55 protein-coding genes (1 of these 55 only partly in view) are annotated in these 56804 nt (G+C 63.9%); 24 read left to right on the forward strand and 31 right to left on the reverse strand.

All coding sequences use genetic code 11. The annotated features are described in order from the left end of the window. Positions 1 to 179 precede the first annotated feature (179 nt). Both AC0L23_RS03015 and AC0L23_RS03020 read right to left on the reverse strand, forming a co-directional pair. On the reverse strand, positions 180 to 833 hold the full coding sequence (locus AC0L23_RS03015; protein ID WP_085351742.1) for a DUF2865 domain-containing protein: 654 nt from the start codon (positions 831 to 833) through the stop codon (positions 180 to 182). Between the two features lie 17 nt (positions 834 to 850). Then, the gene (locus tag AC0L23_RS03020) at positions 851 to 1684 is read right to left on the reverse strand and encodes a L,D-transpeptidase (protein ID WP_085351741.1); all 834 of its coding nucleotides are present in this window, start codon (positions 1682 to 1684) and stop codon (positions 851 to 853) included. Positions 1685 to 1894: 210 nt separating this feature from the next. On the opposite strand from AC0L23_RS03020, the gene AC0L23_RS03025 reads away from it, so the two are divergent. From AC0L23_RS03025 to AC0L23_RS03045, 5 genes are all read left to right on the forward strand, one after another. Further along, positions 1895 to 3007 (forward strand): AI-2E family transporter, encoded by a 1113-nt coding sequence (locus AC0L23_RS03025; RefSeq protein ID WP_026232782.1) that lies wholly within the window; start codon positions 1895 to 1897, stop codon positions 3005 to 3007. A 78-nt stretch (positions 3008 to 3085) separates the two neighbouring features. Further along, positions 3086 to 3457: an ElaB/YgaM/YqjD family protein gene (locus tag AC0L23_RS03030; RefSeq protein ID WP_085351839.1), complete on the forward strand. Its 372-nt coding sequence runs from the start codon at positions 3086 to 3088 to the stop codon at positions 3455 to 3457. 76 nt (positions 3458 to 3533) lie between these two features. Then, entirely contained in the window at positions 3534 to 3989 is a 456-nt protein-coding gene (locus AC0L23_RS03035; RefSeq protein ID WP_085361619.1) for a hypothetical protein, read from the forward strand. Positions 3990 to 4165: 176 nt separating this feature from the next. After that, complete coding sequence (locus AC0L23_RS03040) at positions 4166 to 5308, forward strand: OpgC domain-containing protein (protein ID WP_085351740.1); 1143 nt, start codon at positions 4166 to 4168, stop codon at positions 5306 to 5308. Between the two features lie 67 nt (positions 5309 to 5375). Continuing rightward, positions 5376 to 6005, forward strand: coding sequence for a TetR/AcrR family transcriptional regulator (locus AC0L23_RS03045; RefSeq protein WP_026232784.1), 630 nt, complete (start codon positions 5376 to 5378; stop codon positions 6003 to 6005). A 7-nt stretch (positions 6006 to 6012) separates the two neighbouring features. Here the strand turns inward: AC0L23_RS03045 and AC0L23_RS03050 are convergent, their stop codons facing one another. The 15 genes from AC0L23_RS03050 to urtA form a co-directional block, all read right to left on the reverse strand. Further along, positions 6013 to 7671 (reverse strand): CHASE domain-containing protein, encoded by a 1659-nt coding sequence (locus AC0L23_RS03050; RefSeq protein WP_018454661.1) that lies wholly within the window; start codon positions 7669 to 7671, stop codon positions 6013 to 6015. Positions 7672 to 7967: 296 nt separating this feature from the next. Then, on the reverse strand, positions 7968 to 8591 hold the full coding sequence (gene ureG / locus AC0L23_RS03055) for an urease accessory protein UreG (RefSeq protein WP_026232785.1): 624 nt from the start codon (positions 8589 to 8591) through the stop codon (positions 7968 to 7970). Between the two features lie 158 nt (positions 8592 to 8749). Beyond that, entirely contained in the window at positions 8750 to 9478 is a 729-nt protein-coding gene (locus AC0L23_RS03060) for an urease accessory protein UreF (protein ID WP_018454663.1), read from the reverse strand. Then, positions 9459 to 10076, reverse strand: coding sequence for an urease accessory protein UreE (locus AC0L23_RS03065; RefSeq protein WP_018454664.1), 618 nt, complete (start codon positions 10074 to 10076; stop codon positions 9459 to 9461). Before AC0L23_RS03065 ends, AC0L23_RS03060 begins: the two co-directional genes overlap by 20 nt. Before the next feature lie 14 nt (positions 10077 to 10090). After that, positions 10091 to 10390: a putative quinol monooxygenase gene (locus AC0L23_RS03070; RefSeq protein WP_007599815.1), complete on the reverse strand. Its 300-nt coding sequence runs from the start codon at positions 10388 to 10390 to the stop codon at positions 10091 to 10093. Positions 10391 to 10532: 142 nt separating this feature from the next. Then, positions 10533 to 12248: an urease subunit alpha gene (ureC, locus tag AC0L23_RS03075; protein ID WP_085351739.1), complete on the reverse strand. Its 1716-nt coding sequence runs from the start codon at positions 12246 to 12248 to the stop codon at positions 10533 to 10535. A gap of 37 nt (positions 12249 to 12285) precedes the next feature. Next, positions 12286 to 12825: an HD domain-containing protein gene (locus AC0L23_RS03080; RefSeq protein WP_026232787.1), complete on the reverse strand. Its 540-nt coding sequence runs from the start codon at positions 12823 to 12825 to the stop codon at positions 12286 to 12288. A 57-nt stretch (positions 12826 to 12882) separates the two neighbouring features. Continuing rightward, the gene (locus AC0L23_RS03085; protein ID WP_007599812.1) at positions 12883 to 13188 is read right to left on the reverse strand and encodes an urease subunit beta; all 306 of its coding nucleotides are present in this window, start codon (positions 13186 to 13188) and stop codon (positions 12883 to 12885) included. Between the two features lie 10 nt (positions 13189 to 13198). Then, the gene (locus AC0L23_RS03090) at positions 13199 to 13501 is read right to left on the reverse strand and encodes an urease subunit gamma (protein ID WP_018454667.1); all 303 of its coding nucleotides are present in this window, start codon (positions 13499 to 13501) and stop codon (positions 13199 to 13201) included. 24 nt (positions 13502 to 13525) lie between these two features. Further along, on the reverse strand, positions 13526 to 14356 hold the full coding sequence (locus AC0L23_RS03095) for an urease accessory protein UreD (RefSeq protein WP_085351738.1): 831 nt from the start codon (positions 14354 to 14356) through the stop codon (positions 13526 to 13528). Positions 14357 to 14386: 30 nt separating this feature from the next. After that, positions 14387 to 15082, reverse strand: a complete 696-nt coding sequence (gene urtE, locus AC0L23_RS03100; RefSeq protein WP_007599806.1) for an urea ABC transporter ATP-binding subunit UrtE — start codon at positions 15080 to 15082, stop codon at positions 14387 to 14389. A 3-nt stretch (positions 15083 to 15085) separates the two neighbouring features. Further along, on the reverse strand, positions 15086 to 15847 hold the full coding sequence (urtD, locus tag AC0L23_RS03105; RefSeq protein ID WP_018454669.1) for an urea ABC transporter ATP-binding protein UrtD: 762 nt from the start codon (positions 15845 to 15847) through the stop codon (positions 15086 to 15088). After that, positions 15844 to 17022 carry an urea ABC transporter permease subunit UrtC gene (gene urtC / locus AC0L23_RS03110; protein ID WP_026232788.1) on the reverse strand — a complete coding sequence of 393 codons (1179 nt, stop codon included), beginning with the start codon at positions 17020 to 17022 and terminating at the stop codon, positions 15844 to 15846. Before urtC ends, urtD begins: the two co-directional genes overlap by 4 nt. After that, complete coding sequence (gene urtB, locus AC0L23_RS03115) at positions 17019 to 18626, reverse strand: urea ABC transporter permease subunit UrtB (protein WP_473356772.1); 1608 nt, start codon at positions 18624 to 18626, stop codon at positions 17019 to 17021. The genes urtC and urtB overlap by 4 nt, the downstream gene beginning before the upstream one ends. 84 nt (positions 18627 to 18710) lie before the next feature. Continuing rightward, a complete protein-coding gene (gene urtA / locus AC0L23_RS03120; RefSeq protein WP_026232789.1) occupies positions 18711 to 20033 on the reverse strand; it encodes an urea ABC transporter substrate-binding protein in 1323 nt (440 codons plus the stop codon). Positions 20034 to 20512: 479 nt separating this feature from the next. Between urtA and AC0L23_RS03125 the strand changes: the two genes are divergently transcribed. The 3 genes from AC0L23_RS03125 to AC0L23_RS03135 all read left to right on the forward strand — a co-directional run bounded on the left by AC0L23_RS03125 (position 20513) and on the right by AC0L23_RS03135 (position 22847). Further along, a complete protein-coding gene (locus AC0L23_RS03125) occupies positions 20513 to 22054 on the forward strand; it encodes a DEAD/DEAH box helicase (protein WP_051112971.1) in 1542 nt (513 codons plus the stop codon). Between the two features lie 23 nt (positions 22055 to 22077). Further along, the gene (gene infA, locus AC0L23_RS03130) at positions 22078 to 22365 is read left to right on the forward strand and encodes a translation initiation factor IF-1 (protein WP_007599789.1); all 288 of its coding nucleotides are present in this window, start codon (positions 22078 to 22080) and stop codon (positions 22363 to 22365) included. Positions 22366 to 22634: 269 nt separating this feature from the next. Beyond that, entirely contained in the window at positions 22635 to 22847 is a 213-nt protein-coding gene (locus AC0L23_RS03135) for a cold-shock protein (protein WP_007599788.1), read from the forward strand. 101 nt (positions 22848 to 22948) lie between these two features. On the opposite strand, the gene AC0L23_RS03140 is transcribed toward AC0L23_RS03135, so the two are convergent. The 4 genes from AC0L23_RS03140 to AC0L23_RS03155 form a co-directional block, all read right to left on the reverse strand. Continuing rightward, positions 22949 to 23569, reverse strand: a complete 621-nt coding sequence (locus tag AC0L23_RS03140; protein WP_240550528.1) for a TadE/TadG family type IV pilus assembly protein — start codon at positions 23567 to 23569, stop codon at positions 22949 to 22951. Positions 23570 to 23592: 23 nt separating this feature from the next. Further along, entirely contained in the window at positions 23593 to 24165 is a 573-nt protein-coding gene (locus AC0L23_RS03145) for a TadE/TadG family type IV pilus assembly protein (RefSeq protein ID WP_085351837.1), read from the reverse strand. A gap of 256 nt (positions 24166 to 24421) precedes the next feature. Further along, a complete protein-coding gene (locus AC0L23_RS03150) occupies positions 24422 to 24916 on the reverse strand; it encodes a pilus assembly protein N-terminal domain-containing protein (RefSeq protein WP_018454676.1) in 495 nt (164 codons plus the stop codon). A 152-nt stretch (positions 24917 to 25068) separates the two neighbouring features. Continuing rightward, positions 25069 to 25896 carry a sterol desaturase family protein gene (locus tag AC0L23_RS03155; protein WP_085361621.1) on the reverse strand — a complete coding sequence of 276 codons (828 nt, stop codon included), beginning with the start codon at positions 25894 to 25896 and terminating at the stop codon, positions 25069 to 25071. Positions 25897 to 26157: 261 nt separating this feature from the next. On the opposite strand from AC0L23_RS03155, the gene AC0L23_RS03160 reads away from it, so the two are divergent. The 10 genes from AC0L23_RS03160 to AC0L23_RS03205 all read left to right on the forward strand — a co-directional run bounded on the left by AC0L23_RS03160 (position 26158) and on the right by AC0L23_RS03205 (position 35078). Further along, positions 26158 to 26322, forward strand: coding sequence for a Flp family type IVb pilin (locus tag AC0L23_RS03160; protein ID WP_007599783.1), 165 nt, complete (start codon positions 26158 to 26160; stop codon positions 26320 to 26322). A gap of 73 nt (positions 26323 to 26395) precedes the next feature. After that, entirely contained in the window at positions 26396 to 26536 is a 141-nt protein-coding gene (locus AC0L23_RS03165; protein ID WP_162496356.1) for a hypothetical protein, read from the forward strand. Between the two features lie 122 nt (positions 26537 to 26658). Beyond that, on the forward strand, positions 26659 to 27183 hold the full coding sequence (locus AC0L23_RS03170) for an A24 family peptidase (protein ID WP_018454679.1): 525 nt from the start codon (positions 26659 to 26661) through the stop codon (positions 27181 to 27183). A 127-nt stretch (positions 27184 to 27310) separates the two neighbouring features. Then, positions 27311 to 28108 (forward strand): Flp pilus assembly protein CpaB, encoded by a 798-nt coding sequence (gene cpaB, locus AC0L23_RS03175; protein ID WP_018454680.1) that lies wholly within the window; start codon positions 27311 to 27313, stop codon positions 28106 to 28108. 11 nt (positions 28109 to 28119) lie between these two features. Next, positions 28120 to 29595: a type II and III secretion system protein family protein gene (locus AC0L23_RS03180; protein WP_026232792.1), complete on the forward strand. Its 1476-nt coding sequence runs from the start codon at positions 28120 to 28122 to the stop codon at positions 29593 to 29595. 17 nt (positions 29596 to 29612) lie between these two features. Next, a complete protein-coding gene (locus AC0L23_RS03185) occupies positions 29613 to 30350 on the forward strand; it encodes a CpaD family pilus assembly protein (protein ID WP_018454682.1) in 738 nt (245 codons plus the stop codon). Beyond that, complete coding sequence (locus AC0L23_RS03190) at positions 30347 to 31615, forward strand: CpaE/TadZ family protein (protein ID WP_018454683.1); 1269 nt, start codon at positions 30347 to 30349, stop codon at positions 31613 to 31615. Before AC0L23_RS03185 ends, AC0L23_RS03190 begins: the two co-directional genes overlap by 4 nt. Positions 31616 to 31636: 21 nt before the next feature. After that, positions 31637 to 33100 (forward strand): CpaF family protein, encoded by a 1464-nt coding sequence (locus tag AC0L23_RS03195; protein WP_026232793.1) that lies wholly within the window; start codon positions 31637 to 31639, stop codon positions 33098 to 33100. A 16-nt stretch (positions 33101 to 33116) separates the two neighbouring features. Beyond that, entirely contained in the window at positions 33117 to 34094 is a 978-nt protein-coding gene (locus AC0L23_RS03200; RefSeq protein WP_026232794.1) for a type II secretion system F family protein, read from the forward strand. A gap of 9 nt (positions 34095 to 34103) precedes the next feature. After that, positions 34104 to 35078, forward strand: coding sequence for a type II secretion system F family protein (locus AC0L23_RS03205; protein WP_018454686.1), 975 nt, complete (start codon positions 34104 to 34106; stop codon positions 35076 to 35078). A 74-nt stretch (positions 35079 to 35152) separates the two neighbouring features. Here the strand turns inward: AC0L23_RS03205 and AC0L23_RS03210 are convergent, their stop codons facing one another. The 3 genes from AC0L23_RS03210 to AC0L23_RS03220 all read right to left on the reverse strand — a co-directional run bounded on the left by AC0L23_RS03210 (position 35153) and on the right by AC0L23_RS03220 (position 38068). Continuing rightward, entirely contained in the window at positions 35153 to 35980 is an 828-nt protein-coding gene (locus AC0L23_RS03210) for a tetratricopeptide repeat protein (RefSeq protein WP_026232795.1), read from the reverse strand. Between the two features lie 94 nt (positions 35981 to 36074). Further along, entirely contained in the window at positions 36075 to 37583 is a 1509-nt protein-coding gene (locus AC0L23_RS03215; protein ID WP_085361622.1) for a metallophosphoesterase family protein, read from the reverse strand. Positions 37584 to 37864: 281 nt separating this feature from the next. Beyond that, positions 37865 to 38068, reverse strand: a complete 204-nt coding sequence (locus AC0L23_RS03220; RefSeq protein WP_018454690.1) for a hypothetical protein — start codon at positions 38066 to 38068, stop codon at positions 37865 to 37867. 202 nt (positions 38069 to 38270) lie between these two features. Between AC0L23_RS03220 and AC0L23_RS03225 the strand changes: the two genes are divergently transcribed. Beyond that, entirely contained in the window at positions 38271 to 39644 is a 1374-nt protein-coding gene (locus AC0L23_RS03225) for a leucyl aminopeptidase family protein (RefSeq protein WP_085361623.1), read from the forward strand. Further along, on the forward strand, positions 39637 to 40527 hold the full coding sequence (locus AC0L23_RS03230) for a C40 family peptidase (protein ID WP_085361624.1): 891 nt from the start codon (positions 39637 to 39639) through the stop codon (positions 40525 to 40527). The genes AC0L23_RS03225 and AC0L23_RS03230 overlap by 8 nt, the downstream gene beginning before the upstream one ends. A gap of 6 nt (positions 40528 to 40533) precedes the next feature. Here AC0L23_RS03230 and AC0L23_RS03235 read toward each other — a convergent pair whose 3' ends face one another. The 6 genes from AC0L23_RS03235 to AC0L23_RS03260 form a co-directional block, all read right to left on the reverse strand. Then, positions 40534 to 42171 carry an ABC transporter ATP-binding protein gene (locus AC0L23_RS03235; protein ID WP_085351726.1) on the reverse strand — a complete coding sequence of 546 codons (1638 nt, stop codon included), beginning with the start codon at positions 42169 to 42171 and terminating at the stop codon, positions 40534 to 40536. Between the two features lie 4 nt (positions 42172 to 42175). Next, positions 42176 to 43357 carry an ABC transporter permease gene (locus tag AC0L23_RS03240; protein WP_018454694.1) on the reverse strand — a complete coding sequence of 394 codons (1182 nt, stop codon included), beginning with the start codon at positions 43355 to 43357 and terminating at the stop codon, positions 42176 to 42178. Next, positions 43357 to 44466 (reverse strand): microcin C ABC transporter permease YejB, encoded by a 1110-nt coding sequence (locus tag AC0L23_RS03245; protein ID WP_018454695.1) that lies wholly within the window; start codon positions 44464 to 44466, stop codon positions 43357 to 43359. The genes AC0L23_RS03240 and AC0L23_RS03245 overlap by 1 nt, the downstream gene beginning before the upstream one ends. Continuing rightward, a complete protein-coding gene (locus AC0L23_RS03250) occupies positions 44463 to 46343 on the reverse strand; it encodes an extracellular solute-binding protein (protein WP_085361625.1) in 1881 nt (626 codons plus the stop codon). The genes AC0L23_RS03245 and AC0L23_RS03250 overlap by 4 nt, the downstream gene beginning before the upstream one ends. Positions 46344 to 46357: 14 nt before the next feature. Further along, positions 46358 to 48259, reverse strand: coding sequence for an extracellular solute-binding protein (locus tag AC0L23_RS03255; RefSeq protein ID WP_085351724.1), 1902 nt, complete (start codon positions 48257 to 48259; stop codon positions 46358 to 46360). Positions 48260 to 48468: 209 nt separating this feature from the next. After that, entirely contained in the window at positions 48469 to 49023 is a 555-nt protein-coding gene (locus tag AC0L23_RS03260) for a c-type cytochrome (protein ID WP_018454698.1), read from the reverse strand. Positions 49024 to 49242: 219 nt separating this feature from the next. Here AC0L23_RS03260 and AC0L23_RS03265 point away from each other — a divergent pair, with 219 nt between their 5' ends. Together AC0L23_RS03265 and AC0L23_RS03270 are read left to right on the forward strand one after the other, a co-directional pair. Then, positions 49243 to 49983, forward strand: coding sequence for a 3-deoxy-manno-octulosonate cytidylyltransferase (locus tag AC0L23_RS03265; protein ID WP_018454699.1), 741 nt, complete (start codon positions 49243 to 49245; stop codon positions 49981 to 49983). Positions 49984 to 50004: 21 nt separating this feature from the next. Then, the gene (locus tag AC0L23_RS03270; RefSeq protein WP_085351723.1) at positions 50005 to 50850 is read left to right on the forward strand and encodes a prephenate dehydratase; all 846 of its coding nucleotides are present in this window, start codon (positions 50005 to 50007) and stop codon (positions 50848 to 50850) included. Between the two features lie 45 nt (positions 50851 to 50895). Here AC0L23_RS03270 and AC0L23_RS03275 read toward each other — a convergent pair whose 3' ends face one another. Further along, positions 50896 to 51909, reverse strand: a complete 1014-nt coding sequence (locus AC0L23_RS03275; RefSeq protein ID WP_085351722.1) for an LLM class flavin-dependent oxidoreductase — start codon at positions 51907 to 51909, stop codon at positions 50896 to 50898. A gap of 399 nt (positions 51910 to 52308) precedes the next feature. On the opposite strand from AC0L23_RS03275, the gene metF reads away from it, so the two are divergent. Next, the gene (gene metF, locus AC0L23_RS03280; protein ID WP_085351721.1) at positions 52309 to 53229 is read left to right on the forward strand and encodes a methylenetetrahydrofolate reductase [NAD(P)H]; all 921 of its coding nucleotides are present in this window, start codon (positions 52309 to 52311) and stop codon (positions 53227 to 53229) included. Between the two features lie 6 nt (positions 53230 to 53235). Further along, positions 53236 to 56804, forward strand: partial view of a methionine synthase gene (gene metH / locus AC0L23_RS03285; RefSeq protein ID WP_085361626.1) — the 5' portion only. 295 nt of this gene lie beyond the right edge of the window; 3569 of the gene's 3864 nt are visible here — the first part of the coding sequence; its start codon is at positions 53236 to 53238; the stop codon falls past the right edge of the window.

Genomic DNA, 56804 nt, shown 5'->3' on the forward strand with positions numbered 1-56804 from the left:
CCCCCCCCCCCCCCCCCCCCCCCCCCCCCCCCCCCCCCCCCGCCCGCCCCCCCCCGCCCCCCCGCCCCCCCCCCCCCCCCCCCGGCCCCCCCCCCCCCCCCCCCCCCCCCCCCCCCCCGGGGCCCCAACCCCCCCCCCGGGGGGGGCCGCCCGCCCCCCCCCCCCCCCGACGTTGAGGCCTATTCCTTCGCCACCACCGGCACCTGGCGGAATCTTGCGCGAATCGACTCGGGCAGCGGCGAGAAATTCATCGCGACGCCGCGGCGGTCGTTGGCATTGCGGCTGGCGACCACCAGGCCGTCCGCGCCCGCGACGATGTCGCCCTTGCGCAAGGTGGGATCGTCGTCGACCTTGACCTGAGCGAGCCCGACCGGATCCTTGCCGTTGCAGGTACAGCCTGCGACAATCTCATTGCGATAGCGGAACGCGTTAGGCAGGTCGGAATAGGATTTCCCCTTATCCGTCGTCGCGTCGTCGATGTTGCCGCCATAGACCAGCGAGGTCTCCGAGGCCGGGCAGAAGCTCTTGCAGGATTGCGCCTTGCTCTCGGAATCGTTTCCCTGCGCCGGGAAATAACGTCCGTCGCAGCCGCGCACGCAATAGGCCGTGCCGCCACCGTAGGAGGCCCGCTGGCGCGGCGGGTCGTAGCGCGGCGTGTCATCGGTCTGGAAAGGCATGCGAATCTCGGGCGCCGGCCGTCCGCGGAAGCCGCCGAACAGCGCCGAGAAAAAGTCCTCCGCATGGGCGGATGGCGTCAGCGCGAGGCCGAAGGAGGCAATGGCGACGAACGCCGCCGCGCCCCCGGCGAGTTTGCCGATCGAACGTCTCTTCATGTGACCTCACTCGACCCTTAGTTCACGGCCGAATTCGAAATGTTCAGCGCCTGCCGGCCTGAGGGCAGCGCGGTCACGGCTGGGCGCTTGCGCACGGAATCACTGCCTTTCGCCATCAGCGGCGCGTTCTTCGGTAGCACGACCACCTTGGCGCCGACATTGACACGGCCGAACAGGTCGGTGACATCCTCATTGGTCATGCGGATGCAACCGGACGAAACGAACTTCCCGATCGTGGTGGGATCGTTGGTGCCATGGATGCGGTATTCGCTCGACCCGAGATACATCGCACGCGCGCCGAGCGGATTGCCGGGGCCACCAGCGACGAAGCGGGGCAGATAGGGTTGGCGCGCGATCATCTCAGCCGGCGGATGCCAGTCCGGCCACTCCGCCTTGCGGCTGACGCTCTGCACGCCCGACCAGGTGAAGCCCTCGCGGCCGACGCCGACGCCATAACGGATCGCGCGGCCCTGGCCGAGCACATAGTAAAGGTAAGTATTGTTGGTATCGATGACGATGGTGCCGGCCGGCTCGCTGCGGTCGAAGCTGACAATCTGCCTGCGCAGGCGATCTGGCAGCGCGGCATCCTCGTCGGGCGCTTGCGCGTTCTGACTTGCATAGCCTTGGTTCGCATAGCCTTGGTTCGCATAGCCCTGGTTCGCATAGCTTGGGCTCGCATAACCCTGCGAATAGCCCTGGTCCTGCGGGTAAGCCTGATCTTGCGGATAGGTGTAGCCCAGCGTCTGTGCGCTTGCGGCGCCGAACGGCACTGCCAGCAAAGCGGTTGCAAAGGCAAAAGCGGTGATGCGGCGCTGCGATAAGCGGCGTCGGACTGCAGAGAACTTCGTCATGTGCTGCCCCGTGTGGATGCCTGCATCAGGGTGATGCGCTGGTTTGTTCAACGCGGTCCAACCGCTACAAGTTCCGCGGCGGGATGCAGCAGCGACGTCACAGTCAAGCGAGCGCTTCTTCGCGAAGCCGCGATGGAACCCGCAGGGCGCGAGGACGTTCTCCCCTGGTCATGGGCGCGAGGACTGAAGTCTCCGTGCCGGAGAGGTATTGTGCGCGTCCTTCCCAGTGAACGTATGACTCCCGGCAATGGCGAAGGCACTCCGCTTCCCGAGAGCCACGGCGAACTCCCGCCGGTGATCCGCCGCACCGAACTCGTCGCCTTCTCGCTCGCCGGACTGCTCCTCATCGCAATCGTCGCGGTGCTCTATGTCGGAAAGGCGTTCTTTTTGCCTGTCGTGATGGCGTTCGTCACCGGCACGATGCTCTCGCCGGCAGCGACCTTTCTGGAGTACCGGAAAGTGCCGCGCGGGCTTGCCGCCGTCTTGATCGTGTTCGCGGTGACCGCCGTGGTCGGCTTCATCGTCGCGCTGATCGCCTCGCCGGCGATGGAATGGAGCTCGCGCCTGCCCGAACTCGGCGCGCAGTTGAAAGACAAGGTCCACGTGTTCGACCGGCCGCTGGCGCTGTGGCGAGAGCTGCAGACGATGCTCGGCGGCTCGGAGGGATTGCCAAGCTTCCAGATGCCGAAATTCGAGTGGGTGCAGCCAACGATTGAATTCCTGTCACCGACCTTTACCGAATTCCTGCTGTTCTTCGTCACCCTGATCCTGTTCATCGCCAGCTGGCGCGACCTGCGACGGGCAATGATCATGACCTTCAGCGATCACGACGCACGGCTGCGCACGCTTCGCATCCTCAACGAGATCGAGGTCCATCTCGGCAACTACCTTTTGACTGTGACCCTGATCAACGTCGGCGTCGGCGTCGCCGCCGGAATCGTCTGCGCCCTCACCGGAATGCCCAATCCGGCTGGCCTCGGCGCGCTGGCGGCCACCCTCAATTTCATTCCGATCATCGGACCGGTGGCCATGTTCGCCATTCTGGTCGTGGTGGGGCTGGTCACCTTCCCGACCGTCAGCGGCGGCCTGATGGCGGCGCTCGCCTTTGGCGGCATCACCTTCCTGGAGGGACATTTCGTCACGCCGACCATCATCGGCCGGCGGCTGGCGCTCAATGCGCTCGCGGTGCTGCTGGCGCTGGCGTTCTGGACCTGGCTGTGGGGCCCGATGGGCGCGTTCCTGTCGTCGCCGCTGCTGATCGTCGCCCTGATCCTGAAGGAGCATCTGTTGCCTGAGGATTCGCCGCAGCTCCCGCAGGACTGACCGGTTTCCGTGAACGGAACTTACACCACGACGAAACGTTTCCCGGCTGTCTCAACCGTCAACAGCCCGGAGCCCCTGATGTCCACCACCAATGCCGAAGCCGGGATGAGAGACTGGACCGACAAAACCACCAGAGAACGCCTCGAGAAGGATGTAGCAGCCGTGAAAAGCGATATCGCCGCCCTCACTGATCAGATCACCGACGCGCTCAATACTTTTGCCAACTCCTCCAGCAAGCAAGCCCGCCGCGGCTATAGCCAAGCGCGCGAAAACGTGGATTCCGCGATCGACGACATGTCGGAACGCGGCAGCGCGATGATGGGCGCGGCACAGGAGGCCTACGGCTCGATCGAGGAGACGCTGGAGGACGCGATCACGCAGCGGCCGCTCGCGACCGTCGGGCTTGCGCTCGGCATCGGCTTCCTGATCGGCGCGGTCTGGCGTCGCTGAGATCGCGAACGGGTATCGAGACGGTGGCGCAGCGGCGCCGCCGGTGCCGGCTTGTGGGGATCTGAGGAGCAAGACCATGTTTCAGCGCATCATCGACGGGATCAGCGCATCCACCGGCACCACTGTGCGGCTGACCTCGCTGGCAGCAGGCGCGGCGTTCGCACTCTTCATCACCACGTGCTTCCTGTGCGCGGCGGCATTCATTTCGGTGCTCAACAAATATGGTCCGGTGCAGGCCTGCCTCGCCGGTGCGGGCATTTTCTTTCTGCTGACCCTCACCGCGGCGGTGAGCTATTGGGTCTACAAACGGCAGCTGCGCAAGCAAGCTCATATCGCGGCCGAGCGCGCCACGAAATCGGCGGCCTCGAGCATGCTCGCGGACCCCATGCTGCTCGCCACCGGTCTCCAGATCGTTCGCGCCATCGGGATCAAGCGGCTGTTGCCGATCCTGGCGATCGGCGGCGTCGCCCTCGGACTCATGGCGAGCCGCGCCGGCGCACCCGACGAGGCCTCGGCTGAGCCTGCCGAGTAGCAGCTACCGGGTTAGAAAATTTCGTCACGGGTCCCGCGAACGCGCCTATCCAATCGGCACCGGCGGCCCCGCGCCAATTTCGCGCCGTTTGCCTGCGCCATCACGCAAACGCTACTCGGATAGGCAGGCGGTTGCCGCTAAAAGCAGCGCCCCTGATTCCAAAAGCCATTTTTTCGATGAAACCGTCCGTCCAGGCGAACCTCGCCGCATTTCAACACGACCCCCGGCTCTATTTGACGCTCGGTATCGCCAACTGGTCGGTTTTCGTCGACCACATCCCGAACAACGTCGTCAATTTGCTGACGCTGCGCAATTTCGGCTTCAGCGGCGCCGCAGACTTGTTCGTGTTCGTGGCCGGCTATGGCATGGCCATCATTCACGGCAAGATCGCCCTGGAGCGCGGCTACGTCGTCGCGGCGACGCGCATCTTCCAGCGCATGTGGCGGCTCTACGCCGCCTATGTCGTCCTGTTCGTGATCTACATCGACGCCATCGCCTATGTCGCCTCGCAATCGATGGCGCCCGAGATCATCAACGAATACAACATCTCGGGCATCATCGAGCATCCGCTGCGGATCCTGATACGCGGACTGGTGCTTCAGGAAGAGCCGCTGAACCTCGATCTTCTTCAGCTGATGATCCCGCTGATGGCCCTCCTTCCACTCGCGCTGTGGGGGCTGTTGCGGCGTCCGAACCTGACGCTGGCGGCGTCGGTCGCGCTGTACGTTGCGGCGCGCTGGTTCGGCTGGAATTTCCGGGTTTATCCGGACCAGGAGTGGACCTTCAACCCGTTCTGCTGGCAGATGCTGATGGTGCTGGGCGGCTGGTTTGCCGTGACCGGCACGTCGGGCCGCGCGCTGCATGGCCTGTCCTGGCTGCGCGTGCTCGCAGGCGCCTATCTCGTATTCGCGATGGCAATCACGCTGATGCGACACTCGCCGACGCTAGCGGCCTATTTGCCGGATATCGTGCTCAACACCATCACGCCGACCGACAAGGAAGACCTCGCCCCCTATCGCGTGGTCCACTTCCTCGCGCTCGCTTTCCTCGCGACATATTTCGTCCCGGCCGATCATCCCGGCCTGCGACTGAAGCCGCTTCAGGCGGTGATCAGATGCGGCGAGGAATGGCTCGCGGTGTTCTGCGTCGGCGTGTTCCTGTCGTTTGCCGGCCATCTCATCCTGATCACCGGCGCCAATTTGGTGGTGATGCAGATTGCCGTGAGCCTGGCCGGCTTCGCGGCGATGGCCGCGGTCGCATATTACATCGCCTGGTCGAAGCGGCAGGACCTGCCCGCGGCCTTGCGGCAACAGGCCTAACCCGGCACCTTCCGATTCCCCTAGGCCGGCCATTACGGCTGGGCTATGCGGAGCGGCAGCGGATTGCATGGGGAGGCCGGGCGTGGTGATGGCGAATGGCGGGGATGAGGGAGCCGACGGCGCGCCCCGGCGCGGCCGGCCAAGGTCGATCGAGACCACCAACGCCATTCTCCAAAGCGCCTATGCGCTGATGGCCACTACCGGCCTTGCCGCCACCACCATTGACGCGATCGCGCGCCACTCCAGCGTCTCCAAGATGACGATCTACAAATGGTGGCCGTCGCGCGAAGCCTTGCTGATCGACGCCTTTCTTCACCATGCCGCGCAGATGCTGCCGCTGCCGCATGCAAGCTCGGGCAGCCCCGCCGCGCGCGCACGCCGCCATGCCGCCGCCTATGCCGAAGCCCTCCAGGGCGAGTTCGGCAAGGTCCAGCTCGCCGTCATCTCCGAATGCATCTCCAAGACCGGCTCGGCGGAGCTGTTCTACGCCCGCTACCTGCAATTCCGCCGCGACGCGCTGATCGAGATGATCGCCGCGGGCCAGAACGACGGCAGCATTCTGGCGGAAGCACCGCCCCAGGATCTCTACGACGCGATCTATGGCAGCCTGTTCTACCGCTACGTCTTCGGCATCGCGCCGATCACGCCGGCCTACGCGCGGACCCTGGTTGACCTCGTGCTGCGGCCGAAGAGCTAGCCTCGAATTACCGCGCAGGCCGGATCGGTGCTGACAGCTTGTCGGTGCGGTCGCGCTCGGTCATGTCCTCGACCGTCTCCATCGGCGCGGTCAGCTCGTAGACATAGGAGACGTCGGTGAAATAGCGCTTGGCGGTGCCGCCGAGCGCCTCGGGCGCGACGCGGTCGAGCAGGATCAGGCCGAAGTCGGAATCGGGGCGGCGCGTCGCTTCGCTGGTGTTGAACTCCTCCCAGCGGAAATAGAAGACCTCGCCGGACCCCTCGTTCGTCACCGTCCAATTGGCAGTGATGTGCGGATGCTTGCCGACAAGCGACAGGCCCTCGTCGGAGTGCGAGGCGAGCTCGAAGAACAGCAGCGACAGACTCTGCGCCGCGCGCGCGCTGACTGCGATATCAGGACCGGTGACGGCAATGCGGTCGGCATGCGGGATGGCGCGCGCCTCGAACAGGCCCTTCAGCTTGACACCCTGCCACTGGCTCTCGCTGAGCAGCGAGACGACGTTGGACATGGCGTGGATGCGGCCGATCAGGAGCTCGCGCGCGACATCGATGTCGGAGCCATGGCGCAGCGTGCGGGTCACGATCGACTGGATCACCGCCAGGATGTTTTTGACCCGATGGTTGAGCTCGTCGATGACAGCCGTCAGCCGGCGCTCGAAGCCGATTCTGACCTGGATTTCCCGGCTGAGCCGCAAATTGTTGTAGGCGACATAGCCGAACAGGCCGCACACCATCGCGGTGATCGCAAGGCCGATCGCCGCCACGATGATCGCAGTCTGCTCGGCGCGGCGCGCCGAATTGGTCTTGGCGTAATAGCCGAGCTGCCAGTCGCGACCACCGAAGCTCACCGTGCGCGTCGCCGACGGCGCCGGCCCATCGGCCGCTGTCGGGCGGGCCGAGACCACGCCTTGATCGTTGGCGACCAACTCGCCACCCTCCCGGCGCGGATCCTTCAGCGCAACCGCGAACAACGACATGTCGTCGTTGGTCAGCATCAGGGAAGAGAGCTCATAGGAAAATGTGATGAAGCCCGCCGGCTCCGTCGCGCCCTCGGGGATGACGGGAGCCGCCACAATGATGCCGATCGACCCGTCGCCACGCAGGAGGGCAACCGGTTCTGAGGCAACCGACCTCTTCTCCACTCTGGCGCGCGCCAGCATGGCGCCGCGCACCTGATCCTGGTCGTAACTGCGGCCGGGCAGCCCCTTGGTCTCGTTGCTGCGCGGCTCGAGATCCATCAGCACATCGATCGGCTGGGTGACACCTGCCGGATCGATCGGCTTGTCCTCATAGCTGCGGATTCGCGGATTGGGGAAGCCGGCGCTCGCGATCGCGGCTTGTGCTGCGGCAAGCTCGTTCGGCTTCAGGCGGGCGACCCAGCCCGCCACCACGAAATCGGTCTTGAAGGCGTAGATGGCCGAGCGCAGCGGCTCGAGCATGTTGGGCTTGAGCACCGACGGCGCCCGGAACAGGCCGGAGGCAACCCGCGCGAGCAGTTCGCGCTCGGTGAGCCGGTCCTGGACCAGGCTCGCATGGACATCGATCGCGCGCGCCAGCGCGATCCGGTCCAGCGCCAGCTCCTGGTCGTGGACGCGATAAGCCGCAAGCCCGGAGAGCAAGGCCCCGAGAAGAGCAATGAAGCCGATGATGAAACCCAGCCGGACCACGCGACTACTCAGGCGAAAGCAGGAGGTCGGCAATAAATACGGAGCATATGGACGCCGCTCGAACGGGCACGTGCCGAAACAGGGTGAACCCCAATCGCCGAGATAATGAAGGAGGAGGCATCGGTACGCAACTTGGTCGCCTGAGAAGCTTAAATCGGCCCGCCGATGGTCCGGCCGAGTTGGATTTGCTCCGGGCACCGGAGGTAATCAATTGCCGTGACCGAAATTTGTTCCGCGGACACGGCTCTGCCCACGGTGTTAACGGGGGAAACGCCTGCGTTAGGTCGTCGCGCCGGTCAGCCGGCCCGTTTCAAGCCGCCTTTGGCCTCAATGAAGCCGATGATGCGGTCCAGCCCCTGGCTTTTTTTCAGGTTGGTCATGACGAACGGCCGCTCGCCGCGCATCCGCCTGGCGTCCGTCTCCATCTTTTCCAGGGAGGCGCCGACATGGGGCGCCAAGTCGATCTTGTTGATGACAAGGAGGTCGGACCGGGTGATGCCGGGGCCGCCCTTGGACGGGATCTTGTCGCCGGCCGCCACGTCGATGACGTAAATGGTGAGATCGGCGAGCTCCGGGGAAAAAGTGGCAGCGAGGTTATCACCGCCGGATTCGATCAGCACGAGATCGAGTCCGGGAAACTTGGCGCGCATATCCGCCACCGCGGCGAGATTCATCGAGGCGTCCTCGCGGATCGCGGTGTGCGGGCAGCCGCCGGTCTCGACCCCGGCAATGCGATCCGGCGTCAGCGAGCCCGAGCGTACCAGGAATTCCGCATCCCATTTGGTGTAGATGTCGTTGGTGATCGCGGCGATGTCGTAGCGCTCGCGCATGGTCTTGCAGAGCAGGTCCATCAGCGCAGTCTTGCCCGATCCGACCGGACCGCCGATGCCGACACGCAAGGGGCCGTGAGATGTAGCCATTGCTTTTTTTCCTATCGTCGTCCTGGCTAAAGCCAGGACCCGTTACCACTGAATCCGATTGTCACGGCACGCTGCAGCCACATCTGTGCATAACCACGCGCACCCGTGGTTATGGGTCCTGGCTTTCGCCAGGACGACAGTGAAAGCGACGAACCCGCTCAAGATCTGAACAGCCGCGTATATTGCGTCTCGTGCCGCACGCTGGCGAGGTCGGCGCGGAACGTCGCGCCGCCGACATCGTCCAATGTCGCATTCAGCGCACGATTCGCCGTCGCGGCAACCGCGGCTTCCAGCCTCACCAGCACGCGCTGGCTGTCGGTCTGGCCGAGCGGAATGAGCCGGCTGGCCGCGGAAATCCAGTTCGAGACCAGCGCATGCAGGAAGGCGTGCAGCGTCGGCGCCAGCGGCACGCCGTGCATCGCAGCGACCACGCCAACGGCAACGGGATAGACCAGTGGCGTACGGCATGCCGCAACCATCGCATCCAGCCCGTCTGCATCCCACGCGGCGCGGGCGATGTCGATGAAGGCACGGCCCTGCGATGTCGTCTCCAGCTGCCGCTCGCGCGACGGCACGAAGGCCGCGGCGAGCTCGGCGATATCGCCCAAGGTGTCGCCCTCGCCCGCTTCAGTGGCGCGATAGGCGTGGACCAGAAACGTCGCATCGCAGAAGCCAGAGCCATCGCGAAGCATCGCATCGAGCCAGTCCGCCAGCGACGCGGTGTCGTTGATGTCACCGGCTTCGACCGCCCATTCGATGCCGCTGGAGTAGGAAAAGCCCCCGACGGGAAACGCCGGCGACAGCCAGGTCATCAACCGGTACAGCGCCGCCGCCTCGCACTCCGCGAGGTCGCGGGCCGCGACCGGCTCATTTGTGGTCATGAGCATGCTTGTGGCCGTGGTGATGGTCGGGGTGATCGCAATGCTCGTCGTGGTGGTGATGGTGATCGTGACCGTCGCCATGTGCGGCATGATCATGATGGTGATCATGACCGTGATGATCATCGTGGCCGTGATCGTGATGCGCGTGGTCGTCGTGTCCATGCGCATGTCCGGCATCCGCATAGGCGCCGCCTTCGGGATCGAACGGCGCCTCGATCTCGATCACGCGCGCGCCGAGGCCCTTCACCATGGCTTCGATGACGTGGTCGCGGCGGATGCGCAGGCTCTTGGCCATGATCTGCGTCGGCAGATGGCGATTGCCGAGATGCCAGCCGACACGAATAAGGTGGTGCGGATCGTGGCCGCGGATCTCGAGCAGCGGCTCGGGCGCAGCGACCACCTCGACCAGCCGGCCGTCCTCCAACACCAGCGCATCGCCGCCGCGCAGTGCGACGGCATTCTCCAGGTCGAGCAGGAACTCGAGTCCCCGCGTCCCCGTCATTGCCATGCGGCGGCGGTGTCGATCGTCGAAATCGAGCACGACCGTATCCGCCGGCGCTTCCGCGAAGCGGTGTTGTCCCCTGACCTGCGTCGCCCGGATCATGCGCGTTTACCCCGTTACCGTGTCTCGACCTTCTCGGGCGTGATCACTTCGATCTTCGGCGGCGCCGTAAAACACTTCACCGCGACGCGGCCGAACGTCTTCATGTGCTCCATGGCGCGATGCGGCACCAGCGCCTCGGCATTCTCCCACTGCTCGACGAACACCATCTTGGCGGGATCGGTGACGCTCTCATGCAGATCATAGGCGATATTGCCGGGCTCTTTCCGCGTCTCCTTGATGCAGGCGGTGGCGGCTGCAATGAATTCGGCGCGCGTTTCAGGCTTGATGGTCAAGGTGGCGACGACGTAGATCACGAGAAATCCTCCCGGCTTTTCTTCTGGGCTTCAGATACCGGGCGGGACCTTAGACCAGGCGGGATCGAACGCAAAACCCGGAAAAGCCGCTCCCGGATATGCGACCAGGACATGGTCCTGGGACATGCGTTGAGGCGCTATTTCAGTACATGAAATATCGCTGCGCCATCGGCAGCACCTCGGCGGGGGCGCAGGTCAAAAGCTCGCCGTCGGCGCGGACCTCATAGGTCTCAGGATCGACCTCGATATTGGGCGTGGCGTCGTTGTGGATCATGCTTTTCTTCGAGATTTTTCCGCGGGTGTTCTGGACCGCATAGAGCTTCTTGTCGATGCCGAGCTTACGCGCGAGGCCGCCGGTGATGGCGGCCTTCGAGGTGAACACCACCGAGGACGCGGTGCGCGCCTTGCCGAAGGCGCCGAACATCGGCTGATAATGCACCGGCTGCGGGGTCGGGATCGAGGCGTTGGGATCGCCCATGGGAGCGGCGACGATCATGCCGCCCTTGACGACGCAATCCGGCTTGACGCCGAAGAAGGCCGGCGACCACAGCACGAGATCGGCGAGCTTGCCCTTCTCCACCGAGCCGATCAGCTTCGAAACGCCATGGGCGATCGCGGGATTGATCGTGTATTTGGCGATGTAGCGCTTGACGCGGAAATTGTCGTTGTCCTTGCCTTTGTCCTGCGGCAGCGAACCGCGCTGCTTCTTCATCTTGTCGGCGGTCTGCCAGGTCCGGATGATGACCTCGCCGAGGCGGCCCATGGCCTGGGAGTCCGAGGAGATCATCGAGAGCGCGCCGAGATCATGCAGGATGTCCTCGGCCGCGATGGTCTCCTTGCGAATGCGGCTTTCGGCGAACGCCAGGTCTTCCGCGATCGAGGGATCGAGGTGGTGGCACACCATCAGCATGTCCAGATGCTCGTCGATGGTGTTGCGCGTGAAGGGCCGCGTCGGGTTGGTCGAGGACGGCAGCACGTTCTTCAGCCCTGCGACCTTGATGATATCGGGGGCGTGACCGCCGCCGGCGCCCTCGGTGTGGAAGGCGTGGATGGTGCGGCCTTTGAACGCCTTGATCGTATCCTCGACGAAGCCGGATTCGTTGAGCGTGTCGGTGTGGATCATCACCTGGATGTCGTAGTCGTCGGCGACCGACAGGCAATTGTCGATCGCGGCAGGCGTGGTGCCCCAGTCTTCGTGCAGCTTCAGCGCACAGGCGCCGGCCTTGATCATCTCGACCAGCGCGGCGGGCCGCGAGGCGTTGCCCTTGCCGGAGACGCCGAGATTGACCGGGAATGCGTCGAACGATTGGATCATCCGCCCCATGTGCCACGGCCCCGGCGTGCAGGTGGTGGCGAACGTGCCGTGCGAGGGGCCGGTGCCGCCCCCTAGCATCGAGGTGACGCCCGACATCAGCGCGTGCTCGATCTGCTGCGGACAGATGAAATGGATGTGGCTGTCGAAGCCGCCCGCGGTGAGGATCTTGCCTTCACCCGCGATCACGTCCGTGCCGGGGCCGATGATGATGGTGACACCGGGCTGGATGTCGGGATTGCCGGCCTTGCCGATGCCGGCGATCATGCCGTCCTTGATCGCGACGTCGGCCTTCACGATGCCCCAGTGATCGACGATCAGCGCATTAGTGATGACTGTGTCGGCCGCGCCCTGCTTGTTGGTGACCTGCGACTGGCCCATGCCGTCGCGGATCACCTTGCCGCCGCCGAACTTCACTTCCTCGCCGTAGCTGGTGAAGTCCTTCTCGACCTCGATGATGAGATCCGTGTCGGCCAGCCGCACCTTGTCGCCGGTGGTCGGGCCGAACATGTCGGCATAGACGGAACGCTTTATTTTGACGGACATCACAAGCCCCGTTTGCGTTTGAATTCTGGATCGGTGCTCACAGAGAGGTTCTCGCTGTGAGCACCATGTCGTCGAAGGTCGTATCGAGCCAAGAGTTACCGCCGCGGCAACCAGCGACAACCTGTTCGGCCCAGTCGGTATAATCGACGAGATCGTCACGTTCCTCGGCCGTCGGATCCGAATGTACGCGCGCGCCGATATTGCTGATCTTGTCGGCGATCTTGATCAGCCTGGCGCCAGCCGATTTTTTCGGTGCGTCGAGCACCTGACGCCGCCGCCGCTCCGGCTTCGACAGGCTCATATCGTCGGTGCACTCGTCGACAAGCGACGCGACACGGTCGGAGAATTTTTGCGCGAGCTCCTCGCGCGTGGTGTCGGTGTCCTCGATCGCATCATGCAGCCAGCCGGCTGCAACCAGTTCGGCGTCGGCGCCGTCGGTCGCGGTCGCAAGCAGGTTCGCGACCTCGGCGAGGTGGTTGATGTAAGGCTCATGACCGCGGCCCTTGCGCGCCATGCCGTTGTGACGGCGCGCGGCGAGTTCGGCGGCTTCGGAGACGAGGCGGACAGGTGACAGCATGGCAAAGTCCTCCGTTTTCGCCTCAACCATGCCGCGCCACGCTCGTTCCTGTGGAATTCACAGCTTCCCCATCACGTCGCCGCGGAAGCCGTAGATGGTCTTCTTGCCGGCCACCGCGACGAGTTGGACGTCGCGGGTCTGGCCGGGCTCGAAGCGGACCGCGGTGCCGGCGGCGATGTCGAGGCGCATGCCGCGGGCCTTCTTGCGGTCGAACTTCAGGGCCGGGTTGGTCTCGAAGAAATGGTAGTGCGAGCCGACCTGGATCGGGCGGTCGCCGGTGTTGGCGACCGTCAGCGTCACCGTCTTGCGGCCGGCGTTGAGCTCGATCTCGCCGTCCTGGATGAAGAGTTCGCCGGGGATCATGCTCTCGCTCCTACCTGATCGGCTCGTGCACAGTGACGAGCTTGGTCCCGTCCGGAAACGTCGCCTCGACCTGGATGTCGTGGATCATCTCGGGAATGCCCGGCATCACCTGGTCGCGGGTGAGAACCTGCGCACCCGATTGCATCAACTCGGCGACGGTGCGGCCATCCCGCGCGCCTTCGAGGATGAAATCGGAGATGAGCGCGATCGCCTCCGGATGGTTGAGCTTGACGCCGCGATCCAGCCGGCGGCGGGCCACGATCGCCGCCATCGAGATCAGAAGCTTGTCCTTTTCGCGAGGAGACAGGTTCATACGAAATCTCTTCCGTTCACTTCGTCAATTCAACCAGAGCCGCGGCAGCGCCGCGCCGGTGCGCGCCAGCACGGTCATCATGTCTGCGCGCAGACGCGCCGCATCTTGGGCACAGAACCGCGCCATTGCAAAGCCATTCCAGGCGGATATCCCGACCTCGCTGGCGAAGGATTCCGAGGCCTCGCGGATGCGCTCGATCAGGGCCTCGTCGCCGGGCACGATCAGCGCCGTGCCAATCGCAGCGCCGCCCCTGGCCACCGCCGATCGCGCAAGCTTTGCGCCAATATTGCCGTCGAGCCTGACGGTCTCGGCGAACACTAGCTTGCCGCCGCGACGCAGCCGCCAGCGATCGACGAACTCACCCTGCTCCATCCGTTCGCCCATCGCGGTACGGCCGAACACCACGATCTCGCACAGCAGGAGCGAGGCAGCCGCATCGAGGTCTATGTCGAAGCGACGACGCACGCGCGCGCGGTCGAACAGGATCGTCTCCTGCGGCAGCCAGCCGAGATGTGCGCCTGCGCCAACCTTCAGCGCTATATTGAGCTCCGCCGCCTGCCCTGGCGCGCGATAGACCTTTTCCGCGGCCGCCGTCGTCAGCGTCAGCTTCGAACCATCTGCGGCAGCGATCTCGATGTCGAAGCGATCGCCGCCGGCGACACCACCGGCCGTGTTGACGAACACGCCGGAGAGCCCCTCGTCCTCCGGCGAAGGGAAGCGCACGCGCAGGGAGCCGGACTCATGCAATATCCCGCGACGTGTCACACCGTCGCGCGCGTGGACGTCGAAGCGCACCGCGCCGCGGGCACGGTTGGCGTCGAACACCGAAGATGCCGTTAGAACGTCGCTGCGCATCCGCCCCCCAGCCGGTCGCGGCAGAATGGCCTACAGCGCCATCTGGCGGCTGATTTCGCTCGCGTCGAGATTGGAGCGGTCGCAGGTGAACTTCACCGCGCCGCGATCCATCACCGCAAAACTGTCGCCGAGTTCGCAGGCAAAGTCGAGATATTGTTCGACCAGCACGATGGCGATGTTGCCGAGATTGCGCAGGTACGAGATGGCACGGCCGATGTCCTTGATGATCGAGGGCTGGATGCCCTCGGTCGGCTCGTCGAGCAGCAGCAGCTTCGGCCGCATCACCAGCGCGCGCCCGATCGCGAGCTGTTGCTGCTGGCCGCCGGAGAGATCGCCGCCACGCCGTCCGAGCATGGATTGCAGCACCGGAAACAGGGAGTACACGTCGTCCGGAATGTGCTTGTCCTCGCGCCTGAGCGGCCCGAAGCCGGTCTTGAGATTCTCCTCGACCGTCAGAAGCGGAAATATCTCGCGCCCCTGCGGCACGAAGCCGATACCCTTGCGCGCGCGCTCATAGGGTTTCAGGCCCGTGATATCGTTGCCGTCGAGCACGATGGCGCCCGAGGAGATCGGGTACTGCCCGACCATGGCACGCAGGAGCGAGGTCTTGCCGACGCCGTTGCGCCCGAGCACGCAGGTGACCTTGCCGGGCTCGGCCGCAATCGACACGCCGCGTAGTGCCTGCGCCGCGCCGTAGAACAGGTTGATGTCCTTGACCTCAAGCATCGCTCAGCGCCCCAGATAAACTTCGATGACCCGCTCGTTGGACGAGACCTGGTCGATGGTGCCTTCCGCGAGCACGGTACCCTCGTGCAAGCAAGTGACCTTGACGCCGAGCTCGCGCACGAATGTCATGTCGTGCTCGACCACCATCACGGTGTGGGTCTTGTTGATTTCCTTGAGCAGCTCGGCGGTGAGATGCGTCTCGACGTCGGTCATGCCGGCGACGGGCTCGTCGACGAGCAGTAGTTTCGGATCCTGGGCGAGCAGCATGCCGATCTCGAGCCACTGCTTCTGGCCGTGGCTGAGGCTGCCGGCGAGACGGTTGCGGGCATCGGTGAGGCGGATCGTCTCCAGCACCTTGTCGATCTGCTCGGCCTCCGCCCGGCTGCCGCGCCAGAACAGCGTACCCTTGACGCTGTGGTCGACATTGAGCGCGAGCAGCAAATTGTCCTGCACGGTCTGGCTCTCGAACACGGTCGGCTTCTGGAATTTACGGCCGATGCCGAGCTCGGCGATGCGGGTCTCGTCCAGTCGCGTCAGATCGGTGACTCCGTCGAACAGCACGGTGCCTTCGTCGGGCTTGGTCTTTCCGGTGATGATGTCCATCATCGTGGTCTTGCCGGCGCCGTTCGGGCCGATGATGGCGCGCATCTCGCCGGGCTCGAGCGTCAGCGAGAGGTTGTTGATGGCGTGGAAGCCGTCGAACGAGACGTGCACACCGTCGAGATACAGCATTGCGGAGGTCGCGCGGGTGTCCATGACGTTCATTGCGCCTCCTCCGCCATTTTGGGTTGGGTGACGCCGTCTTCGGCCGCGGCGCTCGCAATGGTCGCGGCGTCGCGCCTTTCCTTCGACGAGTCCCACCAGGCGTTGAAAGTGCCGACGATGCCCTTAGGCAGCAGCAACGTTACCAGGATGAACATGGCACCCAGCATGAACAGCCAGTAGGGCGCGAGCATGCCGGAGGTGAAGAACGTCTTTGCGTAGTTGACGACGACGGCGCCGAGCGCGGCGCCGACCAGCGTACCGCGGCCGCCGACCGCGACCCAGATCACGGCCTCGATCGAATTGCCCGGCGCGAATTCGCTCGGGTTGATGATGCCGACCTGCGGCACATAGAGCGCGCCGGCGACGCCGGCCATGCAGGCCGACACTGTGAACACGAACAGCTTGTAGGATTCGACCCGGTAGCCGAGGAAGCGCGTGCGCGATTCCGCATCGCGCACGGCGATCAGCACCTTGCCGAGCTTGGACGAGACGATGGCGCGGCAGATCAGAAAGCCGGCGATCAGCGCCAGGCAGCTCAGCGCGAACAGCGCAGCACGCGTGCCCTCGGCCTGCACGTTGAAGCCCAAGATGTCCTTGAAGTCGGTCATGCCGTTGTTGCCGCCGAAGCCGAAATCGTTGCGGAAAAAGGCGAGCAGCAGTGCATAGGTCATCGCCTGGGTGATGATTGACAGATACACGCCAGTGACGCGCGAGCGGAAGGCGAGCCAGCCGAAGGAAAAGGCGAGCAGGCCCGGCACGATCAGCACCATCAGCGCGGCAAACCAGAACATGTCGAAGCCGTACCAGTACCAGGGCAGCTTCGAATAGTTCAGGAACACCATGAAGTCCGGCAGGATCGGATTGCCGTAGACGCCGCGGCTGCCGATCTGCCGCATCAGGTACATGCCCATCGCGTAGCCGCCGAGCGCGAAGAAGGCACCGTGACCGAGCGAGAGGATGCCGCAATAGCCCCAGATCAGGTCGATCGAGAGCGCCAGGATCGCGTAGCAGACATATTTGCCCCAGAGCGCGACGAGATAGGTCGGCACTTGCAGGAACGAACCTGCGGGCAGCAGCAGGTTGGAGAGCGGGATGAGGATGCCGCAGGCCACGACGATGGCAAGGAAGATGGTCGCGCCGCGGTCCAGCGATCGCGTCAGCATGTGAGGGGTCATGCTTCCACCGCGCGGCCCTTGAGCGCGAACAGGCCGCGCGGCCGTTTTTGAATGAACAGGATGATGAGAACGAGGATGGCGATCTTGCCGAGCACGGCGCCGGCGACCGGCTCCAGGAATTTGTTGGCGATGCCGAGCGTGAAGGCGCCGACCAGCGTGCCCCAGAGATTGCCGACGCCACCGAACACCACGACCATGAAGCTGTCGATGATGTAGCTCTGGCCGAGATTGGGGCTGACATTGTCGATCTGCGACAGCGCCACGCCGGCGGTGCCCGCAATGCCCGAGCCGAGACCAAAAGTCAGCGCGTCGACCCGCGAAGTGGCGATGCCCATCGAAGCCGCCATGCGCCGGTTCTGTGTCACCGCGCGCATCTCGAGCCCGAGTACCGTGTAGCGCAGCATCGCGAGCAGAATGACGAACACCGCGAGCGTGAAGACAAGGATCCAGAGCCGGTTATAGGTGACCGTGATCTGGCCGATCTCAAACGCGCCGCTCATCCAGGAGGGGTTGCCGACCTCGCGGTTGGTCGGGCCGAACATGGTGCGCACGGCCTGCTGCAGCACCAGCGACAGGCCCCAGGTCGCCAGCAGCGTCTCCAGCGGACGGCCATAGAGAAAGCGGATGATGCTGCGCTCGATCACGACGCCGAGCGCGCCGGCCACCAGGAAGGCGAGCGGCACGGCGATCAGCAGCGAATAGTCGAACAGGACGGGATAGCGGGTACGGATCACCTCCTGCACCACGAAGGTGGTGTAGGCCCCGATCATCACCATCTCGCCATGGGCCATGTTGATGACGCCCATCACGCCGAACGTGATGGCAAGCCCGATCGCAGCAAGCAGCAGCACCGAACCGAGCGAGAGGCCGTACCAGGCATTCTGCACCATCGACCAGACCGCGAGCGAACTCTGGATCGAGCCGATTGCGCTCGCGGCAGCCTTGGTCACCGAGGCCGGCTGGTCGCCCATGCCGGTCAGCAGCGCCATCGCCTCCTGGTCGCCGCGCGCCTTGATGGTGGCAACGGCTTCGAGCTTCTCGAGCTCGGTGGCATCCGGCTTGAACAACAGGATCGCCGCGCGGGCGTCGCCCAGCGCAGCCTTGACGGATCGGTTGGTTTCCTTGGCGAGCGCGCCATCGACCGCTTCGAGCGACGTCTCCTCATGCGACTTGAAGACGGATTGCGCGGCCTGGAGCCGCGCTCCGATGTCGGGTGACTGCAGCGTCAGGCTGCCGATCGCCGCATCGACGCTGCGGCGAAGGCGGTTGTTGAGGCGGACCGCGCTCGCACTGTCGGGCACGCTGGCCACGGCCTGACCGGTCGCGGCATCGATCGACTTGCCGTCGGTGCCGGTGACGTAAACCTTCTTGCTATCAGGGTCGGCCATGAGCCGGCCGTCCTGAAGCGCGCTGATGATCGGAAAGGCAAGGGTATTGCCGCTGCCCGCGACCACGCCGATCGCCTCTTCCGTGTCGGAATAATCGTCGTTGGCGAATTTGGCGACCGCATCTTCGAACGGGCCGGCCAAGGCCGGCAGTGCGAACGCGATCAGGAAGAACGAGAGCAGGAGCGAACAGAGGCGGGCGGACAAATTGGCTGGCACTGTGAAAGACCCCGGCAGAAAAGGGTGGAGAAGGCGGCGGGATCGCCGCCCTCTCCGATCGTGCAATGGAGCGTCAGATCCGGATCAGGAGCCCGAACCGAGGCACTTGTTGGTCTTGGTGTTGAAGTTACCGCACTTCTTGCCGACCCAGTCGCCGACCAGGTCCTTGGAGCCGTCGAGCTCCTTCGACCAGGCGTCGCCCGCGACAAGACCCGGGGTCTTCCACACCACGTCGAACTGGCCGTTGGCTTTGATTTCGCCAATGAACACCGGCTTGGTGATGTGATGGTTCGGAAGCATCTTGGAGGTGCCGCCGGTCAGGTTCTTGGCTTCGATGCCGGGGAGCGCATCGATCACCTTGTCCGGATCGGTCGACTTCACCTTCTCGACCGCCTTGATCCACATGTCGAAGCCGATCACGTGCGCTTCCATCGGATCGTTGGTCACGCGCTTCGGATTCTTGGTGTAGGTCTGCCACGCCTTGATGAACTTCTCGTTCTCCGGCGACTTGATCGACTGGAAATAGTTCCAGGCGGCGAGATGGCCGAGCAGCGGCTTGGTGTCGATGCCGGCGAGTTCTTCCTCACCCACCGAGAACGCGACGACCGGGATGTCCTTCGCCTTGATGCCCTGGTTGCCGAGCTCCTTGTAGAAAGGAACGTTGGCGTCGCCGTTGATGGTCGAGACCACAGCGGTCTTCTTGCCGGCCGAGCCGAACTTCTTGATGTCGGCCACGATCGTCTGCCAGTCGGAATGACCGAACGGCGTGTAGTTGATCATGATGTCTTCCTGGGCGACACCCTTGGACTTCAGGTAGGCTTCCAGGATCTTGTTGGTGGTGCGCGGATAGACGTAGTCGGTGCCTGCGAGCACCCAGCGCTTCACCTTCTCGTCCTTCATCAGATAGTCGACGGCGGGGATCGCCTGCTGGTTCGGCGCGGCGCCGGTGTAGAACACGTTGCGCTCGCTCTCCTCGCCCTCGTACTGCACGGGGTAGAACAGGATGCTGTTCAGCTCCTTGAACACCGGGAGCACCGACTTCCGTGACACCGAGGTCCAGCAGCCGAACACGACCGAGACCTTGTCCTTGGTGATCAGCTCGCGCGCCTTCTCGGCGAACAGCGGCCAGTTCGAAGCGGGATCGACGACCACGGCTTCGAGCTTCTTGCCGTTGACGCCGCCCTTCTTGTTCTGCTCGTCGATCAGGAAGAGGATGGTGTCCTTCAGCGTGGTTTCGCTGATGGCCATGGTGCCGGAGAGGGAGTGAAGCACGCCGACCTTGATGGTGTCGTCCGCGGCTTTCGCACCAGAAATGGAAGCCAGACCAAGCATCAGTCCGGCGGTCGCGGCGAGAACGCCACGGCGGCTAAATGGCGCCGCTATATCGTGAGTGGATTTGCTATGCATGAGTGTCTCATCTCCCTGACGCAGACGTGAAAAACGCTGCGAAACGGCCCCAACGGCCGCCTGCGATTAACGGATTCGCAAGAACTGTGCCATGGATTAGACACCCTTCAACCGATTGTTTTTGCTGGTGAAATTGCCAGAAAACGAAGTATTGCACAGGCCGCGCCGCCTAAACATTGAGCAATTCTAATGTATGCGAATGCGGCAGGCAGGTTATTTTCTGAGCAAATTTGTCACTCTGGCTAAATTTCCGGCATAACTATTTCTGCACCGCGATCGCCGTTTCTGTGGGGCGTGCCTTGAAAGCGCCGCCTCAATGTTCCATATGAGGTCGAGGTCTCTTGCGAATCAGGAGACCGTTGCGAGCCGCGTGTTCTTAAGCCCTTACGGGCGTCTGGCTTGCCCCATCCCATCAAGCCATCCGACACCCCAAACACGCAGGTGTCCCACTCGACACCCTTTTGCGCGCGCCGCGCCGAATGCGCCGGGCGCCCGCTTTTGACATGGAAAGAACCCATCTTTTGACTTCGTTTCAGGATTTCGGCCTCGCCGAGCCCATCGCCCGTGCTCTCACCGAAGAGAACTACGTCACCCCCACCCCCATCCAAGCCCAGACAATTCCGACCGCGCTGACCGGCCGCGACGTCGTCGGCATCGCCCAAACCGGAACCGGCAAGACCGCGTCCTTCGCGCTGCCGATCCTGCACCGCCTGCTCGAGAATCGCATCAAGCCGCAGCCGAAGACGACCCGCGTCCTGGTGCTGTCGCCGACCCGCGAACTGTCCGGCCAGATCCTCGACAGTTTCAACGCCTATGGCCGTCACATCCGCCTGTCCTCGACGCTCGCCATCGGCGGCGTGCCGATGGGCCGTCAGGTCCGCTCGCTGATGCAGGGCGTCGAGGTGCTGGTCGCCACCCCCGGCCGTTTGCTCGACCTCGTGCAGAGCAACGGACTGAAGCTTGGCAGCGTCGAATTCCTCGTGCTCGACGAGGCGGACCGCATGCTCGACATGGGCTTCATCAACGACATCCGCAAAATCGTCGCCAAGCTGCCGATCAAGCGGCAGACGCTGTTCTTCTCGGCCACCATGCCGAAGGACATCGCCGAGCTGGCCGACGCCATGCTGCGCGACCCCGCCCGCGTCGCGGTGACCCCGGTCTCCTCGACCGTGGAGCGCATCCAGCAGCGCATCATCCAGGTCGACTTCTCCGCCAAGCCGGCGTTCCTCGCCCAGCTGTTGAAGCAGGAGCAGGTCAACCGCGCGCTGGTTTTCACCCGCACCAAACACGGCGCGGACAAGGTGGTGAAGACGCTCGAGAAGGCCGGCATCCCCGCCAGCGCCATCCACGGCAACAAGTCGCAGAACCACCGCGAACGGACACTCGCTCTGTTCCGCACCGGCGAGATCCGTACCCTGGTCGCCACCGATATCGCCGCCCGCGGCATCGATGTCGACGGCATCACCCACGTCATCAATTTCGATCTGCCCAACGTGCCGGAGACCTATGTGCACCGCATCGGGCGCACCGCGCGCGCGGGTGCCGAGGGCACCGCGATCTCGCTGGTCGCAGGCGGCGAGGAACTCGCCTATCTCCGCGACATCGAGCGGCTGATCAAAGTGGCGCTGCCGCGTGAGGATCGCCGCACCGACGCCGGCCGCCGCGATGCGGGCCCTCCCCCGCAGCAGCAACGACAGGGTCGGCCGGGCCGCCCGGGCCAGCGTCCGCAAGGCGCAAGGCATGGTGAGGGACGCCACGCTGACGGTCGCCGTGCCGACGAAAGGCATGCGGACGGGCGCCACCACAGTGCCGCCAAGCAGGGCGACGGAAGGCCCGGCAGTGGCCCGAAGGCAGCTCCTCGCAGCCGCTCCGGAGGCAAGGCGCATTCTTCGCCAAACGCCCGTCCGGAACAGCGTTCCGCGCATAGCGCCGGGGCGTCTGATGGGATACAAGGCGTTGCCTTTTTGCGCCGCGAGAGTCGGCCGAACGGCCAACCGAACCGCAAACCCCATTCGCACTAGCCGTCCACGACCTGGAGAAATTCATGGCTAAGGAAGAGCTGATCCAGTTCGAAGGACTGGTCACCGAAATCCTCCCCGACGCGCGCTACCGCGTGCAGCTCGACGCCGGACACGAGATCGTCGCCTACACCGCCGGCAAGATGAAGAAGAACCGCATCAAGACTCTGGCGGGCGACCGCGTGACGGTAGAGATGTCGCCCTATGACCTCGAAAAGGGCCGGCTGATTTTCCGCCACAAGGACGAACGTCCGAGCGGGATGGGCGGACCTCCGCGTCCCGGACAGCGCGGCGGCCAGTTCCGCCGCCGCTAGCGGGGGCCCAGCGCGCGAGCGCGGACCTGTAATTCCGACGTGTATGCTGATCCGCCGTGACCATCACGGCGGATCAAAAAATCGTGCACGTCAGCATTGTTTTGGGTGTCTGTTTCCAATAAAATGACTTAATCGATTTTCGGCCGGACGACATTAGCATCCACCGGTACAGCCGGTTCAGACACGCTGACGACCCTTCCAAAAATTCGATCTAACCTGTCCGCGCAAGCGGGCTCTGACATTGTGTTATCTGAGAAGGGACTACCCCCATGAGCATGGGAACCGTGAAGTGGTTTAACGCGACCAAAGGCTTCGGCTTCATCCAGCCCGACGATGGCGGCCAGGACGTGTTCGTTCACATCAGCGCTGTGGAGCGTGCAGGCCTCGGCACGCTGCGCGAAGGTCAGAAGATCTCCTACGAGATCGTCGCCGACCGCCGTTCCGGCAAGTCGGCAGCCGACAACCTCCGCTCCGCCGGCTGAGCCTACCGCTTACGGGCCCCGATCGGCTCGAGCGAACCAATCAATGAAAAGGCCGGGCGCGATGCCCGGCCTTTTTTTATTCCAGGATCTGCTCTCGTATTTCAGCACGGCGACTTTACACCCGTGTAAGGAACGCAGGTGACCTGGCGCGGCCGCGTGTAGGAGACATCGCTCAGCGTGATGCCCGTCTTCAGGACGAATTTGACAGAAGGCGTGTAGACGTAACTCGCCTGACTGAAGATAAGGTAGGTCGACGCGATCAAGAGCGATGGCGGAATCATCGAGGTGACCGTGGTGCCAGCTACCAGAGTCGGGGGCGGAGCCGTCAGCGTGGCCTGCGTCGCACCGTTGGCAATGGTGGCGGACTTGCTCCATTGAATCTTGGCGACCTTGCTTGAGTCGATATAGATCTGAAGGACCGTGCCGTTCACGAGCGTAGCGTCGTACGGCATGATCATCGATATGCTTGCCGTGAACGTGTCCTGCATGTCGCCATCGTCGACCGATGTCGACTGCGACGTCAAATCGGACAGAGTCCGTGCAATCATTGTGACTTTGCGATTGATCGCCACGGCCGATGAAAATTCGACGGTCCCGAAGAACATCACCAGCATCAGCGGCACGATGACCGCGAACTCGGTCGCCGCGATCGCACGCGTGTCGGCGACGAAGTCGCGCACGGAGCTTCGGGCATTCCTCCAGATATTCGCAATCGCCTGCATCTGTCCGCTCGGATCCATCTGTCTCAGAAGGGTTCATTCTTGAAGGCCGCGGTCGCAATCAGCAGCCGCTTGTTGTTGCAGCCCATGTTGAAGCCAAGGCCAGTGACGAAGAGCGGCCACTGATAGAACAGCCGCACCACGACGACCTGGTTGGCGGCCCCGGCACTGTATTGCACGCCGGTTGGATTGAAGCTGCAGGAATCACCATAATTGGTGAGGCTCAGCGCTCCGAACGAGTTTGTACTCACGACGTCGACGTAGAGCTTGGTGCAATCAAACAGCGCCGGGATCTGGCTGCAGACGTAAGCCTTGAACGTCGTTTGCGAGCAGGGTGTGCTGACGCCGGAGACCGCGCAGGCCGTGAGCGTGCCGGATTGCGCCTGCCCGGTCAGCAACACGCGCGCAGAATTTTGCGAGGCACTCTCGAGCACCTGGCTCGCCAGGAACATCAGCGCCGACTCGATGATGGCGAACAGCAACGCAAAGAACATCGGCGCAACGAGCGCGAACTCGACGGCTGCGGAGCCGCGGCGGCTGCCACGAAACCGGCGCAACGTGGCGAGGAGCGTGAATCTCGTAGGTGCAGGCGAAGGCATCAAATTCCCCAGCAGCAGCAATCATCTGCCATGTTCAATAGCGGAAACTGATTGTTTAAGTGTTTCAGGCGATCCGCACCCGGCGGCCCGGGCCGTTAAGAGCGCGTTAACCGCGAACGACCCGGACCAGGGAGACGAGGACACGGAAAGAGAAACTCGCGCGCGTGCGGCGGGCGGGGACGATCCTTGCCCCCAAATCCGCCAATCAAACTTGCTGGTTGGTCTTACTTGGTTCGTCTTGCTCAGTTCGCCTTAGTCAGTTCGTCTTGGCGCCCGCACCGGCACTGCCGCTCGCCGAGCTGCTCAACGAACCGGCCTGGCTCATCGTGCTGTTGAAGTAGGTGTCGCTGTCGCCGAGCGTCACGCGGCGCTGGCAAAGCGGCGCGCAGCTGTAGGACTCGCGTTCGATCCCGCGATAGACGGTAACGAGCCGGTCGCTCGGACCTTCGACCTGGACCTGGCGGTCGACCAGGATCTCGCCGCCGCGGTCGAGCGCGATGAAATTGGTGGCGCCATAGCCCTTTCCGGTGACGACGATCATGCCGCCGGGCTGGAGCGTGACGTCGGCGATCAGGGGATTGCCGACCACGATGGTTGCCACCTTGCCAGGCAGCCGCACCAGCTTGGCCTGGTCGACATTGACGGCGATGGTATCGGCGGACTCGGCAATGACGGCAGCCGGCGATGCCAGCACCGCTGTCGCAACCAGAAGACAGACGCGCGCATGACGGCGCAGCAGTTGTTTACGCATACTCTTACCCCCGGGACGTCACAAACCGGCAGAAGCGATCAGATAACAGCCGAGCCGGTGCCCGACCCGGCTAACCTGCCCTCAATTCGTGAACGTTCCGCAAACTCTCGGACTATTGTTTGAACGGACTGGCGTTCGCGGCTCTCGAGAACCTAGCGGCGGAACGGATAGGCAAGCTGCCCTCCGATTTCCTTCGGCATGGTGGCTTCATCCTTGCCGTAATCCTGCGGCAGTTGCCCCTCGGGCATGCGGAAAGTGCCGAACAGCAAGTCCCAGATCGGGAACGTGCCGGCAAAATTGGTGTCGCCGCCCTCTGCTAGCGCGGTGTGGTGCCAACGGTGGAACACCGGCGTCGCCAACACATATTTGAACGGCCCGAAGGTCCAGTTCAGGTTGGCGTGCACGAAGGCCGAATGGAAGGTCGTGAACGGGGCGAGCCAGACCATGGCGTTCGGCGAAATGCCGGCCATCAGCAGCACGACGTCGACCGCGATGGTACCGAGCACGAGATTGACGGGATGGAAGCGTGCCGCAGAAATCCAGCTGATCTCCTCCGAGGAGTGGTGGATCGCGTGGTACTTCCAGAACCCACCGCCGTGGAACAACCGGTGCAGCCAGTACAGCATGAAATCGGACAGCACCAGGAACAGCATGGCCTGGACCCAGAGCGGCAATAGCGCCAGCGGGCCGTGGCCGTTGTCGTAGAAGGCGATGAGCCCGTCGGCATCATGGATGTTGAAGACGAAGCTCGCACCGACGATCAGAAGGCCGATCCGCATGACACGTGCGAACACCGGAGCGATAAACCAGTAGCAGATGTCCGTGACGATCTCCCGCTTGCGCCACCACGGCACGCCGGGATTGCAGGCCCAGACATGCTCGAGCACGGTGAAGACCACCGCGAGCGCGAAGGTCGCGGGGATCACCTTCGCGATGGTCTCGCCAAGCATCAGGGCGATTTCCATGGGCAGGCTCGACATTGTCGCCTCTCTTGCGAATTGCTGGTCCCGCCTACGCGTACTCCCCCAAATTTAAGGGAGGGTGAAGCCGGTGCTGCGCTTGCTGCACATCCGGAACCGGAACGAATTGCAGCTGGCTGCCTTAAGGCGAAATTCACTCTGGCCAGCGGCAAGCGCGTTTGCCCGATCGAATTAACTCTCCCGAAAGAGCTCGGATCTCATGGTCGTTGCGTCAAGCACACCGCCGAACGAGGCGATCCCACCCCAGATGGAGTTTTGTTCATGAAGAACCTGATTGCGCGTTTCGCGAAAGATGAATCCGGCGCCACCGCCATCGAATACGGTCTGATTGCCGCCGGCATCGCGCTGGCCATCATCACCGTCGTCAACAATCTCGGCACCACGCTGAACGCCAAGTTCACCTCGATCAGCAGCTCGCTGAAGTAGGCGATCGATCAACGACTGCAAAAGCCCCGGATTTCCGGGGCCTTTGTTTTTAAGACGGCGAGTTCCAGTGGCGTTGAGCAAGTACAGAACCGATGCCGTGGTCGCGGCGAACGCGGCCGAGGCGGCGCAGACCGGCTCGCCGGCTTACTGGGTCTGCCTGGCCCTGCTGCTTGCGACCGTCGCGCTCGCCGCACGCATCGCCTCCCTCTGGTGAGCACGCCTTCGGCTGGTTCTACCCCTCAAGACCGCCGCCGCCGTTTTCGGTTTGTTTAGCACTGCCGGCTAGAATCCGGCGACGCCAGCTCCGCGGCACACCCAGGCCTCAAGACGCAGCCCATGATCCTCGACCTTGCGCGCCTTCTGCTCTTCCCGGCCCTGATGGCGTTTGCCGCCGCAAGCGATCTCTTCACGATGACGATCTCCAACCGCGTATCGCTGGCGCTGGTCGCCGGCTTTTTCGCGCTCGCTCTCGCCGGTGGCATGGCACCTTACGAGATGCTGGGCCATGTCGGCGCCGGCGCGCTCGTCCTAGTCGTGGCCTTCACCTGTTTTGCGATGGGCTGGGTCGGTGGCGGCGATGCCAAGGTGGCGGCCTCCGTCGCGCTTTGGTTCGGGTTCGCACAGCTGATGAACTTCCTGCTCTACGCCTCGCTGTTCGGCGGGGCGCTGACGCTGCTCCTGCTCCAGTTCCGGCAGTGGCCGCTGCCTTACGGGCTCGCTGGCCAGACCTGGCTCGCGCGGCTGCACGCCAAGGACAGCGGCATTCCCTACGGCATCGCGCTCGCACTGAGCGCGCTGATGGTCTACCCGGAGACCGAATGGGTGAAGGCGATCGACCTCGCTCACCTCGCATTGCGCTGAACGCATCGGGTAAACCCGGCGTTAAGGCGATTTAGATACGCCTCATTAACCATGCTTTGACGAATAGCTGGTCAACTGCCGATTACGGCGGCGTCAGCGTCGCGGCGTTTGTTGGAAAGTGAAGCGTATGAATAGGGCACGCATTGTCGTCCTGACGGTCGCCATCTGCGCCGGCGGTGTCGCCGCGTATCTGGCGAGCGGCTCGGACAATTCTGCACCGCCTCCTGCTCCGGTCGCGCAGCTTCCCACCGTCGACGTCCTGGTCGCGAAAAACGACATCGGCCTCGGCCAGACCGTCAAGCCGGAAGACGTGCAATGGCAGACCTGGCCGTCCGCGACCGCCAGCGCCACCTTCATCCGCCGCAACGAGCGCCCCGAGGGGGTAACCCAGGTCACCGGCTCGATCGCACGATCTCCCTTCATCCAGGGCGAGCCGATCCGGGACCAGAAGCTGGTCAAGGCCGAAGGCTCCGGCTTCATGGCGGCAATCCTGCCCACCGGCATGCGGGCGATCTCGACCGAGATCTCGCCGGAAACCGGCGCAGGCGGCTTCATCCTGCCCAACGACCGCGTCGACGTGCTTTTGACGCGCCGTCTCAAGAACCCGGACCAGAGCAGCGGCGCTCCCGATGTCGTCACGTCCGAGATCATCCTGGCCAATATCCGCGTCCTGGCCATCGACCAGGCTCCCAAGGAGAAGGACGGCCAGAACGCGGTGGTCGGCAAGACCGTCACTCTCGAACTCAATCCTGCGCAGACTGCGACGCTCTCCTCCGCACGCCAGAGCGGCACGCTGTCGCTGGCGCTGCGCAGCATCGTCGATGTCAAGCTGAGCGAGATCACGCTCGATGACTCCGCACAGAAGCGCGAGGGCATTTCGATCATTCGGTACGGTATCCCAAGCTCGACGGCGAAGGCACGATGAGGACTGTCGACATGAAATGCAGGGCGAATTTGGCGACGATGCGAACCCCGGTGGTCCGCGCCCTGTCGTTTTCGGCCGCCGTCGCGCTCGCGCTCAACCCGGTGCTCACCCCTGTGGTCGCCGCCGACTATCGCCCTGTGGCGCAGGCTGCGGCCGACGGTCAGATGAACGCGCGATTCCTCTCGCTCGGCATCGGCAAGTCGATCGTGATCGACCTTCCGCGCGACATCAAGGACGTGCTTGTCGCCGATCCGAAGATCGCCAACGCGGTCGTCCGCTCGGCGCAGCGTGCCTACATCATTGGCGCCTCGATCGGGCAGACCAACATCGTGTTCTTCGATTCCGCCGGCCAGCAGATCGCGGCCTATGACATCGCGGTCAAGCGCGACCTCAACGGCGTGCGGGCCGCGCTGAAGCAGGTCCTGCCGAACTCAGACATCCAGATCGACGGGCTAGGCGACGGCATCATCTTGACCGGCTCGGCCGCGAATCCGGCCGAAGCCCAGCAGGCCAACGACCTCGCCGTGCGCCTCGCCGGCGGCCCCGAGAAGGTCGTGAACTCGATCGTGGTCCGCGGCCGCGATCAGGTCATGCTCAAGGTGACGGTCGCGGAAGTGCAGCGCAGCATCGTCAAGCAGCTCGGAATCGACCTCACCGCCAACCTCAGCTACGGCACCTCGGTCGTCAGCTTCAGCAACTCCAATCCGTTCACGGCTCTTGGCCACAACCTCGTCGACGGCAATAACCTGACCACGAAGTTCGGCGCGGCCCCGTCGGTGCAGGCCACGCTGCGTGCGATGGAGACCGCGGGCGTGATCCGGACGCTGGCCGAACCGAACCTGACCGCGATCTCCGGTGAATCGGCAACGTTCATTGCCGGCGGTGAATTTCCGGTGCCTGCGGGCTATGCGTGCGACCCCACCACGCACGTCTGTACCACCCAGATCAGCTTCAAGAAGTTCGGCATCTCGCTCAACTTCACCCCCGTCGTTCTCACGGAGGGCAAGATCAGCCTGCGGGTAATGACCGAGGTGTCCGAGCTCTCGAACGAAAACGCGATCACGCTGTCCCAGGCCGTGACCTCGACCTCGGTCAACTCGCTCACGGTGCCCTCGATCAAGACCCGCCGCGCAGAAACCTCGCTGGAAATTCCCTCAGGCGGCGCGATGGCGATGGCTGGCCTGATCCAGCAGCAGACCAAGCAAGCGGTCAGCGGACTGCCAGGTCTGATGCAGCTCCCGGTCCTCGGCACGCTGTTCCGTAGCCGCGACTTCGTCAACAACGCGACCGAGCTGGTCGTGATCGTGACGCCCTACATCGTTCGCGCAGTTGCGCAAAAGGACCTGTCGCGGCCGGATGATGGCTTCTCCGCACCGGCTGATCCGCAGGCCGAACTGCTCGGCAACATCAACCGCATCTACGGCGTGCCCGGCCGGACCGAACCGGCCAAGAACTACCGCGGCACCTACGGCTTCATCACCGACTGAGGCGGAACGGGGACTTCATGAAGATCACTAGACCACCCCAGATTCGCAGGCGCGCCATCCACCTCGGCGGCGCGCTCGTCGGCATGGCGCTCGCCCTAGGCGGCTGCCAGCATGACGAAGCGGTCACGGCCTCCATTCCCGACGACTACAAGCAGCGCCATCCGATCGCGATCGAGGAGCAGAATCGTTCCATCGTCGTCTTCGTCGGCCATGCCCGCGGCGGCTTGACCGCCGCCCAGCGCGCCGACGTGATGGGCGTCGCGTCGGCCTGGATGCACGAAGGCACCGGCGCGATCCGGATCGACGTACCGTCCGGCACGCCCAACGCGCGTCCGGTCGCGGACACCATGCGCGAAATCCAGGCAATGCTGTCGGCGGCGGGCGTTCCGCCGCGCGGCATCAACGCCCGCTCTTACACGCCGGACGACAAGCGATTCCTGCCGCCGATCCGCCTCACCTATTCCAAGATCGCCGCAGTCGCGGGTCCCTGCGGCCTGTGGCCGGAAGATATCGGCCCTTCGATGAAGAACAAGAGCTGGTTCGAGAACAAGGACTACTACAATTACGGCTGCGCCTATCAGCGCAACCTCGCAGCGATGGTCGACAATCCGTCGGATCTCGAGCAGCCGCGGCCCGAAACGCCGTCCTACACGCCGCGGCGGACCGCCGCGTTCGAGAAGTATCGCAAGGGAATGCCGACGGCGGTCGCCTATCCTGAGGCCGACAAGGCCAAACTCAGCGACACCGGCAGATGATCAGCTACGCTCGCCAGCCCCAAGAAGATCAGTCCGAGGCATCGCTCCCACCGGTCGAGGAGCATATTGCGCCGGCGCCCCGCGTTTCCGTCCAGGCTTTCTGCGAGACCGTGGAAACGGCGGCCGCCGTGCAGTCAGCCGGCGAAGATCGCCGTCTCGGCAAGGCCCATCTGAAGATCCAGATGGGCGGAATGGCGGCTGCGGTGGAAGCCTACCGCTCGGCCCCCACGCCGAACGTGATCGTGCTCGAAAGCGACGGCCGCAACGACCTCCTGGGCGGGCTCGACCATCTCGCGACCGTCTGCGATGCCGGCACCCGCGTGGTCGTGATCGGCCGCATCAACGACGTCACGCTCTACCGCGAGCTGGTCCGCCGCGGCGTCAGCGACTACGTGCTCGCGCCGGTCGGCGCGATCGACGTCGTGCGCTCGATCTGCAACCTGTTCTCGGCGCCGGAAGCCAAGGCCGTCGGCCGCATTATCGCCGTGGTCGGGGCCAAGGGCGGCGTCGGCGCATCAACCATCTCCCACAATGTCGCCTGGGCGATCGCCCGCGATCTCGCGATGGACGCGGTCGTCGCCGACCTCGACCTCGCCTTCGGCACGGCCGGACTCGACTACAACCAGGATCCACCGCAGGGCATTGCCGACGCCGTATTCTCACCCGATCGCGTCGACACCGCCTTCGTCGACCGCCTTCTGTCGAAATGCACCGACCACCTCAGTCTGCTGGCGGCGCCGGCGACGCTCGACCGGGTCTACGATTTCGGCGCCGACGCCTTCGATTCCGTGTTCGACACGTTGCGCTCCACGATGCCCTGCATCGTCCTCGACGTTCCGCACCAATGGTCGGGCTGGACGAAACGCGCCCTGATCGGAGCGGACGACATCCTGATCGTGGCGGCGCCCGACCTCGCCAATTTGCGCAACACCAAGAACCTGTTCGATCTCCTGAAGGCCGCGCGCCCCAACGACCGGCCGCCGCTCTACTGCCTGAACCAGGTCGGCGTGCCGAAACGGCCCGAAATCGCCGCGGCGGAGTTCGCCAAGGCGATCGAGAGCCAGCCGGTCGTCTCGATTCCGTTCGAGCCGCAGATCTTCGGCTCGGCGGCCAATAACGGCCAGATGATCGCGGAGATCTCGGCCAACCATAAGTCGATCGAGATGTTCCTTCAGATCGCCCAGCGCCTGACCGGCCGCAGCGAAACGAAGAAGCAAAAGTCGTCCCTGCTTTCACCCCTGATTGACAAGTTGCGGGGAAAATAGGTCGCCGCATGGAGTTTTTAAGTGTTCGGTAAGCGTAGCGGAACAGACGCCGACGCCCGGGCCCCGAAGCCCGGTGCCGTGTCGCCAGAGCCTGCCCAGGCTTCGGCGCCCGCCATGTCGCGCGTGCCGCCGCCGCCGGCAATCTCCTCGCCGCCGCTCGCCCCGGCGAAGCCTGCGCCGACCATGGAAGCCCGCCGCTCGGACAATTATTACGAGGTCAAGGCGACCATCTTCGGCGCGCTGATCGAGGCCATCGACCTCGCCCAGCTTGCCAAGCTCGATTCGGAGTCCGCGCGCGAGGAAATCCGGGACATCGTCAACGAGATCATCGCGATCAAGAACATCGTGATGTCGATCGCCGAGCAGGAAGAGCTGCTCGACGACATCTGCAACGACGTCCTCGGCTACGGTCCGCTGGAGCCGCTGTTGTCGCGCGACGACATCGCCGACATTATGGTCAACGGCGCCGACACCGTCTACATCGAGGTCGCCGGCAAGATCCAACGCACCGGTATCCGCTTCCGCGACAATCAGCAGCTCCTCAACATCTGCCAGCGTATCGTCAGCCAGGTCGGCCGGCGCGTCGACGAATCCTCGCCGATCTGCGACGCCCGCCTGGCCGACGGCTCCCGCGTCAACGCCATCGTGCCCCCGCTGTCAATCGACGGCCCCACGCTCACGATCCGCAAGTTCAAGAAGGACAAGCTGACGCTCGATCAGCTCGTCAAGTTCGGCGCAATCTCGCCGGAAGGCGCGGAAATCCTCCAGATCATCGGCCGCGTCCGCTGCAACGTGCTGATCTCCGGCGGTACCGGCTCGGGCAAGACCACGTTGCTCAACTGCCTGACCAACTACATCGAGCACGACGAGCGCGTCATCACCTGCGAGGACGCCGCCGAACTCCAGCTCCAGCAGCCGCACGTGGTGCGACTGGAAACCCGCCCGCCCAACATCGAGGGCGAGGGCCAGGTCACCATGCGCGAGCTGGTGCGCAACTGCCTGCGTATGCGTCCCGAGCGCATCATCGTCGGCGAAGTCCGCGGACCCGAGGCGTTCGACCTGCTCCAGGCCATGAACACCGGCCATGACGGCTCGATGGGCACGCTGCACGCCAACAATCCGCGCGAGGCGCTATCGCGCTGCGAATCCATGATCACGATGGGCGGCTTCTCCCTGCCTTCACGCACCATCCGCGAGATGATCTGCGCCTCGATCGACGTCATCGTCCAGGCCGCGCGCCTGCGCGACGGTTCACGCCGCATCACCCACATCACCGAAGTGATGGGCATGGAAGGCGACACCATCATCACCCAGGACGTGTTCCTCTACGACATGGTCGGCGAGGACGCCAACGGCAAGATCATCGGCCGGCACCGGTCGACCGGAATCGGCCGCCCGAAATTCTGGGAACGCGCCCGCTATTACGGCGAAGAGAAGCGCCTTGCCGCGGCGCTCGACGCGGCGGAAGTGGCGCCCACGACGTGAGCAGGTCAACGCAGCCATGAACATGCAAGTCCTTGCCCTCGCCTTCCTTGCCACCGCCACCGTCGGCGGCCTCGCCTGGGTCTTCCTTTATCCAATGCTGTCCGGGGAACGGAAGGCCGAGAGCCGCCGCGCCTCGATCTCGCGGGCCGAGGCGCCCACGGCCCGCGCCGCCGAGAAGACGCAGCGCTCGCGCCGCGAGCAGGTCGAAACCTCGCTCAAGGATCTCGAGGCGCGGCGCCAGCAGGAGAAGAGCGTACCGCTCAGTGTCCGCCTGTCGCAGGCCGGCCTCGATTGGGCGCCGCAGAAATTCTGGATCGTGTCCGCCGTCGTGGCGGGCGTGCTGTTCGCAGTCGCCTTGTTCATCGGCGGCGGCCTGCTCGGTGCCGCCGGCTTCGCGTTTGCCGGCGGCCTCGGTCTGCCCCGCTGGGCGCTCGGCTTCCTGAAGAAGCGCCGTGAAAACAAGTTCCTGGCCGCCTTGCCCGATGCCGTCGACGTCATCGTCCGCGGCATCAAGGCGGGCCTGCCGCTGTTCGAATCGATCAAGGTGGTCGCCGCCGACGCGCCAGAGCCGCTGCGCTCCGAGTTTCTGTCCATCATCGAGACGCAGGCGATCGGCATGCCGCTCGGCGAGGCCTGCACGCGGCTCTACGATCGCATGCCGCTGCCCGAGGCCAATTTCTTCGGCATCGTCATCTCCATCCAGCAGAAATCGGGCGGCAACCTCTCCGAAGCGCTCGGCAACCTTTCCAAGGTGCTGCGCGACCGCAAGAAGATGAAAGAGAAGATCCAGGCGATGTCGATGGAAGCCAAGGCCTCGGCCGGCATCATCGGCTCGCTGCCGCCGATCGTGATGTTCCTCGTCTACCTCACAACGCCAGGATACATCTCGATGCTTTGGACTCATCCCACCGGCCAGCTCATGCTGGTCGGCTGTGTTGTCTGGATGTCGATCGGCATCATGGTGATGAAGAAGATGATCAATTTCGACTTCTGATGGTGTCTTATGGTAGAGTTCCTCGTTGCGAAACTTCACGACGTCCACTTCATGACGATGCTGCTGGCGGCCATTGCCGCCAGCGCCACCGTCTATACGCTGGTGATGCCGCTGTTCGCCGGCGAGGGCCTTTCCAAGCGCATGAAGGCGGTGGCGAACGAACGTGAGCGCATCCGGCAGCGCGAGCGCGAGCGCCTCCACAAGAGTGAAAAAGTCTCGCTGCGCCAGACGCCGAAGCAGCTCGTCTCGAAGGTCGTCGATGACTTCAACCTGACCAAATGGCTCGCGCAGGAAGCTGCGCGGGACAAGCTCATCATGGCCGGCTATCGAGGCCAGGCGCCCTACATCACCTTCCTGTTTGCCCGCCTGGTTGCCCCGATCGTGCTGTTCGTCGGTTCGGTCGTCTACGTGTTCCTGATCGCGCATATGCAGCAGTCCATGCCGATCAAGATCGGCATCTGCGTCGGTGCGGCCTATCTCGGACTCCAGGCGCCGATGCTGTTCCTCAGGAACGCGATCTCCAAGCGCCAACTCTCGATCAAGCGCGCCTTTCCCGATGCGCTCGACCTGCTCCTGATCTGCATCGAATCCGGCATGTCGGTCGAGATGGCGTTCCGGAAGGTCGCGGTCGAAATCGTGGGCCAGTCGATCGCGCTATCGGAGGAGTTCACCCTGACCACGGCCGAGCTGTCGTATTTGCAGGATCGCAAGGTCGCCTACGAGAACCTCGCGCGGCGCACCGGGCTCGAGGGCGTCAAGTCGGTATGTCTCGCGCTCCAGCAGGCGGAGCGTTACGGCACCCCGCTCGGCCAATCCTTGCGGGTGATGGCGCAGGAAAACCGCGACATGCGCATGAACGAAGCCGAGAAAAAGGCCGCGGCACTGCCGCCGAAGCTGACGGTACCGATGATCCTGTTCTTCCTGCCGGTGCTGTTCGTCGTCATCCTTGGACCGACTGGCATCAAGGTCACCGAGATGCAATGACCTTAGACGTGGACCGCGTACGGTCCGAGGATGCCTTCAAGATTGGAAGATCAAGATCGGAAGATCACGTCTGATCAGTCGGGCAGGCCGAGCGAGGCGACCGGCGTCCGCTTCGGCGCACCACGCCGGACGTCGCTGCGGGTCAACATTTCCTTGAGATAGGCGACATTGGCCGTAGCCTGGTCCGGCGGCAGGTCCGCCTTCACAATAGTCTCGGCTTCGGCGAAGCGGCCCTGGAGACCGACGACAAGACCGAGATTCTGCCGCACCCGCGCGCTTGCGTGCGGCGAGGCATAGGCTTGGCGCAGCGCGTCTTCGGCCTTCGGCAGATCTCTCGACAACATGTAGGACAGGCCGAGATTGGAGAGCACGCCGGGATCGCCAGGCGCGATCTTGAGCGCACTCGCATAGTAGGAGCGCGCTTCCTCGTGACGCCCCATCTGATCGAGCGCGGTACCCTGCACCGAGAGCAGGCGCCAATCCGGGTTATCGGGCGAATGCGCCTTCGACAGCACGTCGAAGGCTTGCTGGAAATTGCCGTTGTCGGAGAGCGCGCGGCCGTATTGGGCCATCAGCGCCTTGTTGCCGGGATTGGCGATGGTCGCCTGCTCGAGCACGGCGGCAGCCTGGGCGCGCTGGCCGTTGGCGCGCAGGGCCTGGCCGTAGGCGAGCGCCGCGTCGGCGTCCTTGGGATTGGCACGATAGCGCTCGCCATAGACTTCAGCAGCGCGCGCGGGATCGGTGGGAGCGGCTTCCGCCCGCGGCCCGACCGAGCCCGTGACGTCGGAGAGTTTCGACATCGCCGTGCAGCCGCCGAGACCCATGGCCACCGCTGCGACCAGCGAGGTGGACGCAAGAAGCCGGGCAAGACTTAACCGTTCACGACTGAACCGTTGACGCATGACGCTTTGACTCTCGAGCCGATTGATCGAGCCGAACGCGCCAGCAATAGACTGTTAACCCTAACGGCCGGTTAATGCTCCCGGCCCGGGCCCGTCACTGCGGCGCCTGCGGCGGCACCTCGCCGCCGAGACCCGCATCGAGGCCGAGCGCCTTCGCCTGCTCGTTCAGGTCCCGCAGCAATTGCAGTCGTTGCCGCGTCTCGATCGCGACATCGATGCCCGGACGCACGACCCTCGGCAATTCGCGTCGAAGATCGTCACGATTGACCAGACGCCTCGCGCGGAGCTCGTCGAGCTGAACGTCGTCGATGCCGAGCACATTTGCAGATTGCTCGATCAGTCGGCGCAGTAGTGACGTCACCGCGGCCTCGACATCATGCTTGCGTGCGGATCTCGAGAACTTGCTTTCCAGATCGGCCCAGACATGAGAGGTCACGAGATAGACGTGGAGCAAATTGGCCCAATCCACCTCGTCGTCGGCATAGAAGGCGCGGCGCAGCAGGAGCCGGCGCGCGAATGCTGCGACCTGATTCCGTTTCAGCGTGGTGCATGCGTCGATCTCGATGCCCGATTGGACGGCCGGATCTCGGGAAAAATCCCGTCCGGCCGGCAGTCTGACGACGCCGTGCGGCAGGTTGGAATCGAGCGGCCTGAAGACACCATCCTTGCGCGGACGTGAGTAGCGGGCGATCGCGAAGCGATACTCTGTGCGGCCGCCATGGGACATCGGGTCGGACATCGGGCCGAAATGGATGACGTTGAAGCCGGCATCGTCACCGGCCTGCCCGGTCGATGACGGACAGGACAGGACGTAGATCGTGCGCCAGAATGCTTCAGCGCTCTCGCTCGACGTGGCGCGCGGATCGGGAATCGAATAACGCGTCAGCCCTTCGACATGCCGGTGTCCGTGCAGGACCAGATCGACATTGAGCGATGTCGCCGCTTCGAGGAAGGTCGCGGGCGCGGCGAGATACATCAGCGGCTCGTCGGGCACGCCGAGAAACCGCTTTCCTTCTCCGGTCGCCTGCGGCAGTGGATGATGGTGCAGCGCCAGCACGCGCACGAGGTTTTCCACCGGCTCGGCATAATCGGCGCGGCCGCCCGACCCGAGGCTGCCCGCGAGCTTGACGCTCAGCCGCGCGGAATCCGAAACCATGGCGCTATAGGCGCTCTGGTCGACGTTGCCGCTCACGAGCGTCGTGAGGCTCGCGCGGTTGGAATCCAGCAGCACCAGATCGAGGCCGGCCTGACGGTAGTAGACGCTCTTCGAGGTCCGCGGCAAATGCAGGTAATCATAAACATCGTGGCGACCTGCACGCTGGCTCGGTCGCTTGACGTCGTGATTGCCGGCAATTGCCTGGATGTCGGTGAACAGCCCGGTCTGCCGGAAGGACGCAATGACGGCGATCGCTTCGTCGAGCGCAGGCGGCGCCGGGTCGTCCACGATATCGCCGGTGATCAGCAGGATGCGATCGGGAACATCCGCGAAGTCCGCCATCCTCTCGCGAATTGCGGCATTGAGCGTCTCGATGGTCGCAAGCAGTCGACCAGACCCGTCCAGATGCAGGTCGGAAATCTGTACGATGACGAACGATCTATCCATTTTGCGTCGCTTATTTGCGAATGCCGCGCCGCGCAAACGATGAGAGAAATGCCTTCGACGATCAGGTTCAGTCCGGTATCAATCAGCCCGGGCCATGATGAGCCGGGTAAGAATTGACCCCATCCCCTGTTGTTGCACTCCGTGCAGAACCGTACGACACAATCTAAAATATTGGGCAATAATGCCACAACCGCAGCGCTAGTAAAGCCCTGCGGCCGCTCGCGTGGATCGTGTCCTCGGCATGAGACGGGGCTCGCCCGATGATGGTTTCGCTCACCCGATCAATATTCGATAGCGAGCCTCTTGCGAATTTCATCAATGCGCTTGTCCAATGCATCGAACCGCGCGTGAACGGAGCGGTCGTGGAGATAGAAGACGTAACCGCCGGCAAGGAACGCGAATATCCAATGATGATGCTCGACATAGCCAAAAATCGCCTCGACCGCCTGCCCGATGAAGGTGACCACGCTCCACACAAATTCCATTGCATTTCCTCCCGGCCGGCTTTGTCGTCGGCCGCCGGAGATCTGCACACCTGACGGCCGTTGCCGGAACCTAGCATGGCCCCTTTGCTGCGAGTAGCGGACCGCCGAACGGTGGCAGCAAAGCTGATTGCGGCGGCGGCAAAACTCTGCGAAATCTCGTCCGTTCGTATGACCCGCTCGATCTGACGATCCGGACCCGCCAATGCCTTCTGTCTTCGAGACGTCGCCTACCGCCATCCCGATCACCTTCGTCACCAAGTCGAGCTGGGATCAGGTCGCCGAGGGGCTACCGGCGGCGCAACGCCAGTTCGCCACCGCGAGCGCCTTCACCGCAAAGCCGGGCGGCTATCTCGCGCTGCCCGCGCCCGATGGCGCGATCGCGCAAGTGCTGTTCGGGCTCGAGGACGAGGGTGCAAAATCGCGCGACCTGTTCCGACCGGGCGCCCTGCCCGGCCTCCTGCCGCCGGGCATCTATCGCTTCGCCAATGCACCGCAGGATGCACGGCTCGCCGCACTCGCCTTCGCGCTCGGCAGCTACCGCTTCGCCCGGTACCGCAAGGCCGATCGCCCCGAGGTCAGCCTCGTTCCCCCCGACGGCGTCGACGCGACCGACATCAATCGCATGGCGGACGCCGCAATGCTGGCGCGCGACCTCATCAACACGCCGGCCAACGACATGGGGCCGGAGGAGCTGGCCGCAGCCGCGCAGGATCTCGCCGCCGAATTCGGCGCAAGCTTTGCCTGCACCATCGGTGACGACTTAAAGACGAATTTTCCACTGATCCACGCCGTCGGCATGGCATCTAGCCGCGCGCCGCGGCTGATCGACATTGGCTGGGGCGACCCGGCTCATCCCAAGGTGACGCTGGTCGGCAAGGGCGTCTGCTTTGACACCGGCGGGCTCGACTTGAAGCCTCCGAGCGGCATGCTGATCATGAAGAAGGACATGGGCGGCGCCGCCAACGTGCTGGCGCTGGCGCGCATGGTGATGGATGCGAAGCTGAAGGTGCGACTGCGCGTGCTGATTCCGGCCGTGGAGAACGCGGTCGCGGGCAATGCCTTCCGCCCGCTCGACATCTTCACCTCGCGCAAGGGCATCACGGTCGAGATCGGCAATACGGACGCAGAGGGGCGGCTGGTGCTCGCCGACGCGCTGGCGCTTGCGGACGAGGAAAAGCCGGACCTGCTGATCGATCTCGGCACGTTGACGGGAGCGGCACGCGTCGCGCTGGGGCCGGATTTACCGCCCTTTTACACCAATGATGAGACGCTTGCCGCTGACGTCGCACGATGCGCGGCGAGGGAGAACGATCCGTTGTGGCGCATGCCACTGTGGCCGCCTTACGATGCGTGGCTGGATTCCAAGACCGCCACTATCACCAACGCACCATCAGGCGGCTTTGCCGGCTCGATCATTTGCGCGCTGTTCCTGCAACGCTTCGTCGAGCATGCCAGGAGCTGGCTGCATGTCGACATCTACGGCTGGACGCCGTCGGCGAAGCCCGCACGCCCCGAGGGCGGCGAGTGCCAGGCCGCGCGCGCGATCTACACATTGCTGAGCGAGCGCTATGCGTGATCCAGAACACGATCTAAGCCACGATCCAAGTCACGATCCAAGATACGATCCAAGGCTGACACCGTCGCGCGGCGACATCGCCGCGAAATACCTCGAAAGCAAGGTGCAGGCGGATCGTTTCGTCACGGGCGAGGAATTCGAGATCATCGCGGCGATCGCGCCCGTGCGCGAGCAGCCGTCGTCGAACGCGATGCTAATGACACAAGCGTTGCGCGGCGAGGGCGTCACGGTTTACGACCGCAACGGCGAAGGCTGGGCATGGGGTCAACTTTCAGGTGACGGCTATGTCGGCTGGCTGCCGGACGCAGCACTCATGAAGCCCGCGGCCGCGCCGACCCATATGGTCAGTGCTTTACGAACCTTTGCCTTCCCCGGTCCCTCGATCAAGCTGCCGCCAGCAGACACGCTGGTGATGGGATCGAAGATCGCGGTTGCACGCGAGGACGGCAGCTTCGCCGTGACACGCGACGGACACTATCTGCCGAAGGCCCATCTCGCCCCGCTTGGTCATTGCGAGCCGGATTTCGTCGCAGTCGCCGAGCGTTTCGTCGGCACGCCCTATCTCTGGGGTGGCAAGAGCAGCCTTGGCGTCGATTGCTCCGGCCTGGTCCAGATGTCGCTGACATCGGCGGGCATCGGCTGCCCGCGCGACAGCGACATGCAGCAGGCCGGGCTCGGCCGCGCGCTGGAGCCCCATGAGCAAAGCAGCTTGCTGCGCGGCGATCTCATTTTCTGGAAAGGTCATGTCGCCATCGTCCGCGATGGCAGCACCATGGTTCACGCCAATGCGCATCACATGGCAACGGTGATCGAGCCGATCGAGCCGGCAATCGCAAGGATCAAGCAAGCCGGCAGCGAGGTCGCCGCGATCAAGCGGCTCTGACGGAGGCTACGTCGCCGCGGACCCGTTCTCCGCCGTCTCCAGCCGGAACGCCGCCGCAAACAGCGCGCGCGTGTAACCCGTCTTCGGGTTCTTGAAGAGCTCGGCGGCCTGGCCTTCCTCGACCACCTTGCCGCCACGCATCACGATCAGATGGCTGGCGAGCGAGGCGACGACGCGCAGATCGTGCGAGATGAACATGTAAGTGAGATCGCGCCGGCGCTGCAATTCACGCAGCAGATCGACCATCTGCGCCTGAATCAGCATGTCGAGCGCACTGGTCGGCTCGTCCAGGACGACGAAATCCGGCTCCAGCACCACCGCCCGCGCGATGCTGATGCGCTGGCGCTGGCCGCCGGAGAATTCATGCGGATAACGGTGGCGAGTATCCGGTTTCAGTCCGACGTCCTCGAGCGCCTTGACGACACGCTCCTCCCGCTCGCCTCGCGAGAGCTGCGGCTGATGCACGGTGAGGCCTTCGGCGACGATGTCGGCGACCGACATGCGCGGGCTGAGCGAGCCGAACGGATCCTGGAACACGATCTGCATGTCGCGCCGGAACGGCCGCATCTCCTTGAAGCGCAGGCCCTGGATATCTTTTCCCAGGAACACAATGCGTCCGTTCGAGGAGATCAGCCGCAGCAATGCGAGCCCCAGCGTGGTCTTGCCCGAGCCGGACTCGCCGACAACGCCGAGCGTCTCGCCCTTGCGCACGGCGATGCTGACGCCGTCGACCGCCTTGATGTGGCCGACCGTCTTGCGCATCAGCCCCCGCTTGATCGGGAACCAGACCTTCAGGTCGTGGGCTGACATCACCACCGGGGCATCCGGCTGCGGCGGCGCCGGATCCGGCTTCGGCTCCGCGGCGAGCAGGTCGCGCGTATAGGGATGCTTCGGGGTCTTGAAGACCTGCTCGACCGGCCCCTGCTCGACGATCTCGCCCCCCTTCATGACGCAGACCTGGTCGGCGATGCGGCGCACGATGCCGAGATCGTGGGTGATGAAGAGCAAGCTCATGCCGAGCCGGCCGCGGATCTCTGCGAGCAGCGTCAGGATCTGCGCCTGCACGGTAACGTCGAGCGCCGTGGTCGGCTCGTCCGCGATCAGGAGGTCCGGCTCGTTGGCGAGCGCCATCGCGATCATCACGCGCTGGCGCTGGCCGCCGGAGAGCTGGTGCGGATAGCTCTTCAGCCGCGTTTCAGGCTCGGGAATGCCGACCTGCGTGAGCAATTCCAGCGTCCGCCTGCGCGCCTCGGCATTGCTGGTCGGATTGTGCAGCTGAATGATCTCGCCGATCTGCGCCTCGATCGTATGCAGCGGGTTGAGCGAGGTCATCGGCTCCTGGAAGATGATCGAGATGTCGCTGCCGCGAATCTCCCGCATCTCCTGCTCCGACCGGTCGATCAGTTCCTGGCCCTTGAAGTGGATGCTGCCCGAGGGATGCGAGGCATTTGGATAGGGCAAGAGCTTGAGAATCGAGAGCGCGCTGACCGACTTGCCGGAGCCGGACTCGCCGACCAGCGCCAGGCACTCGCCGCGCTTGATCTGGAACGAGACCTTGTCGACCGCGAGCGTGGTGGCGCCCCCCTGGTGGAAGGCCACCGAGAGGTCGCGCACGCTGAGCAAAGGCTGGTTGATCGCGTCCATTGGCTTACCTGAACGTCTTGCGCGGATCGAATGCGTCGCGCACGGCCTCGCCGATGAAGATCAAAAGCGACAGCATGATCGCGACCGAGAAGAAGCCGGAAAAACCGAGCCACGGCGCCTGCACGTTGGACTTGCCCTGCGACAGCAACTCGCCGAGCGACGGCGAGCCGGGCGGCAGTCCGAACCCCAGGAAATCGAGCGCCGTCAGCGTCATCACCGAACTCGACACGATGAACGGCAGGAACGTCATCGTCGCGACCATCGCGTTCGGCAACAGATGCCGGAACATGATGACCTTGTTCGACACGCCGAGCGCCCGCGCCGCCTGGATATACTCGAAATTGCGCCCGCGCAGGAATTCCGCGCGCACGAGTCCGACCAGCGACACCCAGGAAAATAACAACAGGATGCCGAGAAGCACGAAGAAGCCGGGCACCAGCACCGACGACAAGATCAGCAGCAGATAGAGCGAAGGGATCGCAGTCCATATCTCGATGAAACGCTGGAACAACAGGTCGATCCAGCCGCCGAAATAGCCCTGCACCGCGCCGGCCGCGATGCCGACGATGGAGGAGACGATGGTCAGGCAGAGGCCGAACAGCACTGAGATGCGGAAGCCGTAGATCAGCCGCGCCACCACGTCGCGGCCCTGATCGTCGGTGCCGAGCCAGTTGTATTCGAGATCGCGGCAGCTCTTGAGGCCTTTCTTCTCGACGACGGGCTTGCACTGCGCTTCCGTCAACATCCAGGTCGGCCGCGACGGCGCCGGCGTCGGCAGATCGAGATTGTGGGTGTCGTAGGAATAGCGGATCAGCGGCCAGACGATGCTGCCGCCCTTGTCCCTGATCAGCTTCTGCAAATAGGGATCGCGATAGTCGGCCGCGGTTTCGAAGTCGCCGCCGAAAGTGGTTTCCGAATAGGTGACGACGGACGGCCAATAAAGGTGGCCGTCATATTTGATCAGGAACGGCCGATCATTGGCGATCAGCTCGGCGAACAGCGACACCACAAATAGGATCAGGAAGATCCAGAACGACCAATAGCCGCGCCGGTTCGCCTTGAAATTCTGCCAGCGGCGCCTGTTGAGCGGCGACGGCACGAACGGTTTGCGCGTGATCGGCACGGCACTGCCGAGCGGTGACTTCGCAGTGGTTTCGATCGGCGTGGTGGGGGCGGCCAGCGTCATCAGACCTCCCGCGCCTCGAAATCGATTCGCGGATCGATCCACATATAGGTCAGGTCAGAGATCAGGTTGATCACGAGGCCGACGAGCGAAAAGATGAAGAGCGTGCCGAACACCACGGGGTAATCGCGGTTGAGAACGCTCTCGAAACTGAGCAGTCCCAGTCCGTCCAGCGAGAAGATGGTCTCGATCAGAAGCGAGCCCGAGAAGAAGGCGTGAATGAAGGTCGAGGGAAAGCCGGCGATGACGATCAGCATCGCGTTGCGAAAGACGTGACCGTAAAGCACCCGATTCTCGCTGCAGCCCTTCGCGCGCGCGGTCATCACGTATTGTTTGCGGATCTCGTCCAGAAACGAGTTCTTGGTCAGGAACGTCATGGTGGTGAACGCACCGAGCCCCATAGCGATCAGCGGCAGCGTCAAATGCCAGAAGTAATCGATGATCTTCCAATACCACGGAAACTGCGACCAGCCGTCTGACGTCAGTCCGCGCAGCGGGAACCAGTTGAAGAACGAACCGCCGGCAAACAGGATGATCAGGAGGATCGCGAATAGAAAGCCGGGAATCGCGTAGCCAAGTACGAGCACGCTCGACGTCCAGGTGTCGAAGCGCGTCCCGTCCCTGACCGCCTTACGGATGCCGAGCGGAATCGAGATCAGGTAGGTCAGCAGCGTCAGCCAGATGCCGAGCGAGATCGAGACCGGCAACTTCTCCTTGACGAGCTGCAGGACGCTGACGTCGCGAAAATAGCTCTTGCCGAAATCGAAGCGGGCGAAATTCCAGACCATCAGCGCGAAGCGCTCCGGCGCCGGCTTGTCGAAGCCGAACTGCACTTCCAGCTTCTTGATGAAATCGGGATCGAGGCCTTGCGCGCCGCGATACTTCGAGTTGATGGCGTCGCCGCCGGCCCCCAACTGCCCCGGGGCGCGCTGCGCAAAGTCGCCGCCGCCCGAAATGCGCGAGGTCCCGCCGGTGTCCGCGCCCGAGAGCTGCGCGATCACGCGCTCGACCGGGCCGCCCGGCGCGAACTGCACGACGATGAAGGAGACGAAGAGGATCCCGAGCAAGGTCGGGATCATCAGCAGGATGCGGCGGGCGATGTAGGCGCTCATGGCTGCTTCGCCTGCTCGAGCCTGGCGGCCTTGCCGCCATCGTACCACCAGATGTCGGGAGCGCCGACGCCGTTGGCATAACGCGGCGGCTTCTGCGGATGACCGAATTGGTCCCAATAAGCAAGCCGGTGCGTCTTGTTGAACCAGTGCGGCACCCAATAACGGCCGGCGCGGAACAGGCGATCGAAGGCGCGGCAGGCGACGGTCAATTCCTCGCGGCTGTCGGCCGCCATGATCTTCTCGATCATGGCATCGATGGCCGGATTGGCGACGCCCGCAAGATTGTACGAGCCCTTCGTTGCCGCGACCTGCGACGAGAAGAACGAGCGCATGGCGTCGCCCGGCGTTGCCGACATGCTGAAGCGCTGGGTCGTCATATCGAAGTCGAAATCTTCCTGGCGTACCTTGTATTGCACGGCGTCGACGAGGCGCACGCTCGCTTCGATGCCAAGCGTCGCGAGATTCTTGATGTAGGGCCCATGGTGCGGCTGGAACGAAGGCTCGTCCAACAGAAATTCGATCCTGAAGATCTCGCCGTTCGGCAGCATCCTCTTGCCGTCCTTGATCGGCAGGCCGGCCTCGCTCAGCAATCGCTGCGCCCTGCGCAACAGGCTGCGATCCTGCCCGGAGCCGTCGGAGACGGGCGGCGTGAACGGTGCGGCGAACACCTCGTCCGGAACCTGGCCGCGAAACGGCTCCAGCAGCTTCAGCTCTTCCGGCGGCGGAGGCCCATCGCTCGCCATGAGGTCCGAGTTCTGAAATGGCGATACCGTGCGGGCATAAGCACCGTACATGATGGTCTTGTTGGTCCACTCGAAGTCGAAGGCGTCGATCAGTGCCTCACGCACGCGAGGATCCCTGAATTTTTCGCGCCGCGTGTTGATGAACCATCCTTGCGCGCCGGACGGCGTGTCGTCGGGCACGACCTCCATCTTGACGCGACCCTCCTTGACCGCGGGGAAGTCATAGCGGGTCGCCCAGATACGAGCGGTGAACTCTTCGCGGTAGAGATAGTTCTTGCCGGTGAAACCTTCAAAAGCGACATCGCGGTCGCGGTAGAATTCGTAGCGCACGACGTCGAAATTGTAGCTGCCACGACAGGGGGGCAGGTCGGCAGCCCACCAATCCTTGACGCGTTCGTATTCGATGTAGCGGTTGACCTCGAACTTGCCGACCTTGTACGGGCCCGAGCCCAACGGGATATCGAGCGATGTTTCGTCGAAAGCGCGAGAGGCATAATATGCTTTCGAGAAGATCGGCAGACTCGCCACATAGAGCGGCACGTCACGCGCGCGTCCCTTGGCAAAGGTGACGACCAGCGTCGCATCGTCAACGGCTTCCGCGCTGACCATGTCGCGCATCTGCACGATGATCAGCGGATGCCCCTTGGCCTTCAGCGACGTCAGCGAAAACGCCGCGTCGTGAGCGGTAAGCTTGGTGCCGTCATGGAATTTCGCCTCTGGCCGCATGGTGAAGCGATAGACCAGCCTGTCTGCCGATATATTTACAGACCTGGCGGCAAGCCCGTACATCCCGTCCGGTTCGTCATTGGCTCGCACCATCAGCGGCGCAAAAGTCATGTCCATGCCCTGCGCGCCATCGCCTTTGAGGATGAAGGCATTGAGCGAGTTGAAGGTCTGGTAGGACTGGTTGTACGCGCGCACCGACGGGATAAGCGAGAAGGTGCCGCCCTTCGGCGCGTCGACATTGACGTAGTCGAAGTGATGGAAGTCGGCGGGATATTTGAGGTCGCCGAAGGCCGACATGCCGTGGGCCTCTGCAGGCATCTCGGACGCTGTCGCGCCCCGGAGCCAGGCGGCGCTGAACGCGCCACCGGCACCCAAGGCCAGCACATGCCGGCGTGAAAGCTGCGCCATGCGAGAAATGCCCTTCACGACTTCTTTGCGATCCGCGCCGCCTTGTCCGCGTCGTACCACCAAATGAACGGGAAGCCGGACTGACCGTATTTGGGTAATTCCGCCGGCCGGCCGAACCGATCCCAGCGCGCGGTGCGCACCTTCGTATAAGTCCACTGCGGTACGACGTAGTGATTCCACAGCAGCACGCGGTCGAGTGCCTTGGTTGCCGCGACGAGATCGTCGCGACCCTTGGCGTAGATCACCCGCTCGATCAGCTTGTCGACCGCCGGATTCTTGATGCCGGTGATGTTGCGTGAACCGGCGATGTCAGCCGTCTTCGAGGACCAGAATTCGCGCTGCTCGTTACCCGGCGACTGCGACTCGCCCCAGGAGTTAGTGACGATGTCGAAATCCCACTCGCGCGTCCTGTTCTCGTACTGAGTGGGATCCACCGTCCGCACGCTGACAGCAATGCCGAGCCGTTCCAGCGACGGCTTGTAGAACAGCGTGATCCGCTCGAAGCTTGGATCCGAGTTCAGCAATTCAAGGGAGAACTGGGCGCCGGTCTTGACGTCGATCAGCTTGCGCTCGCGCACCTCGTAGCCAGCTTCCTTGAACAGGCGCAGCGCCTCGCGCAGATTGTCGCGAACGGCTTCCGGACTGCCGCCGACCGGGTTCGTGTAGGCCGTGGTGAAGACTTCGGGCGGGACCTCGGCGCGGACTGTCTCGAGGATCTCGAGCTCCTTGCCCTGCGGCAACCCGGTCGCCATCAGCTCATCGATGCCGTCGAAATAACTGCTGATGCGCTTGTACTGGCCGTAGAAGATCTGCTTGTTCATCTCCTCAAAGTCGAACGCGTAATTGAGCGCGCGTCGCACGCGCGGATCCTTAAACTTGGCGCGGCGCAGGTTCGGCACGAAGGCCTGCATGACGCCCGAGCTGCGATTGGCGAACTCCTCGAGGATCACGCGTTTTTCGGTGACGGCCGGGAAATCATAGGCTGTCGCCCAGTTCTTCGCGCTGTTCTCGGTGCGCCAATCGACCTGATCGGCCTTGAATGCCTCAATCGCCACGGTGGCGTCGCGGAAATACTCATAGCGCAGCTCGTCGAAATTATTGCGGCCCACATTGGCGGCGAGGTCGCGCCCCCAGTAATCCTTGACGCGCTCCAGCGCGATCGACCGCCCGGCAACGAATTCCTTGACCCGATAGGGGCCGGAACCTAGAGGCACTTCAAGCGTGGTGGCGGAGACATCGCGCTTGCGGCCCTGCGCATCCGTGCCCTCCCACCAATGCTTCGGCAGGACCGTGAGCTGCCCGACGATCTGCGGCAGTTCGCGGTTGCCCGGCGCGTCGAACACGAATTTTACCTCGCGCTCGCCGACCTTCTCGGCTTTCGTCACATGGCTGTAATAGGCCGAGTACTGCGGGTGGTGCTTCTTGAAGGAATCGAGCGAGAAGATCACGTCATCCGCGGTTACCGGCTTGCCGTCGTGCCATTTGGCTTGCGGCCGCAAGCGGTAAGTCACGAAGGAGAAATCATCCGGATGGCTGACGGCCTCGGCCAGCGCGCCGTACTCGGTCGAGACTTCGTCAAGCGAGGCCGTCGTGAGGGATTCGTAGATGAACGCCACGGCACCGGCGACTTGCCCCTTCACACCGGAGACGACGATGTTGAAATTGTCGAATGTGCCGACGGCGATCTGGCGCGCGACGCCGCCCTTGAGCGCTTCCGGATTGACGTAGTCGAAGCGCTTGAAATCCGCCGGGTATTTGATCTGTCCGAACAGCGACAGCGCGTGCCGCCAGGTGGGCTCGTTGGCGGATTGCGCGTGTGCCACGCCGACGCCGGAAAGGCCCCCTACGGAACCAAGGGCGGGGAGCGTTGCGGCAGCAGTGCCGGTGAGCAGGAGATCGCGTCGGGTAAGGGCCAAATCAACATTCCTGTCTTGAAGGAGGCTACTCCTTTAAGTTCCCAATATAGGCGAGGTTTCGACGGAATATGTTGCTTTTTCCTCATCTTGGAGGGCCAGCTGGCCGATCGCTGCGGCCAAACGCCCCGATAACAACGCCGCGAGGCCCGGATAAGCAAACGGCCAGGCTTTTCAGCCTGGCCGCGTACTAAGATCGAAGTCGATAGGCCTTACTTCGCCGCGGTCGGCAGCGGCTTCGGGCTGTCGGAGAGACTGTTCAGGTAAGCGATCACGTCGGCACGCTCGCTATCCTTCGGGATGCCAGCAAAGCCCATCGCGGTGCCCGGGACAGCTGCCTTGGGATTCGCGATGAACTTGTTGAGCGCATCGAAGTCCCAGGTGCCGCCCTTGGCCTTCATCGCGGCCGAGAAGTTGAAGCCGCCGCGGCCCTCGCCAACATGGTCGCCGACGACGCCATAGAGGTTCGGACCGACACGGTTCGGGCCGCCCTTCTCGAAGGTGTGGCAAGCGCCGCACTTCTTGGCAGCGGCGGCGCCCTTCTCGACCGAGGCGGTCTGGAGCAGCTTTTCGATCGGCTCGGCAGCCGCGGCGGCAGCGCCGCCTTCCTTGCCATGGCCGGCGTCTTCCTTCACGGCGATCTCGAAGCCCGGCTTCTCCGGCATCTTGGGCGAGAACAGCGCACTGGCGGTGAAGCTCGTCACCAGCAGAAGGAGACAGGTGCCGAGCACGGCACCGAGAATCTTGTTCAGTTCGAAAGAGTCCATTTCCGGCCAGGCCCCACACCGCAAGAAGGATCGAGCGGCCCAGTGCGGCCGCCAGGACGAGCCTCGGGGAATCAACGTTCCTTACTGTTTCCCCGAGTTTTGCCATTGAGATATCGGTTTGCCCGGGGTCTGGCAACCCGTATAAGCGAGCGGGCTTCACCCCCGTCCCCACCCCATTTCCCGGCGCGGAAAACGCCCCGTTTCCAGGCCCTTGAACCGATGATCGATCCCCGCATCCTGGTGCTGATTCCGGCCCGCATGGCCGCCACCCGCCTGCCCGGCAAGCCGCTAGCCGATATCGCGGGGCAGCCGATGATCGTGCACGTGATGCGCCGTGCCGAAGCGGCCGGGATAGGCCGGGTCGCGGTCGCAACCGACACCGCGGAGATCGCATCCGTCGTGACCGCCCATGGTGGCGAGGCCGTGATGACCCGCCCGGAGCATCCGTCCGGCTCCGACCGCATCCACGAGGCCATGCAGAAGCTCGATCCGGACGGCAAAGCCGAGATCGTGGTCAATCTGCAGGGCGATTTCCCGACCATCACGATCGACAACATCCGCGAGGTGTTGCCGCCGCTGCAAGACCCCGCCGTGGATATCGCAACGCTGGCGTCGCAGATCCACACCGAGGAGGAGGACCTCGCGCCGAGCGTCGTGAAGGCGATCGGAACCTCGCTCGGCGGCAGACGCATGCGCGCACTTTATTTCACCCGCGCAACCGCGCCGACCGGCGACGGACCGCGCTACCACCATATCGGTCTCTATGCCTATCGCCGTGCCGCGCTGGAGCGCTACGTCCGGCTTCCGCCGTCGCCGCTGGAATTGCAGGAGAAGCTCGAGCAGCTCCGGGCGCTCGAGGCCGGAATGCGCATCGACTTCACCATTGTCGATACCGTGCCCCGCGGGGTCGACACGCCGGCGGACCTGGAAACCGCCCGCAGCATCCTTTCCAAATCCTGAGCCGCTGTTACAAGGCCGAGCATGAGCAAGCTGAAAATCGCATTCCAGGGCGAGCCTGGGGCCAATTCGCACATCGCCATCGTCGAGGCCTATCCCGACGCCGAGCCGATGCCCTGCGCCACCTTCGAGGACGCCTTGTCGGCGATCTCGTCGGGCGAAGCCGATCTCGGCATGATTCCGATCGAGAATTCGGTCGCAGGCCGCGTCGCCGACATCCATCATTTGCTGCCGGCCTCCGGCCTCTTCATCATCGGCGAATGGTTTCTGCCGGTCCGGCATCAGCTGATGGCGGTGAAGGGGACCAGGCTCGAGGACATCAAGAGCGTCGAGAGCCACGTGCACGCGCTCGGCCAATGCCGGCGCATCATTCGCAAGCTTGGCATCAAGCCAATCGTGCACGCCGACACCGCCGGCAGCGCCCGCGACATTTCCGAGCGTAACGACAAGTCCGTCGCCGCGATCGCCTCGCGCCTCGCCGCGCAGATCTACGGCCTCGACATCCTCGCGGAGGACATCGAGGACGAGGCCCACAACACCACGCGCTTCGTGGTGCTCGCGCGCGAACCGAAATGGGCCGCACAGGGCTCCGGTCCGTTGGTCACGACTTTTGTGTTCCGGGTGCGCAATTTGCCCGCCGCGCTCTACAAGGCGCTCGGTGGCTTTGCCACCAACGGCGTCAACATGACCAAGCTCGAGAGCTATATGGTCGACGGCAATTTCTTCGCCACGCAGTTTTATGCCGACGTCGACGGCCACCCCGAGGACAAGGGCCTCGCTTTCGCGATCGAGGAGCTGAAATTCTTCTCACGCGAATTCCGCATCGTTGGCGTGTATCCGGGGCACCCGTTCCGCGCGACGATGGAATAGATTCGTGTCCCGGACGCGCGGAGCGCGAGCCGGAGCACCAGAGCCTTATCCGACCGCCTTAAGCCCGAACGCCTCCGCCAGCAGCGAATATGATTTCTTTCGTGCCCCGTGATCGTACACGGCGGTAATCACCATCAACTCGTCCGGCTTGCTCGCATCGATCAACGGCTGCAGCGTCTTCTGCACGGTTGCCCGGCTGCCGACGAACAGACGGGAACGGTTGCGCCGCATCGAGGCGCGCTCCGAGTCGGTATAGGGATAGGCCAGCGCCTCTTCGACGCTCGGCAACGGAAGATACTGGCCGCGGTCCCGGCGCAGGCGGTTGAGGTCGAAAGACGCGGCGAGCTTTTCGGCTTCGTCATCCGTGTCGGCCGCAATGACGGCGACCGCGAGGATCGCGCGCGGGCTCGCACTCCAGGCCGAGGGCTGAAAACGATTGCGATAATGCACCATCGCATCGATCGCATCGTGGGACGCAAAATGATGGGCGAATGCGAACCCCATGCCGATTTGCGCGGCGAGCTCCGACGAATAATCGCTGGAGCCGAGCAGCCAGATCGGCGGCAACGGCGTATCGTCGGGCATCGCAACGACGTTGTGATAGGGATGGCCCGAGGGGAATTCCCGGGTCTGCCACAGGATCAATTCGTGCAGCCGCTCGAGGAAATCGTCGCCTTCGCGACGGTCGAGCCGGCTGCGCAGCGCATAGGCCGTGGCGCCGTCGGTGCCAGGGGCGCGGCCGAGGCCGAGATCGATGCGGCCCGGAAACAGCGCCTCCAGCATCTTGAAGCGCTCGGCCACGACCAGCGGCGCGTGATTGGGCAGCATCACGCCACCGGAGCCGACGCGGATGTGCTTGGTCACCGCCGCGATCTGCCCGATCATCACGTCGGGCGCCGGGCTCGCGACGGAGGCGAGGTTGTGATGCTCGGCGAGCCAATAGCGGACATAGCCGAGCCCATCGACATGGCGCGCCAGGTCGATGCTGTTGCGCAGCGCCGCGGCGGGCTTTGTGCCGGTGGTGACGACGGAGAGGTCGAGGACTGAGAGCGGGATCATGGCGCGCTAACGTAGTGGAGGGCAGCGCGGCGGCAATGGGAGGGCGCGCAGATCTGACGTGCAGGCCAGGGCCCGCGCGCTCCGGACCCGCGCCGCGGCGTTGGGACAATAATCAATCTGGCAACATGAGTTTCATATTGCCCACTAAATATATTGCGCCAGTTAATCCGCAAGTTCTCCCTACTTGGCTGATATATTTATCTTTTTATACCAAACCGAGCTTCCCACTTCGATTCTAAATCACCGAATATTTTATGCCAACACCGCCAAAGTGGGCCACTTCCCATTACCGATGGGCTGTCGGATGCGGCCGCTTTGGCTTATCTTGGCCTTTCGCAATCTAGACCTGACCGCCGGCCGCCAACGACCCGGCGCGCCCTTGGAGAGTGAGTGGTGCCCATGACTGACGCGACAATGCCTGCCCACACCGGCGGGCAAGACGGGTACCTGAAGCGGCCTGCGATTTCCTTCGAGTTCTTTCCGCCCAAGACCGAAGATATGGAGCGCAATCTCTGGGACACCATCAACCGGCTGGCCCCGCTCGACCCGAAATTCGTCTCGGTGACCTATGGCGCCGGCGGCTCGACCCGTGAGCGGACCCACGCGACCATCTCGCGCATCCTGAAAGAAACCGCGCTGCTGCCGGCCGCGCATCTGACCTGCGTCGGCGCCTCCCGCGGGGAGATCGACGAGATCGTCGACCGCTATCACGAGGTCGGCGTCCGCCACATCGTGGCCTTGCGCGGCGATCCCCCGGGCGGCATCGGCACGGCCTATTCCAGCCATCCCGATGGCTACCAGAGCTCCGCCGACCTCGTCGCCGGCATCAAGAAGCGGCACGGCGATATCGAGGTGTCGGTCTCGGCGTACCCTGAGAAGCATCCCGAGGCGCGCGACTTCGACGATGACATCGACACGCTGCAGGCCAAGGTCGATGCAGGTGCGACCCGCGCGATCACGCAGGTGTTCTTCGATAACGACCTCTATTTCCGCTATCTCGACCGCGTGCGCGCGCGCGGGATCAACATCCCGATCGTGCCGGGCATCATGCCCATGCATAATTTCAAGCAGGCGAGAGCCTTCGTCACCCGCGCCGGCACCTCCGTGCCGGACTGGTTCGCCGCGAAATTCGAGGGGCTCGACGAAGACGCCGAGACCCGCAAGCTGGTGGCGGCGACCGTCGCGGCCGGCCAGGTGCAGAAGCTGGCCAAGCACGGCGTCGACACCTTCCATTTCTACACCATGAACCGCGCCGATCTCGTGTTCGCGATCAGCCATTTGCTCGGCATCCGCGCCAAGAGCGCGCAGAAGGCGGCTTAAGACACCATGACCGTATCCACCTCTCCCAAGCGAACCGCCCTGCTCAACGCCGCGCGCGAGCGCATTCTCGTGCTCGACGGCGCCATGGGCACGATGATCCAGAATCTCCAGTTCGACGAGGCCGCCTTCCGCGGCGAGCGATTCAAGAACTTCCATCGCGATTTGCGCGGCAACAACGACCTCTTGATCCTGACCCAACCGCAGGCGATCGAGGACATCCACGCCGCTTACTTGCGCGCCGGCGCCGACATCGTCGCGACCAACACCTTCTCCACGACCTCGATTGCCCAGGCCGATTACGATCTCGCCGACATCGTCTACGAGATGGCGCGAGAAGGCGCCCGCCTCGCCGGCAACGCCGCACGCCGCGTCGAGGCCGAGGACGGCAAGCCGCGCTTCGTCGCCGGCGCCATCGGACCGACCAACCGCACCGCCTCGATCTCGCCCGACGTGTCCAATCCCGGCTACCGCGCCGTCACGTTCGACGACCTGCGCAAATCCTATGGCGAGCAGATCAACGGCATGCTCGACGGCGGCGTCGATCTGCTGCTGGTCGAGACCATCTTCGACACGCTGAACGCCAAGGCGGCGCTGTACGCGATCGCCGAGATCACGGAAGAACGTGGCATCGACATGCCCGTGATGGTGTCGGGCACCATCACCGACAAGTCCGGCCGCCTGCTGTCCGGCCAGTTGCCGGAAGCGTTCTGGCATTCGGTCCAGCACGCCAAGCCCGTCACCATCGGCTTCAACTGCGCGCTCGGCGCGGAAGATCTGCGCGCGCATATCGCCGATATCGGCCGCGTCGCCGACACGCTTGTTTGCGCCTATCCCAATGCCGGCCTGCCCAACGAGTTCGGCCAGTATGACGAGACCCCGGAATACATGGCCCGCCTGGTCGGCGAGTTCGCGCGCGATGGCCTCGTCAACATCGTCGGCGGTTGCTGCGGCACCACGCCGGACCATATCGCGGCGATTGCGGCTGCGGTCGCGCCGCACAAGCCGCGCATCGTGCCGGAGATCGAACCTCGCTTGCGGCTCTCCGGCCTCGAGCCGTTCATCCTGACCGACGCCATTCCCTTCGTGAACGTCGGCGAGCGCACCAACGTCACCGGCTCCGCCCGCTTCCGCAAGCTGGTCACCGCCGGCGACTACACCGCCGCGCTGCAGGTCGCGCGCGACCAGGTCGAGAACGGCGCGCAGATCATCGACGTCAACATGGACGAGGGTCTTCTGGACTCGGAAGCGGCGATGGTGACCTTCCTCAACCTCGTCGCCGCCGAGCCCGACATTGCCCGCGTCCCCGTAATGGTCGACAGCTCGAAATTCTCCGTGATCGAGGCCGGCCTGAAATGCGTGCAGGGCAAGCCGGTCGTCAACTCGATCTCGATGAAGGAAGGCGAGGACAAGTTCATTCACGAGGCCAAGATCGCCCGCCGTCACGGCGCGGCTGTCGTGGTGATGGCGTTCGACGAGGTCGGCCAGGCCGACACGTTCGCCCGCAAGACCGAGATCTGCAAGCGCGCCTACGACATCCTGGTGAACCGCGTCGGCTTCCCGCCGGAAGACATCATCTTCGATCCCAATATTTTCGCGATCGCAACCGGCATCGAGGAGCACAACAATTACGGCGTCGACTTCATCGAAGCGACGCGCTGGATCCGCAAGAATCTGCCGGGCGCGCACATTTCTGGTGGTGTGTCCAATTTGTCGTTCTCGTTCCGCGGCAACGAGCCGGTGCGCGAGGCCATGCACTCGGTGTTCCTGTATCACGCCATCAAGGCCGGCATGGACATGGGCATCGTCAATGCCGGGCAGATGATCGTCTATGACGATATCGATCCCGAATTGCGCCAGGTGTGCGAGGACGTCATCCTCAACCGTGACCCCGGTGCGTCCGAGCGTCTGCTGGCGCTTGCGGAAAGATTCCGCGGCAACAAGACTCAGACCAAGGAAGCCGATCTCGCCTGGCGCGAATGGCCGGTGGCGAAGCGGCTGTCGCATTCGCTGGTGCACGGCATCACCGAGTTCATCGAGCAGGATACCGAAGAGGCCCGCAAGGCTTCGAAGCGCCCGCTCGACGTGATCGAGGGACCGCTGATGGCCGGCATGAATGTGGTCGGCGATCTCTTCGGTGACGGCAAGATGTTCCTGCCGCAGGTGGTGAAGTCGGCCCGCGTGATGAAGCAGGCTGTCGCCTGGCTGATGCCGTTCATGGAGGAGGAGAAGGCGCGCAATCTCGCCAACGGCATCGGCACGGAAGGCTCCTCGTCCGCCGGCAAGATCGTGCTCGCGACCGTCAAGGGCGACGTCCACGACATCGGCAAGAACATCGTCGGCATCGTGCTCCAGTGCAACAATTACGAGGTCATCGACCTCGGCGTGATGGTGCCCGCGGCCAAGATCGTCGAGACGGTGAAGGCGGAGAAGGCCGACATCGTCGGGCTGTCCGGCCTGATCACACCCTCGCTCGACGAGATGGCGTTCTTCGCCGCAGAATTGCAGCGCGAAGGCCTCAAGCTGCCGCTCTTGATCGGCGGCGCCACCACGAGCCGCGTGCATACCGCGGTCAAGATCGACCCGAGCTATCGCGCAGGCCCCGTGGTGCATGTCAACGACGCCAGCCGCGCCGTCGGTGTTGCGTCGGCGCTGCTGTCGCCCGAGAGGCGCGAGGCCTATGCCGCCGAAGTCCGCGCCGAATACGCAAAGATCTCGGACGCCCATATGCGCGCCCAGGCCGACAAGAAGCGGCTGAAGCTGGCGACCGCCCGCGCCAACCGCGTGCCGGTCGACTTCACCGCGAACAAGCCGGTGAAGCCGACCTTCCTCGGCACCCGAAGCTTTGACGACTACGATCTCGCCGAGCTGGTGCCCTATATCGACTGGACGCCGTTCTTCCAGACCTGGGAGCTCGCCGGGCGCTTCCCTGCCATCCTCGACGACGCCAAGGTCGGCGAAGTTGCGCGCTCGCTCTACGACGACGCGCGCAAGATGCTCGACCTGATCGTCAAGGAGAAATGGTTCCGCGCGCGCGCCACCGTCGGCTTCTGGCCGGCCAATGCGCAGGGCGACGACATCGTGCTCTATGCCGACGAGAGCCGGACCAGGACGATCGCGACGCTGCACACGCTGCGCCAGCAGCTCGAGAAGCGCGAGGGCCGTTTCAACGCGGCGCTGTCCGACTTCGTCGCGCCCGCCAACACCGGCGTGCCCGATTATGTCGGCGGCTTCGTCGTCACCGCCGGCATCGGCGAGGATGTGGTCGCCGACCGGTTCAAGATGGCCAATGACGACTACTCGTCGATCCTGTGCAAGGCGCTGGCCGACCGCCTGGCCGAAGCCTTCGCCGAGCGCATGCATGCCCGCGTCCGCCGCGAGTTCTGGGCCTATGCGCCGGACGAGGCGCTCTCGACCGACGAGTTGATCCTCGAAAAGTATCAGGGCATCCGTCCCGCCCCCGGCTATCCCGCGCAACCCGATCACACCGAGAAGGCCACGCTGTTCGAGCTGCTCGATGCCGAGAACACCGCCGGCGTGAAGCTGACCGAGAGCTATGCGATGTGGCCGGGCTCCTC

The organism is Bradyrhizobium sp. MI1.4 (assembly GCF_055811315.1).

Coding starts and splice junctions, on each gene's coding strand:
- AC0L23_RS03015 (WP_085351742.1), bottom strand. CDS start 833: ATGAAGAGACGTTCGATCGGCAAACTCGCCGGGGGCGCGGCGGCGTTC.
- AC0L23_RS03020 (WP_085351741.1), bottom strand. CDS start 1,684: ATGACGAAGTTCTCTGCAGTCCGACGCCGCTTATCGCAGCGCCGCATC.
- AC0L23_RS03030 (WP_085351839.1), top strand. CDS start 3,086: ATGTCCACCACCAATGCCGAAGCCGGGATGAGAGACTGGACCGACAAA.
- AC0L23_RS03035 (WP_085361619.1), top strand. CDS start 3,534: ATGTTTCAGCGCATCATCGACGGGATCAGCGCATCCACCGGCACCACT.
- AC0L23_RS03040 (WP_085351740.1), top strand. CDS start 4,166: ATGAAACCGTCCGTCCAGGCGAACCTCGCCGCATTTCAACACGACCCC.
- AC0L23_RS03045 (WP_026232784.1), top strand. CDS start 5,376: ATGGGGAGGCCGGGCGTGGTGATGGCGAATGGCGGGGATGAGGGAGCC.
- ureG (WP_026232785.1), bottom strand. CDS start 8,591: ATGGCTACATCTCACGGCCCCTTGCGTGTCGGCATCGGCGGTCCGGTC.
- AC0L23_RS03060 (WP_018454663.1), bottom strand. CDS start 9,478: ATGCTCATGACCACAAATGAGCCGGTCGCGGCCCGCGACCTCGCGGAG.
- AC0L23_RS03065 (WP_018454664.1), bottom strand. CDS start 10,076: ATGATCCGGGCGACGCAGGTCAGGGGACAACACCGCTTCGCGGAAGCG.
- ureC (WP_085351739.1), bottom strand. CDS start 12,248: ATGTCCGTCAAAATAAAGCGTTCCGTCTATGCCGACATGTTCGGCCCG.
- AC0L23_RS03080 (WP_026232787.1), bottom strand. CDS start 12,825: ATGCTGTCACCTGTCCGCCTCGTCTCCGAAGCCGCCGAACTCGCCGCG.
- AC0L23_RS03085 (WP_007599812.1), bottom strand. CDS start 13,188: ATGATCCCCGGCGAACTCTTCATCCAGGACGGCGAGATCGAGCTCAAC.
- AC0L23_RS03090 (WP_018454667.1), bottom strand. CDS start 13,501: ATGAACCTGTCTCCTCGCGAAAAGGACAAGCTTCTGATCTCGATGGCG.
- AC0L23_RS03095 (WP_085351738.1), bottom strand. CDS start 14,356: ATGCGCAGCGACGTTCTAACGGCATCTTCGGTGTTCGACGCCAACCGT.
- urtE (WP_007599806.1), bottom strand. CDS start 15,082: ATGCTTGAGGTCAAGGACATCAACCTGTTCTACGGCGCGGCGCAGGCA.
- urtD (WP_018454669.1), bottom strand. CDS start 15,847: ATGAACGTCATGGACACCCGCGCGACCTCCGCAATGCTGTATCTCGAC.
- urtC (WP_026232788.1), bottom strand. CDS start 17,022: ATGACCCCTCACATGCTGACGCGATCGCTGGACCGCGGCGCGACCATC.
- urtA (WP_026232789.1), bottom strand. CDS start 20,033: ATGCATAGCAAATCCACTCACGATATAGCGGCGCCATTTAGCCGCCGT.
- AC0L23_RS03125 (WP_051112971.1), top strand. CDS start 20,513: ATGCGCCGGGCGCCCGCTTTTGACATGGAAAGAACCCATCTTTTGACT.
- infA (WP_007599789.1), top strand. CDS start 22,078: ATGGCTAAGGAAGAGCTGATCCAGTTCGAAGGACTGGTCACCGAAATC.
- AC0L23_RS03135 (WP_007599788.1), top strand. CDS start 22,635: ATGAGCATGGGAACCGTGAAGTGGTTTAACGCGACCAAAGGCTTCGGC.
- AC0L23_RS03140 (WP_240550528.1), bottom strand. CDS start 23,569: ATGCAGGCGATTGCGAATATCTGGAGGAATGCCCGAAGCTCCGTGCGC.
- AC0L23_RS03145 (WP_085351837.1), bottom strand. CDS start 24,165: ATGCCTTCGCCTGCACCTACGAGATTCACGCTCCTCGCCACGTTGCGC.
- AC0L23_RS03150 (WP_018454676.1), bottom strand. CDS start 24,916: ATGCGTAAACAACTGCTGCGCCGTCATGCGCGCGTCTGTCTTCTGGTT.
- AC0L23_RS03155 (WP_085361621.1), bottom strand. CDS start 25,896: ATGTCGAGCCTGCCCATGGAAATCGCCCTGATGCTTGGCGAGACCATC.
- AC0L23_RS03160 (WP_007599783.1), top strand. CDS start 26,158: ATGAAGAACCTGATTGCGCGTTTCGCGAAAGATGAATCCGGCGCCACC.
- AC0L23_RS03170 (WP_018454679.1), top strand. CDS start 26,659: ATGATCCTCGACCTTGCGCGCCTTCTGCTCTTCCCGGCCCTGATGGCG.
- cpaB (WP_018454680.1), top strand. CDS start 27,311: ATGAATAGGGCACGCATTGTCGTCCTGACGGTCGCCATCTGCGCCGGC.
- AC0L23_RS03180 (WP_026232792.1), top strand. CDS start 28,120: ATGAAATGCAGGGCGAATTTGGCGACGATGCGAACCCCGGTGGTCCGC.
- AC0L23_RS03185 (WP_018454682.1), top strand. CDS start 29,613: ATGAAGATCACTAGACCACCCCAGATTCGCAGGCGCGCCATCCACCTC.
- AC0L23_RS03190 (WP_018454683.1), top strand. CDS start 30,347: ATGATCAGCTACGCTCGCCAGCCCCAAGAAGATCAGTCCGAGGCATCG.
- AC0L23_RS03200 (WP_026232794.1), top strand. CDS start 33,117: ATGAACATGCAAGTCCTTGCCCTCGCCTTCCTTGCCACCGCCACCGTC.
- AC0L23_RS03205 (WP_018454686.1), top strand. CDS start 34,104: ATGGTAGAGTTCCTCGTTGCGAAACTTCACGACGTCCACTTCATGACG.
- AC0L23_RS03210 (WP_026232795.1), bottom strand. CDS start 35,980: ATGCGTCAACGGTTCAGTCGTGAACGGTTAAGTCTTGCCCGGCTTCTT.
- AC0L23_RS03215 (WP_085361622.1), bottom strand. CDS start 37,583: ATGGATAGATCGTTCGTCATCGTACAGATTTCCGACCTGCATCTGGAC.
- AC0L23_RS03220 (WP_018454690.1), bottom strand. CDS start 38,068: ATGGAATTTGTGTGGAGCGTGGTCACCTTCATCGGGCAGGCGGTCGAG.
- AC0L23_RS03225 (WP_085361623.1), top strand. CDS start 38,271: ATGCCTTCTGTCTTCGAGACGTCGCCTACCGCCATCCCGATCACCTTC.
- AC0L23_RS03230 (WP_085361624.1), top strand. CDS start 39,637: ATGCGTGATCCAGAACACGATCTAAGCCACGATCCAAGTCACGATCCA.
- AC0L23_RS03235 (WP_085351726.1), bottom strand. CDS start 42,171: ATGGACGCGATCAACCAGCCTTTGCTCAGCGTGCGCGACCTCTCGGTG.
- AC0L23_RS03240 (WP_018454694.1), bottom strand. CDS start 43,357: ATGACGCTGGCCGCCCCCACCACGCCGATCGAAACCACTGCGAAGTCA.
- AC0L23_RS03245 (WP_018454695.1), bottom strand. CDS start 44,466: ATGAGCGCCTACATCGCCCGCCGCATCCTGCTGATGATCCCGACCTTG.
- AC0L23_RS03250 (WP_085361625.1), bottom strand. CDS start 46,343: ATGGCGCAGCTTTCACGCCGGCATGTGCTGGCCTTGGGTGCCGGTGGC.
- AC0L23_RS03260 (WP_018454698.1), bottom strand. CDS start 49,023: ATGGACTCTTTCGAACTGAACAAGATTCTCGGTGCCGTGCTCGGCACC.
- AC0L23_RS03265 (WP_018454699.1), top strand. CDS start 49,243: ATGATCGATCCCCGCATCCTGGTGCTGATTCCGGCCCGCATGGCCGCC.
- AC0L23_RS03270 (WP_085351723.1), top strand. CDS start 50,005: ATGAGCAAGCTGAAAATCGCATTCCAGGGCGAGCCTGGGGCCAATTCG.
- AC0L23_RS03275 (WP_085351722.1), bottom strand. CDS start 51,909: ATGATCCCGCTCTCAGTCCTCGACCTCTCCGTCGTCACCACCGGCACA.
- metF (WP_085351721.1), top strand. CDS start 52,309: ATGACTGACGCGACAATGCCTGCCCACACCGGCGGGCAAGACGGGTAC.